Here is a 57,671-nt window from a genome sequence, read left to right as displayed (position 1 = left end):
GTAACGGAATAGTTCAGGTGCGGGAAAGGATCGCCGAGGTTGATCCTGTCGGCATCGTTGATGATGCCGTCGCCGTTCTGGTCTATGTATTTGATATCGCCGGGAAGGGTGTTGGGCAGTTTGGCCGGCGTGTTGTCCACGTCGCGCTGGTCGCGGAAGAAGCCATTGGCTTTGTAGCCGTAGTAGTTATCGATCGCGATGCCTTTGTACCATATTTTGTCGTTGTCGTCTTTGAAGATCAGCGTGTCGCCATTGCGGTAGCCGGCCTTCAGTACTTTGTTGCGGTTATCGAACAGCATGGCACCAATGCTGTAACCAAGGTTACCGATTTTATCCTGCCACTGTACAGAAAGCTCGTATCCGTTGTTTTCCACTTCTCCGATGTTAAAGGCTGCTTCGAGAGAACTGGAGCCGGTGATGGGCGGTACAGGGAATCTGGAATAGATAAGATCGTAGGAGTTCTTTTTGTAGACTTCTGCGGTGAGGCTAAGCCTGTTGTCCAGTACGGTCAGCTCCAGGCCGATGTTGCCCTGCTTTTGTTTTTCCCAGGTGAAGTTCATATTGGGCACCCGCATGAGCCATCCCCATTCGTTCACGTTTTCTTCCCACAAATAAGGGTCTACGTTTTCATTGCCGATGAGGCCATAGGAAGCCCGTAGTTTGAGGTTGTTGATGACCCTGTTATTGACCAGCCCTTTCATGAACTTTTCATTGGTGACGTTCCAGGCAACGGCTCCCGCGGGGAAAAAGCCCCATTGTTTGCCGGGCGCGAATTTACTGCTGCCATCGCCGCGGGCGGTGAATTCGAGGATATATCTGTTGTCGAAAGAGTAGTTTAGTTTACCGAAGAAAGATGCTTTGGCGATTTCCTTATAGTCGGTAAAATTGAAGGTCATCACTTCAGAACCGGCGGTGAGGTATATCTTATCGGCCTGATGGCGCAGGCTGCCGGTATAGTTCAGCAGGCCGCGGGCGGTCAACTGGCTCTGGCTAACATCCTGATCGGCGCCGACTTCATTTTTCCATATTTTCACGGGTTTGCCGTTGCCGTCGAAGAACTTGAAAGTCTCCCGCTGCCGCTTGTTGGCCGACTTGCTGATCTGATAAGATACGTTGCCTTCCAGGCTGAGATGCTTACTGATATTGTATCTTGGCCGCAGGTTCACGGAGCTGAAATCGTATAGGTTGTTCCGTGAGCCGCCCCGGTTGATAGACGCGATCGGGTTCATGTCATTATACAGGATATAATGCTCGGGGATGTCGCCGGCGGGGTAGTATATCTGCTGGGCAGGATTCATTTTCCAGAGGTTTTCATATAAACCTGTTCCGTCGTCATTTTCTTTCAGCCGGTTGATCTGTAAACGGTGAGCGTAGAAGTCGGCCAGCAGCACGAACTTATCTGCGATGTTGACATTCGTATTAAAGCGGGCGGAGTACTTGCCGGACCCTTCGTAGGAGTTGAGGCCGTTTTCCTTGAGGTATCCCATCATCAGGTTGAAGGAGCCGATACCACCGCCGCCGGACACGCTCATGGTCACGTTCTGCGAGTTGGCCTTACGGGGCATGCCTTCTTTCAGCCAGTCAACAGAGGGTGTTTCGCCGGATTCCATTTTGCGGATGTCCTGATCGGTATACAGCGGTGTCTGTCCCTGGAAATTCCGTGCTTCATTGTTGAGCCGCATGTAATCGACGCCATTCACGAATTTGGGCAGATCGATGGGTTGCTGTAGCGCGGCCCATGTGTTGACGTCTACTTTAAACCGTCCCATCTGTCCGCGTTCCGTTTCTATGATGATCACCCCGTTGGCGCCCCGTGAGCCATACATGGAGGCAGACGCCGCATCTTTCAGCACGGTGATGCTTTTTACCTGGTTGGGGTCTATATCGTTCAGGCTTTGTTCCATCCCGTCTACGATCACGAGGGGGCTGGCATTCTGGAGGGTGCTGATGCCTCTGATGGTGATGCCGGGCACGCTGCCGGGCAGGTTGGTCGTTTGTTGGACCGTCACTCCCGGAACGGTGCCGGTAAAGGCTTCCTGGAGTTTAGCGATGGGCCTTGTTTTGGTGAGTTTTACATCCACCTGGGCCACGGAAGAAGCCACGTGCCGGCGTTCCACTTCAGAGAAGCCCATCACCACTACTTCAGACAGATTTTTGGTGCCTGTTTTCAGGCGGATCTCCATGTTGGTCTGTAGCTGGGCGCTGACTTCCGTTGGCTGAAATCCGACAGCGCTGATGATCAGCGTAACGGCTTCTTTGGGAACTTTGATTTCAAAGCGGCCGTCGTTGCCGGAGGCCGTACCGATGTTGGTGCCTTTGATGAGGATACTGGCGCCGGGTATGGGTTCCCCTTTTTCGTTGGTGACCCTGCCGGTGGCTACCATGGCGGAATCTGCAGCCGACCGGGTGCGGCTGTTGAGCAGGATGCGGCCGTTGTTGATGGTATACCGTACCGGCTGGTCCCGGAGTGCTATTTCCAGCACACGTTCCACAGAAGCATTTTTTACTTCGATGGTGACTGGTTTGGTGGCAGACATCAGGCTTTCGCTGTAGGCTACGGACAGGCCGGTCTGGCTGGCCATTTCTTTGAGCACCTTTTTGAGGGGTGCGTTTTTTTCCGACAGCGTGATCTGCTGCGACAAGGCTACGGCACTGCATTGCAGGCAGACCGCGAGCAGGAGGAAGGCGGTGAAGCGCATAACGTAGAACATTTTGGTTGAACAGAGCGGTTTTAAACGACAACCCGTTTGGTTGCAGTCGTGTTAGGTTTTTTTCATTGTGATTTATCGATACTATACAAGGTTACATGGGCTGGTATTTTACCGGGTTAGTATTACTTTGATGGTCCTGCCTTCCAGCTTCAGTTTTACGTTGTCGGTTTCCAACATGGGTAATACCTGCTGCAGGGGCAGATTTCGGTTGATGTAACCGCCAAGGCGGTTGGTGGCCGGTATAGACTGATAGTCGGCTTCCACATCATACCATCTTGACAGCTGCCTGAGTATGCTGCCGAGACTGGCATTTTCAAAGTTGAAGAAGCCTGTTCTCCAGGCGGTCGCTTCCCGAAGGTCTGCCGGTTGTACAGACAGTGATCCGTTGGCATTGTCCACTGCAGCGGCCTGCCCCGGGTGCAGGAGGCTCTGGTGATCACCTGATGTGACTTTCACGGCTCCTTCTATCAGCGTGGTACGGGTGGCAGGTTCGTCGGCGTAGGCCATCACGTCGAAGCTGGTACCCAATACCTGCACTTCCATGTTGTTCACTTTTACAATAAATGGTTGTCCTGCAACCGGTTTAACTTCAAAGTAGGCCTGGCCTTTTATTTCCACTGTACGGCTGTCGGGCGGGAAGGCGGTAGGGTAGCGCAGGCTGGAGGCGGCGTTGAGCCATACCCGGCTGCCGTCGGGCAGCACTACGTTGAACTGGCCGCCACGTGGCACTGCCAGCAGGTTGTAACGCACAATGGATGAAGGGCCGGCGGTAATGGGGTATAACAATTGCCCGTTATGTTGCTGCACCTGCACATCCCCCTGGCGGATGACCTGGTTGCCGGTGCTGTCCAGCGTCACCACAGAGCCGTCTGACAGAGTGAGCTGTGCTTTGTTGCTGCCGGGAACACCTATCCGCATGTGCCGCTGTGCGAGCTGGGGCACAGCGGGTTGGCGCGAGGTATAGAAGATGGTGGCCACCGACAACAGCATAATAACGGCCGCGGCTGCACTCCATTTCAGGTACCGGAAGGAGCGCACAGGCACTACCTTGCTGCGACTGATCTCCTGTAGCAGCCTTGTTTCAATACGATTGCCGATCGCTTCGGGCACGTCGTGCTTTTCGTTCATGACGCGCTCAAATTCCTGTTGCATGGCCTGCAACAGGGGCCGTTTGGCGGCGGAGGTGTTCAGCCGTCCGAATAACGCCTCCAGCTCTTCCCGGCTGCATTCACCATCCAGGTATCGCTGTAACAGCTCGTCGTGATAATTTTCAGGTTGCGACATATTGGTTTCCCCATTGAAAACAAAGGGGTACTATATACTATCCGAAAATGTAGGTGAAGGGTACCCCTGTGAAGAAATTTTTTTTAATAGAAAGTGGAGACCAGCCAGATGGCCATAAAGATATCACCATGACGGTATACATAATCTTCGATGAAACGCATGCCCAGCACCATATGTTTTTTTACCGCGTTACGGGAGATGCCCAGCAAGGCGGCGGCTTCATCGTAACTTTTTCCTTCCTGACGGCAGAGGCGAAATACTTTCAGCCGTTGGACGGTCAGTTTGGACAAGGCTTCTTCAAAAAGGCGCTCATACTCTTTGGTCCGTACCGCCTCGTCGGAATGTCCCGGGTCTATGCCAGCCAGCTGTTGATATAGTTGTTCCCGCATCTGCCCGTCGGTGGCCAGTTTGGTAATAGTTTTAAAGACATGGTTGCGGGCAATGCGGTAAAGATACCCGCTGAATGAAAGTTGGGGGTTAATACGGTCCCTGATCTCCCATATTTTGAGAAACACGTCGTGCACCAGATCTTCTGCCAGGGAAGGGACCTTGCAGAAACGCAGCAGATAGATGTATAAAGAAGGATGGTAATGCCGGTACACACTCGAAAAAGCTGATTCATCACCCTGAATCATTCGCAACAGCACCTCTTCCTCCATGGACATACGCTCCATACCTTTTGAAAATAGTTTTTATATAGTCGGTTTATCAAACAGGAAATTATCTTGTATCAGATGTCTGTAAAGATAGAAAACAGGTGAAGGAAATAAAAGCCGGCCGGTGTTAGTTGGGGGAAAATGAAAAGTCCTGCATCTGGGCCTGTATGTTTTCAGGGTTCGGATGCAGGACTGTATAGTACGGTTATCGGATTATTTGGCATCTTTACGGGCCACGGCAGCGCCGATGACGGAGGCTATAACCCCGCAGATTACGCTGCCGATTAATCCGCCGAATATCAGGATTACCACAAAGAATCTTTTAGCAATGTCCAGGCTCTTTTCAATCTGCTCCTCAGGCATATTTTTCTTTTCCATACCCAGTCGGGATGCCTCCAGCATTTTGTCACGTATATCCGGAAATATGACCAGCATGATAGCAGAGAAGATTACTGTAATAACAGAAATGATCAGCGAAGCTTTGAAACCATTCCCGAAAACATTGCCGAAAGTGACATGGCCGTCGTTGATTTTGGAGAAGTTGATGCTGGCGAGGATAATGCCGACCCCCATCACCAGAACGCCTATCCACTTGGCCCACTCATCCTGGTTGAGGTTTAAAATGTAGAGGATGACAGACAGTACCACCATGATTGCGCTGATGATCAGACCATACTGTACATAGTTTTTGTTCATGACGTGATTGATTTTATAAGGATGATAGATGTTGCGCTGTGTTGAGATTAACCATACCGTGCTCTTTCCCTGATCTCGAATATACGTTGAAAGCAATGACGCTCAAATTATTTTTTGTGAAATAAGAAATTGGTTGACAGTCAATTTGTTGGACTAACAGAACGAATTTACTTAAAAAATTTGTAACTATGCTGCCAGATTTTGGTTTCCTGTATGTTGAACCTACCGGCGGGTTTGTTAACCACGACCACTTTTTATGGCAGACAATATGCAACCGATTTAAAAAACTACATACCCATGAAGGCGAACTTTCTCCGTTACCTCGTTTTACCCGAAGAAGAAAAACAACTTAGCACGGTTACCGATGATGAACAACTGCTCGATGCTTTGCTGCAGCAACAATACCTGACCGTTACCGACTGGAAAGGGGAGGACAGCCCCAGGCAGATCGGTAACTTCTTACAGGCAAGGCTAAACGTCCTTCGTCCGGGCTTTCAGATAGATATCGACAGCGTGTACGCCTCCATGGAGGCCGAAGCCTCCGGCTTCAAAGCCGGCGACAGCGTCCCTTTCCTGTTGAGATCATTTCAGGCTTTATTGGAAGAAGAGGATTTTCTCACTGTTCTGCTGGACCGTGGCAACGATAGCTATTATATCGGCCTGATAACAGATAAAAACAAAAAGGACCTCAAAAAACAATCCACCCCTTTGGGAAAGTGGCGGGCTTTGGGTGACCTTTCCGGTGAAGTGCTGTACACCGTATACTGCTCCTGTGGCTCCATGAACGTATGGCAGGTGAAACGGGGAGAATTAATAGACGAGGAAGGTGACTGTACAAACTGTGGTAAAGAGATTTTTGATAAAAAAGGCCAAACTACTTTTAAAGTGATCACGGAATATATCTAGCATCTTTATGCTGATATGACAAGTTTTAGCGATTTTTCCTGATTGCGAAAATCAATTTCCCGATGGCGTAACTATACCGGGATAAGCAGCCCCTACTTTTGCACGCAAAATGTAAAAGATATCATGGAGCCATACTATCTGCGAATCCCGGTGAAACGCTTGACCATACTGTTAGTATTCCTGTTCGCTTTGTGCGGACAGGCCGCAGCAGACGATATTTTGTCTGCTATCAAAGGAAAAGTCCTTACGTCAGACGGGTTACCTGCACCATATGTTACCGTTAGAATACAACACTCCAATCATGGCGCCCTGACCGATGCCAATGGCGATTTTGTTATAAAGCGGGTTAAACCCGGCAAATATACCCTGGTAGTGTCCCTTGTCGGATATGACAATGTATTGCAGGACGTGGAAGTGGAAACAGATAAGATCACCCAGGCCTCCATTACGTTAGGTGCTTCCGGTCAACAGATGAAAGAAGTGACCGTTGTAGGAGAATATAATAAATATACCGTCCTCACCCCATCCAACTCCCTGCGCCTGAATACGCCCCTGGTAGAAATACCGCAGAGCATCGCGGAAGTCTCCAGGGAAGTGCTGGGAGACCAGCAGATATTTAATATGCACGAAGGCGTTACCCGCAATGTCAGCGGCGCTTCCCGGCTGGGCCACTGGGACATGTATTCCAATATCCAGATTCGTGGCTCCCGCGCCAGCTCCCTCCGTAACGGCATGAACGTCTATATCAGCTCCTGGAGCCCGCTCACGGAAGATATGAGCATGGTAGACAGGATTGAGTTCGTGAAAGGCCCTGCCGGCTTTATGATGTCCAACGGAGAACCCGGTGGTATGTATAACGTCGTCACCAAAAAACCTACCGGCATCAATCAGGGAGAAGTAACGTTGTCCCTCGGCAGTTATGATAACTATCGCACCACGCTGGACCTCGACGGTAAGCTGTCTAAAAACGGTAAACTGCTGTACCGCCTTAACTTCGCCGGCGAACTGAAAAACGGCTGGCGCGATTTCGATTATACCAACCGCTACAGCATCGCCCCGGTAGTCAAATACCTGGTAGACGAGAAAAATACCGTCACGCTGGAATACAATCTCCAGTATATGCAGCTGCCGGTGATTGGCGGTAACTATTCCTTCTCTAAACGCGGCTACGGCGACCTGCCGATGAACTTCACCACCATAGAAGGTAATATGGACCCCACCAAAATCAGCGATAACAGCATCATGGCTTTTTATGAGCACAAGTTCAATCCCGACTGGAAGCTGACGGCGCAGTTTGGCTATTTCCATTACAAACAAACCGGCCAGAGCATGTGGCCTTCCGGTTTCTCCACCAAAGGCAATGACAGCCTGCTGCAACGTAATATGAATATCTGGGATGCACTGGGCCTTAATAAAACGGCACAGATATTTGTGAACGGTACCCTTCGCACCGGCGCGCTGACGCACAACATCCTCGGCGGCGTAGACATGAAATACAGTAACTATTACGCCGATTGGGCACAGGGGGCTGCTTTCGGTGATTCTACCTTCAATATCTATAAACCTAAGCACGGTGGCATCGTACAGCCTAAATGGGACCGCTCTGCGGATATCCGTACCCGTGGGGTGCAATATAACTATGGTTACAGCGCGTTTTATCTGCAGGACCAGATCGGCTTTTTTGAAGACCGCCTGCGTGTGACGTTGGCCGGTCGCTATACTACCAACAACGTGGTGAGCCCTTATGATGGCACCAATAAAGACAGCAAATTCACGCCCCGCTTTGGCGTCAGTTACTCTTTCGACAGAAACAGTTCCATATACGGCGTTTATGACGTGAGCTTCATTCAGAATCCGGGACTGGACTGGGAGAAGAAACCATTCGATCCCATGACCGGCGACAATATTGAGTTTGGTATCAAACGTGATTGGTTCAAAGGCCGCTTTACCTCCACGCTGGCCGTATACCAGATCACCAAAAACAATGTGCTGACCACCGATCTGGACCACCCCGATCCGGTTACCAAAAATTTCATTTACAGCCGCCAGAATGGCCAGCAACGTATCAAAGGACTGGAAGTGGACCTCCAGGGAGAAGTGGTGAAAGGCCTGAATGTAGTGGTGAACTACGCTTACACCGATGGCATTGTATCCAAAGATGCCAAACCTGAATTAAAGGGCAACTATGTACCGGGTATCGCCAAACATATTCAGAATACCTGGCTGACTTACACAATTGGCGACGGTGTGCTGAAAGGACTCCGCGCCAATGTGGGCTATCAGTACCAGATGGGGCGCGTAGCGGGGCAGGTATATGATAAAAGTGAAAACTTCCTGCCTGACTATTTCCGGATGGATGCCGGCCTTGGATATACCGTCCATAAATTCAGCGTGAATGTGCTGGTTAATAATGTGCTGAATAAATACCTGTTCACCGGTGCGCCCTCCGCAGATGGTTACGGCAATAAAATCTATTACTGGCAAACAGAACCCGGCCGCAACGTGCGGATGAGCGTTGGTTATCGTTTCTAAACTTAAACCTGGATATAAATATGAAAAAGTTATTGTTCTCTGCTTTATTATGCTGCTGCATGGCCACAGCGTTCGGGCATGCCCTCTGGATAGAAACTATTGTAAACGGTAAGAAAGGACAGGCGCAGGAAGTGAAAGTGTTCCTCGGTGAATATGCTGAAAACGAACGCGACTCCACACAAAACTGGTTCAGCAACATGCGGGATTTTAAACTCTGGCTCATTGATCCTTCCGGAAAAAAACAACAGCTGGAATGCACGCCGGCAGGCAACCATTTCAAAGCTACTTTTACCCCGCAGGCTGATGGCGCTTATGTACTGTACATCGATCATACGGTGCAGGAGGTATATAGCGGCAGCAAAATCCGCTACTATGCGCAGGGCGTTGTGCAGGTAAATCACGCCAAAGGTTTGGACAACCTGAAACAGAACGATTTTGTATTGCTCACCGGTGGTGCGGCCCCCAAAAAAATCAATGTGCCGGAAAAAGTTTCCCTGCTGCATAAAAGCAAAACCACCCTGCCCAAAGCAGAGCTGGTGGTGCAGTCTCCCGATGGCTGGACCAAAAAAGTAAAAGGCACGCAGGATGCTTTCTCCTATGTACCGGTTTGGAACGGCAGATACCTGCTGGAAGGTACTTTTACCGAAGAGGAAAAAGGAGAACATGAAGGAAAACCTTATGAGCGTGTATGGCATTGCGTTACCTATTGTAAGGATGTAACTAAATAATCCATATGCCCCTAAAAAAGACTATCCTGAAAATACATCGCTGGCTCGGACTTACGTCCGGGCTGGTTGTTTTTATACTGGGCATCACCGGATGTATCTATGCATTCATTGATGAACTGAAGCCGATGGTGTACCGGCAGCGAATGTTTGTAGAGGTGCCTGCCGGTAAGCAACGTTTGCCCATGAACGTTATCATGGAAAACGCGCAGGCGGCGGTAGGGAGCGGGTATAAATTACAACTGGCGGAAGTGCCGACCGGGGCAGACCGGAGCGTGTCGTTCCGGACGCTGAAAGTAAACCCGGAAGCGCTGACGTACGCCGCCTACATGGAATATTTCTACCGGATATACGTAGACCCCTATACGGGAAAAGTATTGAAGATAGAAAATACCAAATGGGAATTTTTTAATACGGTAGTCAATCTGCATATCAATCTCTTACTCGGACCAAAGATCGGTGGTACCATCGTGAACTGGTCCGTGCTTATTTTTGTGGTGATGCTGGTATCGGGGATCGTGCTCTGGTGGCCGGCTAACAAAGCTGCCGCCAAACAGCGCTTCCGTTTCAAATGGAAAACGTCTACCAAATGGAAGCGCAAAAATTATGATCTGCACAACATCCTGGGATTTTATGCTATGATCATACTGCTGGTGATCTCCGTTACAGGGCTGGCGATTTCCTACCAGTGGGTCAGCAACGGCATACAATGGATCGCTAACGGCGGCAAATCTACGGTGTTGCCGGCGCCGGTGTTTTCAGACACTACTAACGTGAACGTATATTCGCTGGAGAAAATACTGGCAGATGCGGTGGTGAAGGCGCCGGAAGGGACTACTTTTTTTGTGAGTATCCCGAAGAATGACAAAGCAGCGGTGTCTGTGTTTGCCCGCAGAGACGGCAAGCCTTTGTACAAAGCCACGCGCATGCAGTACGACCAGCATGCGGGGACCATGCTTACCCGCCGCACCTTCGCGGACATGAGCGGAGGGGAACGGATCAACGCCATGAATTATGACATACATGTGGGCGCCGTATTGGGTATGCCGGGAAAGATACTGGCTTTTCTGGCCTCTCTCATCGCGGCTTCGCTGCCGGTCACCGGTTTTTACATCTGGTGGGGACGGCGAAACAAAAAACAGGCGACGCCACAGGTGAACAAAAACAGTCATCCTAAAAAAGTCCGGCAGCAACAACCGGTAACCCTGAAGTAACATTAACCATATATCTTCTGCGTCCAAACAGGTCATTGTAAAGTGTTATCAGCATAATGAACAGTACAGTAACGACCCGTATTATACTGGCGGATGCGCAACCTGTTTACAGAGAAGGGATCAAAAGTTTGTTAGCAGATCATCAAAATAACTATCAGATTGAAGAAGCAGGCAACAGTGAAGAGCTGCGGCCTGCTTTACTCACCTTTCAGCCGGACATCCTCATACTCGATTATGATCCGGCTTATTTTGATGCCGATGAACTGCTGCATACCTTGTCTGTTATTCCGGAATGTAAGGTGATACTCATTTCCAGCCAGAAAAAAAAAGTGGATATCTTCCGGCTGCTGGACAGTAACATATACTGTGTACTTACCAAGGACTGCAAAAAGAAAGATATCCATCAGGCTGTCTGTTGTGCCCTGCGGGGGGAGAAGTTCTTCTGTACTTTTGCCCTTGATTTGTTACTGGCCGACAGAAAGAAATCCCCTTCCATTACCTGTTGCCCTCCGGAAGGCTTATCCGCCAGGGAAACAGAAGTCATCCGTCAGATAGTAACCGGAAAGTCCAACAAGGAAATCGCCGGCGCCATGCACCTGAGCCAGCACACCATTCATACGCACCGCAGAAATATCATGCGGAAACTGCAGCTGCACTCTGCCGTGGAATTGTGCAACTATGCACTGGAAACCGGTATCATTAAACCAGAAACCTAAACGAGGCCATTTGCCTGGTGAAGAGGGCAAAGAGAATCGTTTCTTCTCGCAAAGGCGCAAAGCAGCAAAGAAACAAAGAAATTTCAGGCGGAGACCGAAGCGAATTTTTAAGCCCGCAAAGTGGCGAGATGGTGTTATACTATTAAGTATGTTATGCTGTCTCCCCACTTTGCGGGCTTAAAAATTCGCTTCGGTCTCCGCTCCTTTGCTGCTTTGCGCCTTTGCGAGAAAAAAATACACTGCAATACCCCCGCATCTTATACCACGATCAGGGTAACAAATCTACCATCCGCCTACCATTTTTTTACCAGCACCAGGCGATTGTCGTTGGGCTGCAACACTTGTACTTTTAACCCTCTGCTATCAATTAAATGAAAATTCTATGGACAAAAAGATCTATGACTTTGCGGCTGTTGGCGTGGGGCCTTTTAACCTCGGACTGGCTTGCCTCACCCATTCCATTCCGGACCTGAATGGCATTTTCCTCGACAAAAGACCTGCGTTCAACTGGCATCCCGGCATGCTGATGCAAGACACGACATTACAGGTGCCTTTCCTGGCAGACCATGTTACCCTCGCTGATCCTACCAATCCCTTCAGTTTTCTGAACTACCTTAAGGAACAGGGACGCATATACGCTTTCTATATCCGGGAGCAATTCAAAATGCTCCGCAATGAATACAACCAGTATTGCCAGTGGGCTATTCGCAAGTTACCGGAGGTCCACTTTAATACAGCGGTGAAGAACATTGAATACGACGAAGCGGCGCAGCTTTATCTGTTGCACGTGACCACCCCTGCTGATGACAAGCAGCTGGTTCGCGCGCGGAAACTGGTGCTGGGCACCGGTACTACGCCTTATGTGCCTGCCAGCTGCCGGGAACTGATGGGTAAAGCGGTGCATTCGGCCCACTACCTGCAACATAAGCATGCGTTGCAGTCGCAGCGCTCCATCACCATCGTTGGCAGTGGACAGAGTGCGGCAGAGATCTACTACGACCTGCTGCAGGACATCGATACCTACGGTTACTCACTGCACTGGATTACCCGTTCCCCGAGATTTTATCCGTTGGAATATAGTAAACTTACCCTGGAGATGACTTCCCCGGAGTATGTCGATTATTTTTACAATCTGCCGCAGACCAAACGCGATGAGCTGCTGTGTCGCCAGAAGCATCTGTACAAAGGCATCAACAACGATTTGATAGCTTCCATCTTCGATACCATTTATGCTAAAAAACTGGTAGCTGACATCGATATCTCTCTCCGCACCAATGCTGACCTGAGGGAAATTACCCATGACGACACGAATGGATTCCGGCTCACTTTCTTTCAGGAAGAGCAGGAGAAATACTACGCCCATCAGACTGCGGGGTTGGTGCTGGCCACGGGTTACACGCACCGTATTCCTGATTTTATGGGACCGGTGCTGCATAAAGTACAGCTGGATGAAAAAGGCCGCTTCGCCGTGAACCGTAACTATACCATCGATGCTGCCGGCTCTATTTTCGTACAGAACGCGGAACTGCATACCCATGGCTTCGTGACGCCCGACCTGGGTATGGGCTGCTACCGCAATGCCTGGATCATCCGCGAGATGCTGGGCCGTGAAGTGTATCCGATTGAACAGCGGATTGCCTTCCAGCAGTTTACCGTAGATGCGGATGAAGAAATTGTACCTGTACAACCCCACCTGATATAACATGCCGCTACGATTTTATCTGATAGGAATGACGCTGGTGGCGGTGGTCAGCGACTATATGATGCATCCGTTTTATCCGTTGTTCTTTGCTGCCAGGTTTGGTATAACCGATCCGCGGATCACGGGTGCCTATTTCAGTGCCGTGTGTGCTACCGTGATGGTGGCCTTTCCTATATGGGCCATGGTGTCCCGGCGTATCCCGGAACTGCGCATACTGGTATATACGCAGGTGATAGCGGGGGTACTGGCGGCATCCTGTGCGTTCATTACCCACTATGCATTGTTCTGGGTGGTATCGTTGAGCATCATCATTTTTAAGGGCAGTTATCTGCTGGTGTACCCGTTCATTCTCCGCATCACGGCCACCGACAAACATGTGGGCGTGATCAGTGTCCTGTCAGTGATCATTCATCTGGGCAGTGTGCTGGGAGCGGTGTTTGGCGGTATGGTCATCGACTGGATGCAACCGCAGTATATCTATCTGGGCATGGCGGCGGGCGACTTTTTCCAGGCGGGACTGAGTGGCTGGCTGTTATTATCGCGGAAAGATATTCCCGGCCCGGTGGTAACGGAGCAGTCTACACGTAGCTGGGCAGAGTTGCTGCCTTCAGGGACGGTACTGCGATTGAGCGTGATCACGTTGTTTTTTTACTACGGCGATTTTATCATCCGGCCGTTTTTTGTCCGCTATTGGGAAACGGTATCTGCGGTGCAGCTACGGATCGTCTCTGGTGCGGTGTACGCTATTCCCGCTGCCGTGGCCGTATTCGCGCTCTGGATGAACCGGCGGCGTAAAGCACCTGATTCTCCCTGGCATGCTATATTACCGGCATTGTTGCTGGCGCTGGCGGGACTGCTGTTGCAGTCGTGGCCTTCAACGGGCGCCATCATCGCGGGCCGCTGCCTCTATGGCTGGGCATTTTTCCAGTCGGCCGTCCGGTTTGATGCATTGCTCTTTCACGTCAGCGACCCTGCATCCTATGCGGTGGAATACAGCAAGATCCATTTCTTTCAAAACCTGGGCGTGCTCACGGCATCATTTTCCGCCGGCGTACTGGTGGAGCATTATCCGCTGAATATACCGTTTGCGGTGGCTTTCGCCGGCTACCTGCTGGTGGCCGCCATGTACTACCAGCTGGCACGCCCGTATGTTCACCCTGTTAACCAGTCCTGATATATGAAGACAGTCAACGTAATACCGGCTTATATCGATGCTGACCACCCGCTGGGAATCATAGAACTATGGCCTATGGACCTGAAGCAGGACACCCCGGAAATCTATCGCTGGGTGACGCAGCCCTACGCGCACTACTGGGGGATGACGGCCAAAACGTACGAGGAAGTACTGGCGGAATATACCACCATCCATCATAACGCATACGCCTATGCGCTGATTGGGAAGATCAACGGGAAGACCGCCTTCCTCTGCGAATGTTACGACCCGGTGCATGATCTTATCGGCCGTTACTATGAACCCGAAGATGGCGATATCGGCATGCATATACTGATTGGGCCGCCGGAGAAACCGATCCATGGCTTCACCTGGCAGGTGTTCTCCATCGTGATGGACTACTTATTTGAAAATCCGTCACACAACAGGGTAGTGGTGGAACCAGATGCCCGCAATGAAAAAATCCATCGTCTCAATAAAAAGGCGGGCTTCACCTACGTGAAGGAGGTGGAGCTACCGCACAAAACCGCTGCCCTGGCCTTCTGTACCAGACAGCAATATTTTCAGGCAAAAGAAAAATAACACATATGTATACGAACGACACTATCATGAATTCCCCCGAAACAATCGTGGACCATCTGCAACCAGCCTTCTGGGCAAAGGCCAACAGACTCCACGTAGCGAAGATCATCAGCGAGTTTGCCCATGAGCTGTTGCTGCAGCCCGAATGGATCAGCGACGACCAGGAATGGTCACAGTACCGGCTATACGCGCCCGATGCGGACCAGACCACTTACTTTTTCCGGGCGCGGCTGCTCAGCCTCCAACATTGGTCCATCGATGCAGACAGTATCCGGAAAGTATGCGGCAGCCGGGAAATGCCGCTGGACAGCATTTTATTCATACAGGAATTCCAAAGCCTGTTAAATATCAGCCGGGAGAATATCCCGGCCTACCTGGAAGAAATTACCAGCACCCTTAACGGCAGCGCCTATATGATGAGCCGGCCGCAGTTGCCCATGGATACGCTGGTACGGTCTGATTACCAGACGCTGGAACATGCCATGACGTCCGGACATCCCTGCTTCGTGGCCAATAACGGCCGCATTGGCTTTGATGCCAACGACTACCGGCAATACGCTCCCGAAGCAGACCAGCCTATCCGGCTGATATGGCTGGCCGGACATAAAAGCCGCACCGCCTACAGCGCGGTGGAGGAGCTGCCCTATCAGCAACTCATTGCCGCTGAACTGGGGCACGACGTACTGTCTCTCTTTAACAAAAAGCTGACAGACAGCGGGCTTTCACCGGATGATTACTTCTTTATACCGGTACATCCCTGGCAGTGGTTCAATAAGCTGGCCATCATCTGTGCACCGGACCTGGCCAATCAGCACCTGCTATGCCTTGGCTACAGCCCCGATCAATTTAATGCACAACAGTCTATTCGTACGTTTTATAATATCAGTCACCCGGAGAAACACTATACGAAAACAGCGCTCTCCATCCTGAATATGGGCTTTGTACGCGGACTGACACCGTATTACATGGACAGCACGCCGCCTATCACCGAATGGATACGCAAGTACGTGGGCGAAGATCCTTACCTGAAACAGAACGGGTTTACGCTGCTGTGCGAAGTGGCCACTGTGGGATACAGAAACCTGTACTACGAGCCTTTCGGTAAACAGGTGGCTTATAACAAAATGTTGGCGGGCCTGTGGCGCGAAAGTCCGGTGAAGGTGCTGCAACCCGGTCAGCAGCTGATGACGATGGCCGCCCTGCTGCATACCGATTTTCAGGGCAATGCCTTGTTGCCCGCCCTGATCGCCGCTTCGGGGCTCTCCATTCATGACTGGCTGGAACATTACCTGCGCGCCTATCTGACGCCGCTGTTGCACTGCTTCTATGAGCACGATCTCGTGTTTATGCCACACGGTGAAAACCTCATCCTGGTGCTGGAAAACCAGGTGCCGGTAAAAGCCATCATGAAGGACATCACCGAAGAGATCGGCGTATTCCGCATGAACACCGACATTGCCGAAAAAGGAAGACGTATATGCGTCACCGTGCCGGAAGAGTTACGGATACTGAGCATCCTCACTGACGTGTTCGACTGTTTCTTCCGTTTCCTCGCTAACATACTGGTAACGAAATGCAATTACCGCGAGGAAGATTTCTGGCAACAGGTGGCTGCCTGCGTATATGCGTACCAGGATGATCAGCCGCAGCATGCCGCTAAGTTTGAACAGTACGACCTGTTTGCGCCGGAGTTCATCCTGTCGTGCCTGAACCGGCTACAGTTGCGTAACAACCGGCAGATGGTGGACCTCGCCGATCCGGCGGGAAGTCTCCAGCTGGCAGGCATGTTACAGAACCCGATAGCGCCGTTTAAACGTGCCTCCACGGTCTCCGCAGCACTGGTCAACACCGTTGGCCAATGATCATGTGGAAAGAGAAAGATGATGTCCGGCAGCAGGTGCTGACGGACATCATCCGCCGCAGAAGGAGCATTTATGCCGATGACTATCTGGATGTGCCCATACCGGAAGAGCTGATCCGGGAGATACTGACCAACGCCACGTGGGCGCCGACGTATAAAATGACGCAGCCCTGGCGCTTCATCGTGTTGCAGGACAGCCAGCGCGCGCCTTTCGGGGAGTACCTGGCCGACTACTACCGGCAACGGCTATCCGCAGAGGAATGGCCGCACAGCAGGCATGAGCGCGCGAGATCGTACCCGCTGAAAGCTCCTTGCATCATCGTCATTGTGCTGTGCCGTAACGGGAAGATCGATATAAAAGAATGGGAAGAGATGGCCGCTGTGTGTTGTGCGGTGCAGAACATGGCGCTCACCTGCGAGGCATTTGACATCGGCGCTTACTGGGACAGCTGCGATGCTTGTGTGGCCTATGCCCGCGAACACTGGCTTGATGAAAACGAACAATGTCTCGGATTCTTTTACATGGGTTATTACGACCGGCAAAAGTACCACAGCGCCAAAAGGCGCACCCATATTGACAAAAAAACGACCTGGCTCTATTGATTTTTTGACCCGCTTAATGACTATGCTATGGAAACTGTTCTTCCGCTGCTGCTGCAAAAAATGCAGGGCGTATTCGGATACATCGTGCTGGGCCTGGTGGTGCTGGAATGGGTCATCCTGGTGATCTCCAAAAAAATGGAAAGCAACCGCGAAGGATGGGTGAACGTGATCTCCTACGTACTGGACAGCTTCCCGTATTTTTTCCTCGGTAAGTTCGTCGTTTTCGGTACCATGATGTGGATATACGAATACCGCTTCTTTACACTGGGTTACGCCTGGTACATATGGATACTCGCTTATCTGGTATACGACTTCATGTTCTGGCTCGTGCACTACCTGGGACACAAAGTCCGCTTCTTCTGGTGTATCCACGGGGTACATCACACCGCCGAAGAAATGAAGCTCACGGTGGCGGTCCGCGGTTCTTTCCTGGGAATTTTGCATATACCCCTCACCGTTATAGCGCTGCCCGTCCTGGGATTTGACCCTTTTATGATCTTCATCTGTGAAGCCATCGCGCGGTTGTATGGCCTCTATGAACATGTGAACGACCACTTCGATGACATCGTCGGAAAACAGCGATGGCTGGAGTTTTTATTCATTACCCCTTCGGTGCACCGCGTACATCACGCTAAAAATCATATCTATCTGGACAGAAATTACGGAGAAACATTTTCCATATGGGACAGGATCTTCGGCACATTTCAGACAGAGATCAATCTGGTGAAACCGGTATACGGGATACTGAACGATAAGATCAGCGGTAAAAACCTGTTGCAGGTGCAGCTGCAGTTGTGGCGTGACCTGTGGACAGACGTAATACAGGCGCCCGGACTGAAAAATAAACTGAAATACATCATCATGCCTCCGGGCTGGAACCATATCAACGGCGGCAAGATGGCTGCCGCATACCGCGCAGAAGGCTGGAAAGTCCTGCGGGAAGAGAAGAAGAAAAAATTAGTCGCCCAATTAAACCCTTCAGCATGAAAAACATCACAGTGACAACACCCGATAGCTTCCGGGATGTGTGGCAGGAGACTTCCGTACCGCCGCCATCCGCGCCACTCATCGTGGACATTACCGCACGGGAATCTACCGCTATGTATTATATAGGCCGGCAACTGATCAGGGAGTACGGCAGTTACGAAAATCCGGCATTCATGGCCACACTGCACCTGAATGCCTATCAGCTGTTGCCCGAACGCATTGCCCGGATACTGAGCCAGTTCGGGACCGATTATTCCGCCGGTCAGTATGGGGCCATTGTTTTCAGGGGATTGATACAGGTAGATCAGGAAGACCTGGGCAAAACGCCTTCCAGCTGGAAAGAAGCGGACTATGAGAAACTGAAAGCCTATGGTTTTATCAGTAGCCTGATGCATGGCGCTGTGCCCAGTAAGCCGGTCCAATATTACGCCCAGCGCAAAGGTGGTGGCCTGATGCACGCCATCATCCCGGATGAGAAAATGAGCCATACACAGACGGGCAGCGGTTCCCGTACGGATCTGTTTGTACATACGGAAGATGCCTTTCTCTTTCATCAGGCCGATTTCCTGAGTTTTTTGTTTATCCGCAATGAAGAAAAAGTGCCTTCTACTTTATACTCTGTCCGTTCACATGGCGCCACCGACGAGATCATGCGGCCCTTGTTCCGGCCGCTGTACAAGTGCCCGAAAGACGCGAACTACGGGAAGGACACCGCCGCAGGAGAGGTGAGCACCGCCGTGCTGTATGGCAATGAAACCTATCCTTTCATCCGCTTCGATGCCGCCGAGCAAATCCATAATCCGGATGCCGGTCAGTGCGCGGAGGCCATGCATTACCTCGAAGAGTTCTGGAAAGTGGCCAGAACACATATCTACAATGATTTCGTGCCCGAAGCCGGAGACCTCATCTTCGTCAACAACCATCTTTGCGCACATGGCAGAAATGCTTTCGTGGCCGGTTATAGAGAAGAAAAAGGCGTGCTGGTGCCCTGCGAACGCAGAATGATGCTTCGCATGATGAGCAAAACCAGTCTCATTAACATCCGCGCCGTCACGAAAACAACAGACCCTTATTTTATCATGGAAGAGCATTACGGCAATATCTTCCGCTAAATCATCTCCCGAAAAAAATATGATATGCATACAGACCAGACTACCGTTGCTGCTCCCGTTCAGCAAACCGGCAGAAGCAACAAATTACTGAAAGACATCTTCTGTGAAGAGACATCTGCGGAATACCATCAGGCGCTGGAGAAGGCGCGAACGGCCGTGGAAGATTTCCTGCATCATACCAAACAGCCTTTTACCGGCGTGCGCCCGGCAGACATGCGGGAAGCGGTGTACAGCGTAGACCTGACCAGTCCGCTTACCAGCTACGACGACCTGCTGGCGGAAGTCAACGAGCTGTATATCCGCCATGCTACCGCTTTTCACCTGCCGCAGTACATCGCACACCTGAATTGTCCGGTGGTGATACCGGCGCTGGCGGCGGAAGTGATCATCAGTGCCATCAATTCCTCGCAGGATACGTACGACCAGAGCGCCGGCGGCACCTTCATGGAAAGAAGGCTGATCGACTGGACAGCTCACGAGATAGGCTATACGAACGCTGACGGCGTTTTTACCGGCGGTGGTTCACAATCCAATCTGATGGGGCTGTTGCTCGCCAGAGATCATTTTGCCAGGCAGGTGTTGTGCCATAACATCAAGCTCGACGGTCTGCCTTCACAGGCTGGTCGCTTCAGAATATTTGTATCCGACAAAGCCCATTTCAGCAACGACAAAAACGCCTCGCTGCTGGGGCTGGGAGAACAGGCGATCGTGCGGGTGAAAACGGATAGCCGTTTCCGTATGGACGCCGAGGCCCTGAAAGAGGCGCTGGACTGGCAACTGGGTCTCGGTAATATTCCGATAGCAGTGGTGGCCACCGCCGGGACGACTGATTTCGGCAACATCGACCCGTTGCAGGCCATTGCGGCCATAGCGACGGAATATCAGGTATGGATGCACGTAGATGCCGCATATGGTTGTGGCTTACTGCTGTCCGGCAAATATCGTCATCTGCTGAACGGTATAGAGCAGGCCGATTCCGTGACGATCGACTATCACAAGTCTTTCTTTCAGCCTATCAGCAGCAGCGCGTTTCTGGTGAAGGACAAGGCCACGCTGCAGCTGGTGCGGCATCATGCCGACTACCTCAACCCGGCAGAGCAGGATGACGAAGAGCTGCCGGCGCAAATCAATAAATCGATCACGCAGAGCACGCGCCGCTTTGATGCCCTGAAACTCTGGTGTACGCTGCGGCTGATGGGAAAACAAAAGCTGGGCATCTATACGGACATGATCATTGACACGGCGGCAGCTACGGCTGCTTTGTTGCAGCAGGACCCGGAGTTTGACCTGCTGAGCAGCTCCGACCTGGGCGTACTGGTATTTCGTTTCCGGCCGATGGGCTTGAATACGGACCTGTCTGCGCTGAATCTACGCATCAAACAATCGTTGTTCTTTGACGGAACTTATATCCTGGCCAGTACCAGGGTGGCGGGGAATTTTTACCTGAAGTTTACGATACTGAACCCCTTGACTACGCTGGCGCATATACGGGAAATTCTGGCGGCCATTAAAGCGAAGGGATATAGTTTGTTGTAGGTGTTGATATGCCTGTCCCGGTGCTCACTGCCCCGGGACAGGTTATTGGGCCGGTTATTTTACGGTGATGCCGGCTGCGGCCCAATACTTTTGGGGAAACCATATCTTTCCGGATTGCGGATCTACCGCAAATTCCGCATCGGTGTCCCGGATATAAACGGAGTGTTCTTTCGCGTTCCAGGTGATACCGCTGGACGTTTCAAATATCACTTTCACCTCGGTAGCACTTTGTTTCAGTACAAACTGATGATTGCCGTTGACAGATTTCTCCACAGCGAATACCGGGTAGATGATAGTCGGCTCAGGTCTGTTTTTGGACGGGAGCCCCATCGGCGGTACGGCGCTGGCTTCATCATACTGCGATAATTTTATTTTCATGATGTCGGAGGCTATCTCTTCCAGTTGTTCTTTCTGCGCATTTTTCAACTCAAACTTTTTGACAAGTTTCATGGTCGAGTCGTATAAACTATGGGTGTGGTCTGTACTGAAAATGATGGCATAGAAGTTAGAACGCCGGCGAGTGCCATCATGGATTATTTTCTCCACCCTGCCGGATATATTTTCATCCTTGTTTTTGTACAGTGGAAGATAGGTTTTATATAATCCTTTCATGACAGGTTTTAATGTTTCATCATTGGCGGCAATGACTGCGTAATCATCAAAGCCCTGCGGTGGTATCTTCATGGGCGGGGGCGGCAGCGGTGGTGGCGGCAGCAGTTTCCCGTTGCTTTTTACCGGTTTGGCAGGTGGCGGCATGGGCGCAGGCATCGCCTTTGCGTAAGATTTAGCGACAATATATTTCCCTTCACTGATAAAATCTGTATAATCTTCTTTCAGCAGAATGATTTTACCATCTTCTTCGCTGCGGAGGTACTTTTTGTTTGTTTCCGTAACGAGCGTATAAGGCACGTTGTTGACCACGGCCTCGCCGGGATTGATATAGGCAAACGGCAGGATCTTTCCGGTGGTGGTGTTCACAATCAGGTCTTTCACATCGTCGTCGAAATTATACAACGCGAATTCTTTTCCCGAACGGAACTGCTCACAAAACTTGTGAATGGGTTTAACCAGTTCATTGCCCAGGGTGTCTGTAACACCGAATTTTTTGTCCACGCGGAACGGGTGGTACTTGTTTTGGGCAAACGTGGTGCTGCTGACTGCCAGCAGCAGCGCAGTGGTCAGTAGTTTTTGCATGCTCTTGTATGTTGTGGATATTGAATGGTGTAAATGATTGGGTTAAACAATTGACCGCGAAAATAGGGATTTTCCGGCTACGAATAGCGGATGTTTCTTTGTTTTAAATTGATTATTTTCGTTTCTTTGTTTAACCATCTCTGCCTGCTGTAAGCGCTGTTAGCATCTCTCACCCAAAAAAACATCTTATGAAAATTGGCATCATTGGCTCCGGCGCCGTAGGGCAGACCTTAGCCAAAGGGTTTAAGCAGGAAGGCCATACCGTTACCCTCGGCACCCGCGATACTTCCAAACCGGAAGTGGTCCAGTTCAACAAAGAGACCGGTATTGCCGTAGCAGATTTCGAGACCACGGCGAAGACCGCTGAGTTGATCGTACTCTCCACCAAAGGTACCGTAGCGGCCGACGCCCTCCGGCTGGCAGGCATCGCTAACCTTGATAAGAAGATCGTGATCGATACCACTAATCCGCTGGCGGAGAAAGGGCCGGACCATGGGGTGCTGCACTTTTTTACCTCCCTGGATTTTTCGTTGATGGAACAGCTGCAGCAGCTGGTGCCGGCGGCCAGGTTTGTAAAAGCATTTAATTCCGTAGGCAATGCGTCGATGTATAAACCGCAGTTTAAAGAAGGCACCCCGACCATGTTTATCTGCGGTAACGATGAGGAGGCTAAGAAAACCGTGACCGGCCTGTTGACCAGCTTTGGCTGGGAAACGGAAGACATGGGCACCGCAGAGGCAGCACGGGCCATTGAGCCGCTGTGTATCCTGTGGTGTATTCCCGGGTTCCTGCGTAACAGCTGGTCGCATGCGTTTAAGTTGCTGAGATAGTCATCCTGCGGAAAGATATAACCGAAGGATATACGACATTTCATAGAGGAGGAAGATAATGACCACATTAAAAAAACAAAGCCAGGCAGATAAACATGCCTGGCTTTCGCACTTTAAAGAAACCCCGATCATCATGATACCATTGCAGGCGCTACTGTCGCATAATTGGCGGGATACAGCCTCCGGAACATCAGGTAAGCGGCAGACAATACCGTGAAAGCGATGATGGCGTCTACGGTGGCCGGGAAGCCCAGCACGCTTATTTTGGAAAAGAACGCGAAGGTGATATCGAAGAACATGCCGGCAAATACCCATTCTTTTAACCGCAGGAATTTGTGGGGGATTAACAGGGTGATGACACCGGCGATTTTAAATACACCGAGGATATAAATGAAATGCGGAGGATAACCTAACTGTTGGGTAATGCCCCATACGATGGGATTTCCGGTCAATTCAAAGAAACCGCTTGCACCAAACCAGAGTGACATGAAAATAGTGGCGGACCAATAGATGATAGTAGCTGTTTTTGTGTTCATTTTTTTTAAGTTTTAGTAAGATGAAAAGGAGATGTGTTTATTCTGCTAAATGTCCTGCCTCTATGATAGCCGCTGTAAAGGCTTCGGGAGCTTCGGCGGGCAGGTTGTGGCCTACGCCTCCCGTGATGGTATGATGCACGTATTTCCCTTTGAACTTGGCAGCATAGGCTGCCGGGTCGGGATGCGGTGCGCCGTTGGCGTCGCCTTCGAGGGTCACCGCCGGTACGTTGATCACCGGGCCCTGTGCCAGTTTTTTTTCCAGCGCGTCGTATTGTTTTTCGCCGGTGGCCAGCCCCAGCCGCCAGCGGTAGTTGTGGACCACGATGGCTACGTGGTCCTGATTGTCGAAGGAGGCGGCGCTTTCGGCAAAGGTGCTGTCACTGAAATGCCACTGTGGAGAGGCTGTCTGCCAGATAAGTTTGTTGAACGCGCGGGTATTGGCCTGGTATCCTGCCTGTCCGCGTTCGGTGGCGAAGTAAAACTGGTACCACCAGGCCTGTTCGGCTTTCGGCGCTAAGGGCGCCTGATTGGCCTGCTGGCTGCCGATCAGGTAGCCGCTCACAGATACCAGCGCTTTGGTGCGCTCCGGCCATAAGGCCGCGATGATATCTGCTGTCCGCGCCCCCCAGTCAAATCCGCCAATAATGGCCTGCTTTATTTTCAGTGCGTCCATCAGGGCGATGATGTCTGCTGCAAAGGCCGACTGCTGACCGTTGCGCATGGTCTGCGCGGAAAGGAACTGTGTGCTGCCGTAACCACGCAGATAAGGTACAATCACGTGGTAACCTTTGCCAGCCAGTTGAGCAGCCACGGCGCTGTAACTGTGAATATCGTAAGGCCAGCCATGGAGCAGTACTACAGCCTGTCCGTTCGAGGGGCCGGCTTCAGCGTAACCTACATTCAGCACGCCTGCTTTGATTTGTTTGACAGTCCCGAAGGTGGCTACGCTGTCCGGCTGACCGGCGGCGGCGAATGCCGCTGTATGGCCGGCTATGATGAGCAGCGCTGCTGCGATGAGTTGTTGGATCGTTTTCATGATTTATGGTATTTGAACAGGTTTGTAAGTCATGATGTAAGCTATTCTTGCTGTCGGCGCCGCCGGGCGTTGCAATGTCCCGAAGTCAAGGTGATAAGTAACGGCGCCGCGGCTATCGGTCTGTATGCTTTCTATGCTCAGCAACTCACCGTTTATCTTGCCGCCGAAGTACTGCGGATTGTCGTGATAACGCCAGGTGACCAGTTTTATCATGGTGCCTGCTGTTGTCTGATGCTCGCTGCCGGCGAGTGACTGAAGGGCGCTGTCATTACCGTACAAGGCCGACATAGTTTCCTGTTTTGGATGCAGGGAAGAAGCGATGAACTTCAGACCACCTGGCTCAAATACAATACGGGACTGGCCGTTGGCGGGGCGCTCATTTTTGCAGGCGGTGAAAAATGCAGCGAGCAGTAGCAGGTAGAAGAGGCGGTTCATTTGGAAAGAATTTTTTCGGTTAAACTGGTGGGGTTTACTTTCATCGGCACATCGAAGAGGAAGCCGGTAGATGCTGCCAGTTGCCGGTGGCAGCTGATGCATGACTGCTGGGCAAACAGCGCGTCTTTTCCGGTAGGGACCAGCTTTTGTCCGCTGAACTTGGCGAATCCCCAGCCTTCTGTGGTCTTATATTTTTCGGCGTTCTTTTCCATGAACTGTGCGTTGACAAACTCACCGGGCCTGATTTCTCCGTCGGGCTGTTCCTCCTGTTTCCATACGGCTTTCACCACAATGGCGCCGTCAGGCCAGGGGAAGAAGTTTTCTTCACGTACCGCTTTCACCGCGATGTCATTGCCATAGATAACCCGGATGGAATGATCGAAGAGGGTGCTCATGCTGATGACCGTCCACTGTTTAAACGCATCGGTGTATTTCACGCCGTTAGGAGATACCGGGAATGCTTTGGGAACGGCGCCGGCGGCGGCTGGTGGCGTGCTGTGTGGCGCCTGGTTCCCGGAAAGGGATAAGGTGTATTTTTTCACCACTTCGATATCCTGCTCCGATACTTTCGCGCCCGGATGCAGTAGGAGATACTCGCGGAGCGGCATTTTGCCGGCCTGCATCATGTTCAGGATCGCGTACATTTTGCCGGTACGCTCGCCGGAAGACAGCTTGTCCCATTCAGACAAATTCATCACTTCCCGTGCGCGGTCCACATCCTTTTTTACCGCCCAGGAGGCCGGCGCCAGCTGATCGAACCAGCTCAGCTTTTGTTCGTTGGAGTGGCAGTTGTAGCAGGACCGCTGCAGGATGGCCAGTACAGCTGCCGGTGCTTCATCCATATGGCCGGTGACCGGTTTGGAGGCTATCGGCTGGTTAAACAACTGCAGGCCAATCAACACCGCTACGATAGCCGCCGGGATGATGTAAATGCGTTTTATGCGTTTTGTGTTTTTTGTCGTCTCCATGTGGATGGTTTTTTCCGTGTTTGATAGCTCAAAAGTAGGCCCCGCGCGGCCGGGAAGGAACCGGAAACTGGTGGGTTGGACATATTGAAGGCTGAATTAGACATTTCCAGCCTTTAACAGCCGCTTACCATACCAGTTTGGCCGCCTGTGTGATGGCGCCGGTGTTTTTATGTTGTACGAAAGCGATCACTTCCCAACCGTTTTTCCGGAAGTCGTCCGGTAAGGAAAGGGTTACTTCTCCCTCTTCTTTCAGCTCCTGTTGTTGCAACCGGCGAACGATCTGCACGTGGGTCAGCTGTTTGCCGGCATTCTCTCCGGCATTGACCTGCGAGCTGGCATTTTTCTGTACCAGCGCTACCAGGATGCGGGCTTTTTTGTTGGGCACGGCGCCGGAGTAGCTGATGGTAAGCTCGCTGTTGGCCTGTGCTGCCTTTAAAGACAGCGGCTGGGCATTGGTTTCCTGCAACGCGGCACTGATCGCTCCTAATACGGCGCCTTCTTCCGAGCCTACCATTTCGGTCCTGCCGTTAACGATCAGCTGCGGCGTGTAGATGTTGTTGAGGCGGAGCCAGGAAGCGTATTGTTTTTGTCTTTCTGTAAAATCAGCCTGACTGAAGCGGTCTTTCCATCCCTGATGGTCCCAGTAATCCACATGAAAGGCCATGATGTAAAGCTGCTGGTTGTTATTGCCTTTTTGCAGCTTCGCGATCAGCTCATCGGCCGGCGGGCAGCTCCAGCAACCTTCGGAGGTAAATAGTTCTACCACAGCAAACCCTTTGTCATGGCTGTCTTTCTGAATATTTTCTATCATGGTTTTGTGATTTGTATTGCTGAATGCCATCATGGCGATGAACATCAGCGGGAGGCCTATATACAAGGCGATTTCTTTAAAATATTTCATGATGAATCTGTTTTAAGAGGTGATGACAAAGGGTTTCAGGAGGGTCTTTCTTCCGGGGAAGAAAGACCCGTTGTGTGGTTTATCTGGAGGCTGCGATGATGACGTTAGCTACTTCTTTCGGATGAGAGACAAAGACCGCGTGGCTGGCGCCTTTGATCTCTGTGATGGCCGCGCCGGCGCGTTGGTACATGTTCCTGAGGATAATAGGATTGATGCTTTTGTCGGCGGTGGGCACAATGCCAAACGATGGTTTGCTGTGCCATGCGGCCGCCGTTACCGGGGTACCGAAAGAAGCCGCTGCGATGGGTTTCTGGGCATCCGCCATAAAGATGGCCTGTTCATACGGGAGGTCTGCCGCAAAACCTTGATGGAACTTTTCGCGGTCATAGTATACCAGTCCGTCTTTATCGGGCGGCAGGATACCATTTTCCGGCAGGGCAGGAGCGGTGCCGAGCCATTTCGTGGTGGCTTCACCGTTATCCGGCTGAAAAGCCGTTACATATACGAGGGAGGCTACTTTCGGATGTGCGCTGACTTCCGTGATCACGGTGCCGCCCCAGGAGTGGCCTACCAGTACGGCTGCGCCGTCCTGGCGGTCCAGCGCCTTTTTCACGACGGCGGCATCGTCCCGGAGGGAGGTCAGCGGAATCTGCGCAATGGTCACATGGTATCCTTTTTTGGTGAGGATGTCATAAACCCCTTTCCAGCCGGAACCGTCCACGAAGGCGCCATGTACGAGTACTACGTTTTTAACTTTTGAAGCGGTGTTTTGGGCGGAGGAGATGGTGGCGCTGAACAATACCGCGAGTATAGCGGAAAACAGCAGGCTGTTTTTTTTGCTGATGGTTTTCATATTAGATGATATGAGTAGTGACGTTGATGTTTCCTTTGATAGCTTTAGAGTAAGGGCAGGTTTGGTGGGCCAGGTCAACCAGCTGTTGGGCCAGTTCCGGCGCGATGCCGGGTAGCTGTACCTGCAGGCGGGCCTGTAAGAAGTAGGCGCCGTCGGTGGTGCCAAGGTCTACTTCGGCGTCTACCAGGGTGTCCTGAGGCAGGGTGGCGCCCAGCTTTTTAGCGGCCAGCCCCAGCGCCCCGATGTAGCAGGCAGACCATCCTGCGGCAAAAAGTTGTTCGGGGTTGGTGCCGGCGCCGCTGGTGCCGGGAGGAGACAGTAATATATCCAGTCTTCCGTCGTTGCTTTTAGCGCTCCCTTCTCTTCCGCCGGTGGTGCGGGTTTGGGCGGTATACAATACTTTCTCCATGGTTACGGTGTTGCTGTTGTTCATCGTTTTAAATTTTTAATAAGGGTGATGTGAATGTTTTTTTATTTATTTGATGTTGATGGTAAAGTGAATCGTTTCCGGAGGCAGGCATTGGCGGGGACTGCAAACCGTGAATTCGATGGTGCCCTTTACGGTGGCGGTTTTGCCGGTCAGTCTGACTTTCTGTTGAAACACCACTTCCTGTTCGAAATAGCTGATATCGGCGCCGAACAATTTTTCAAACCGGGTAATGGGTTCCGGCTGTTCAACGGTCCCCTCCGGGCGGTAAGATGCATCGGAGAGGAAGCTAAAGGTTAGTCGCACCGGACTGTTGGCGGGATTATGCAGGGCGTACAGATGCCATCCGTCTGCCAGGGTGGCCGTCATCAGCAGCACTGCCTCGTTGGTGGCCGTTTTCCTGACGGCATAGCGCCATTTAATGGGCTGCGCTGGCGACGTTGGTGTGGCAGCATAGCTGAATGCTGTTAAAAGGCTGGTCAGCAGCAGTAGCAGTGTGAAGGATATTTTTTTCATGTTGTTGATGAATGGTGTTATAGATTTGTTGCCCTGTCAATCCTGCGGTGAGCAACGATTACAGCACAAAGAGAACACAATGCGGAGCAAGCGCATAGTACAAACCTGTTGAATCCGGCATTCCGGCAGGTGAAATGGACAATAGCCACCCTGACGGTTTTCAGGCCGGAAAAGGGCAGGGAAGGAGGCCTGTCTGATTCAGGAGGAGGATTGTCTGACTCAGGGGCGGATATGTCTGATTCAGCCATTGAAAAGGCGGCTTTCCGGCCCGGGAACAATACATTTGCAACAGATCAATTATCAGGAAGTGAATACACAACAACAACCGGCATTTAAAATATCTAACCGGATTATATGGTTAAGCTCTGTCTCCCTGGGGATACTGACGGCCATTCCGAAGATAGCCGACCATCATTTTGTACTATATGAAGCACTGGTGGACGCCGCGGTCACCTCCGGGTTCTCCCTGCTGATATGGTATTATAACGTATATACGTTCCCGTCATATACGGCCAAAAACGCCGGTGGATTTGGCACCAAACGCCTGCTGCGTAATTTGCTGGTGGGGCTGGTCATCATGTTCGTATTATCCTGTATCCAGCAGTACCTGTTGTCTCACCTGAATTTCGGGCCGGTGATGCTGATGTTTGAAGTAAGAGGGATATTGATCAACCTGACGTTCTATATGTTTATTCACCTGTTGCACCAGAGTTACCTGAACCAGCAGGTATCGCTGGAGCTGGAACGTACCACCTCGGCCAATCTGTGGGCGCAGTACGAGCTGCTGAAGCAACAGGTGAACCCGCATTTCCTGTTCAACAGCCTGAATACCCTGAAATATATGGTGGAGAGCGACGACCGGCAGGCGGTCAACTTTATCCTGAAGCTGTCCGATTTTTACCGGTTTACGCTGGAAAGCCGGAAGCTGAACCTGATAAGGTTGTCAGAGGAAACAGAGATACTGGACTCCTATGTATATCTGCTGAAAGCCCGTTTTGAAAGCGGTTTTGAGCTGAAGAAAGAAATTGCGCCGGAAGTATATGCGTCGATGATTCCGCCTTTCACGTTGCAGCTGCTGATTGAAAACTGTATCAAACACAATATTGTTTCGGAGGAAAAGCCGTTGCATATTAACCTTTATTCCACTGCGGAGCATATTGTGGTGGAAAATAATATCCAGCTGAAACGGGTGCCGGAATCCTCGACGGGGATTGGGTTGGAGAATATCAGCCAGCGGTACCAGCACCTCCTGGACGGTGAAATGATCATCGATGTTACCGCCGAAAAGTTTATCGTTAAATTACCGATTATATATGAACGCCATCATCATTGAGGATGAAATCAAGGCCGCAAGGTCGTTGGAAAACCTGATTGTCAGGTTGCGCCCATCCATTCAGATACAGGCTAAGCTGCAGAGTGTGGAGGCGGCCATCGACTGGCTGTCGGACCACGACATGCCCGGTCTGATCTTTATGGACATCCAGCTGTCAGACGGATTGAGTTTTGATATATTCAAGTCCGTTACCATTACCTGCCCGGTCATATTCTGCACGGCCTACGGCGAATATGCGCTCGATGCCATCAAAGCCAATGGGGTGGACTATCTGCTGAAACCTTTCTCCGAAGAAGATCTGAAGACGGCCCTGGAGAAAGTGGAGAGTTTCCGCAATTTTTTCCAGCAAAATTCCGGTAATAATCTGGAAGATCTTATCCGCAAAATCAGTGTGGACGAAGGAAAGAAAAGTTTTCTTGTGTTTAAGAACAACAAGTACATGACGGTGCAAACCGATCAGATAGCGTATATCTATATTAAATACACGTCGCCGTCGATCGTTACTTTTAAGGGAGAAGAATATACCATTACCCAGTCGCTGGACCAGGTGCAGCAACAGTTATCGGCGAAGCAGTTTTACCGGTTGAACCGCCAGTATCTTATCAACTTTGCGGCTATACGGGAAGTGGAACATTATTTCGCGCGGAAGCTACTGGTAAACCTGCAGGTGGCTACTCCCGAAAAACTACTGATCGGAAAAGAGAAGACGGCTGTTTTCCTGCGCTGGCTGGAGGAAAGATAGGGTAAAGGGGGAAATATGATAAACAGATATCATACTATCTGGTTGGTAAAAGATATTGCGGGGAATTGATTTTTAATGTAAATTCACGGCAACATATCTTTAAACAACAATTGTATTAACCCTTTACATGTATGGCCCAACTGACCGATACTATGTTTAGCATTGATGGTAACCCCGTATTACAGTTCACCTCATTTGCGCTAAACCAGTCCATATTTGATCACCATCAGTTTACCTTAATTTGTCCGGCGCAAGCCATCGACGGCCTTAGCGGCATCTTTTCGTCTTCGCGGGACATGATCGGCAGCACCTTTGGGGCGCACATCTCCGGCGTCGGTCTGAAAGGAGACCTAACGTTCAACGGTATTGTTACCAGTGTGGAAACATCACGGGTAAACGGCCAATACGGAGAGATCATCATCTCCGGCTACAGCCCTACCATCGTGCTGGACAACGGTCCGCACTGCAAAACCTGGGAACAGAAGCCGCTGCGCGATATTGCGCAGGACGTGCTGCGGTTCTTCCCGCAAAATCAATTATCTCCCAAAGTACAGCCGCTGGCGAAAGAACCATATGATTATATGGTACAGTACAAGGAAACAGCATGGGCCTTTTTACAACGCCTCAGCGCTGAAAACGGGGAGTGGTTGTTCTGGGACGGCCGTAATCTCGTACTGGGCCCGCCTACCGGTGATGCCAAGACTTCCCTCGTATATGGGAGCACGTTAAGCCACTTCAACATCAATCTCAATGCGCGTCCTACCCGGACGCAATATATGGGCTGGGATTACCAGAACAGTGAATTGTATACCAGTGTGCCCCAGGCCGACAATGTAGGGCAGAAAGCAGGCCTTAACTCCCTCGGCGAAAAAGTGCACGAAAAAGCACAGACCATCTTCAGCACACAGCCCAAGCAGTGGAACTTCCGTTATACCGGCAGTAAAAAGCAACAGGACGAAATGGCCACGTTGCACAGCGCCATGGAAGGCAGTAAGATGGTCCGCCTCACCGGCCATAGCGGGCATCCCGGCGTGGCCATCGGCGCCAGAGCGGAGATCGTGTCCAACAACGTATTTAACGGCAGCACCGAAGGGTATGGGGAATATATCGTGACCACCATCAGCCATTTTGTAGATACCAAGGGCGATTACCGTAACGAGTTTACCGCCGTCCCGTCTTCGATCCACCTGCCGCCGGTTTCCATCCCTCAGGCGCCCGTCTGCGAAACACAGAGCGCCATCGTTACCGATAACCACGACCCCAAAGGCATGGGCAGGGTACGGGTGAAGTTCCACTGGATGAACGGTGAAGAGAAAACACCCTGGGTGCGGATCGCATCGCCTCATGGCGGCGGAGGCAAAGGACATTTCTTTGTCCCCGAAATTGACGAGGAGGTGATCGTGGGTTTTGAAAATGACAGCGCCGTTAAACCTTATATTATCGGTACCGTGTACCACGGCAATGCCAATACGGCCTTCAGCAATGCCGAAAACGATATTAAAACCATACAAACCCGCAGCGGCAATAAAATCATCTATAATGATGGCGACAACAGCATGGTGGTACAGGATGCCAGCGGCAACACCGTCACCATGGACGGCAACGGCAGCATCATCATCGACGCCGCCAGCGCCAATGTGACCATCAACGCACCGAAGACCATGAGCCTCCGCTCCACCGATATGAACATCGTGGTGGACAATATGCTGCATATGACCGTCGGCAATATGTTGCAGATGGACGTGGGCAATCAGATGATGATCAACGCCATGGCCCAGATGCTGGTCAACACACCGGAGATGAAGCAGATGGTCTCCAAATACCTGCACCTGCAAGCCACCAAAGCGCTCATCCATACCCCCAAAGGGGAGATGAAGATCGAGGCGGAGGACTTCTACATCGCCGGACAGAAAAAGCTGTTCCTGCATTCCGACGAAACGGCCACGCTCAACTCCAAAGGCACCGCCGAAATGAAAGGCCAGCAGGGTAATAAACACAGCAACAGCCCCATGCAGTACGAGCCGGCCACCCCGGAGATACAATCCAAGTGCATTGTGCATTTCCGGCCGAAGAGCGGCTGGGCAGGCGAGGACTTTGGGTTCGACTGGTACCGCAACACCGATACCGGCAGGGATGGCGATGTTCAGTACGATGACCATATCGGCAAACACTATCAGGATGCTGCTTTCACCACCTTGCTCACCAACCTGAACGACTACTCCTTCCATTTCAAAAAGGACGACGGGATGGTCCGTTCCCTGAAATCCAACGAATACCACGCCCATAAGATCGTATGGAAGCCTAAAAAAGACGCTTCCGGTGCGGAAGTAAAGGATGCCAGCGGCGCTACCATCTACGAACAGTATTTTGGCGCCTGGTTAAGCCTGTATCCGTCCCAGAAGACCACGCCGCCGCCTAAAGCTGCCGCTGCCGGCGCTCCTGCCGGCACACCGCCGCCAGCGCCGGTGTCTACAGGGTATACCAACACCAAAGCCACGCTGAGCCTGTATGTGGAGATCGAAGAAGAACCGGACCTGCTGCGTTTTGTAGATAACAGCCACTTTAACATCACCCCTAAAGAGACCAATGTAAAGGGAAAAGGTAAGGGCCTGCATAAACTGAACGACGCCGTTACCATCGAGTGCCTGACCGCTTTTGCCACCGACCAGACCATTATCGTCAACGCCGTTACCAAAAATCCTGACGGTACCGAAACCGTGAAGAAAGCCGGTTTCGTGAAGGTGATGGCCAATAACTCCGCCAAACGCCGCAAAAAGAAGATCGTGCTGGTGAAAGTAGCCACCCCGCCGATGTCCAGCGCTGTGGCGCAGACAGGCAGTACCAGCGGGCAGAAAGACCTGTTCGCCAAATACCTGAAGCAGGCGCTGATCAACGTGGAGGTAGTGGAAGAAACCCTGAACGTGACCGCCGATCCCGGTTTCCAGTCCGGTGGCGCTTATAACAATGGCGGCCAGATAGTGGCTTATTATATCGGCGCCGGCGCCCCGTCCGGTTTTGTAACGCTGGAAAACCACCTCTATAGCAAACTGAAAGCACAATTGAAAGCCGCCAATCCGGCACATGAACATAAATATGACCGCTACTTCAGGGCCTACTATATGGGCGAGGGCGGCGGATATATGCAGGGCGGCAGCCTCAACGGCCTCAATGGGTACTCCATTGGCAGCTCCGTGATGCTCTTCCCCACGAAGAACGACCAGACGGCCGCGCACGAGTTCCTGCATTCCCTCAACCTGCCGCACACCTTTAGTAATCCGGGTTCCAGCCCTCATGCCAAGTATACGTACCAGTATAGACTCACGGAGAACCTGATGGACTATTCCCACCAGGCCAGCCCGGCCATCGTCAGAAGCGCCCTGTGGCACTGGCAATGGGTGATTGCTAACGCCAAAGCAGATCCGGAATAAACCATAAAACCATGTTTATGATTAAATACATACTGATATTTTTACTGGCCGTAGGTACAGCATGTAATGCCCAGATAACGAACCAGACCAAACAAACAAAAGGAAATAACATGAACAATCCTGTTGTAACAAAAGACTTTGAGAAATTCGATTCCGTCCTGTTCAATAACAGAAAAGATAAAAATGATAATGTGCTGAGAGCCACCCAGCCCGATGGCTCCTACCTGGAGATGACCGTCTGGGATGGCGGTATGGGTTATAGTTTCACGCCCCGTACTTCTTATTATATGCTACAGAAAGTGTATTATAAGAACAACGGCAACATCAAAGCCAAAGGGCTTTACTTTAACAACGGGTTCCTGCAACTGGGCACCTGGTACGAGTTTGACGAACAGGGGCGATTGGTGCGGGAAGTCAACTACGACAAGGACTATCACCTTAAACTGGAAGACGTGCTGAGGTTCTGCGAGCAGGAAGGTATCCGGGTAGACAGAGGACCGATCCTGCAAAGCACCGGTTATCACACCAAAATCCGGAGGGCTGGCAATACCCAGGGTAAAACCTGGACCATTGAATGGCTGAAGCAACCCGAAAAGGTGGAGAAAGTCATCCTGGATGACGCCACCGGCAAGGTGCTTAACAGAACGGAGACGAATTTCACCAATAACTAAGATCGTGCTATGCCGCAGAAGATAACAGAACAGGCCGTCCTGATGTGCGACAAAGGGGCTGCGCCTTCCAAACTGAAAGTCACCAGCCAGCAATTCTACGAAGTGGAAGGCAAGCTGGTGGCTACCGAGCAAGATAAGGGCGCCGAAGTGAATATCCCTAATTTCGGCGCCTGCACTATCACCCGTGGTAAATGTGTGCCGGCGCCGGTAGCATGGCAGCAGACAACAGAAAAGGATACCATCAACGATTTAAAGATACTCACCGAGCAATCTACCTGCCAGTGTGGGGTGGGAGGGAAAATCTCCATTCAGCAAAAAGGCTACGGGGAAAATCACGAGGTAGCTTAACCAACCAAAAACAGAATTTTTACGTAACTTATAGAACGGGGAGCATTTGTCTCTGCCGGTAGCAATTATATTTGATCATCCCTATTGGCCCCGGTCGGGGGCGTATTTTACCACCCGGCTGAGGTATTTTGCGTTGCGGAACCATGAAGCGGACCCCCGTCCACCAGGATAACCATCGGGATGGCAGCTGCCATAAGACTATAAGAAAACCCCGATCATCAGACTATCTTTACCAACGAAACATCAGCAAAGTTAGCAGCCAACAGTTACTGGTAAAATGGAGAAGAGCATGCCGATTTACATTTGAGAGACAGCCGAAGGCTGTGTTTTTAGTGTCGTTGAAAACAAAACTGTCACAGCAGGATTATGGACCTTTGTCGATTTGATTAATGTTTTATTAAAGCATATTTCATGGATTAGCCCAGGGTATTATATACTTTGGGCTTTTTTGGCTGCACGATTACGGCAGTGCCTATACGATTTAGGTAATATGTAATTTTTAGCTATCTTAATAAAACAACGACACCTTTTTCTTTAAAATAGCCAGACCATCAGCTTGTACCCTTAGCGATTGGTTAGATCTACACTTTAGAATGCTACCACTTTATTTCATTTCTTATTTTTTTCTTCTTCACTTTTTAAATCAAATTGTTATGTTAAATCGAAAGTATGCAATGGTCACTATCCCTGGTGACGTTAAAATCAGCGATCATAGTGAAACCGTACAGGCCAACACAGTGAATTGGGCGCAGGAATTTAACCTGTCGCCTTTTTTTAAACCGCTGAAATGGTACAACCATGCCCGATTTGGATTGCAGGCAGCCCGAGAGTATCCCTTTGCCAGTCTGGAACATATTACGTTGGCAGGAGAACTGTTGACATGGCTCTTTACGGTGGATGATAGTTGCGACCGGGGATCGGAAGATAAGATCCGGGCCGTGCAAATGACCGCTCAGCTGGATGTATTCATCAGTATTTTGCAGGGAAGGATCTATCAGGGGAATGGGCATTTGGAATTAGCGCTTGGGAACATCGTTAGTAAGATGCGGAGTATTTGTAGTGACCGTCCTTTCCTGTATCAGCAATTCAGTACCCACGTTGAAGACTATCTGACGGAATGTAAGCTGGAGATCAGGATGCAACTTCATCGGCATCAAGTGAGCATAGATGATTATTATCGGGAGCGTCCTTTTACTGGTTTTTATATCATGTTCCCGCTGGTGGCTATGTTTGCAGGATTGAGGATTCCACAGGAGGTATACACTCATCCAGTTGTAAAAAGGATAGAATTGGAGCTTAATCTGCTAGGCTGCCTTTCTAATGACCTGCACTCCATCAGTCGTGAAGCAGCATTGGAAGAAGCCGGATTTAACCTGATTCTGATTGCAAAACGGGAATATAATTTAACGATGGATGATGCTATCGATTTTGTCAGCAGCGAGCATCAACGGCACCTTCAGGAATTTGAAACGGCCCGCACCCTGCTTCCTGATTTTGGTGATCGTATTAATACACAACTAGCGAAATATATCGCTGGAGTTTATCAAATCGTGAGAGGATACGATGATTGGGCTGTACTGGATACTGGTCGTTATAGCTGAGATTATGACACCGCTCGATAGGGTAAAAATTTAGCCAATGTCAGGCATAGTTCACCAAAATCAATAGGTTTCTTTATAAAGCCTTCTGCACCAATAGCTATAGCTTCATTTTCGGAAAACGATTCACTGGCACTGACAATCAAAACGGGGATGCTTTTTAAGGCAGGATGTTCCCTCATCCGCTTTAAAAGCATCTCCCCTGATAATCCTGGCATGTTCAGGTCTGTAATGACCAGATTGGGATTATCGGCTATAATACGGTTAATTGCACCGTCAATGTCTTCATCTTTGTAAAGTTTGGCATCTACCCCCCATTTCTTGAGGAAGCGCATCACCCAGCCTGCCCCCATCGGGTCATCTTCAAACATCGATACTTTTGATTTCCAGAAGATGTTTTTTCCGTCAGCCACCTTATTGAGTTGTACCAGTGGTTTGGCGCCCGCTTCATATGGCAGCCTCACATGCATCGTAGTCAGGTCGGGGTCCGGGCTGGAAAGGATGGAGATTTCTCCGCCCAGCAATTCCACGAGGTGTTTGGTGATAGCCAGGCCTAATCCGCTGCTGGATTCACTTTCACCTTTTGCCACAAAACGTTCAAATACGGCCCTGGCAATGATGGGGTCTATCTTTCCGGTGTTCGTGATTGACAGCGTCCACCAATAGTCGTCAGCCTTTTTCAATACTACCCGTACTACAGTATTGTTGGTCGTATACTTAATGCCATTGGATAACAGGTTATTAAAGATCTTGGTTAAGATCATTTTATCGCTATGGATGGCTTGTTTCAATGCATCGTCGATTTCCAGCTCTATCTTTATGCCCTTTGGACTGGCCAAATAGGAGTGGGCAGCGATAGTGGAGTTGACAAGGCCAAACAGGGAAAAATCTTCCTTGTTGATTTCGATGAATTTACCGCTCTCGATTTTCGCGATTTCCAGCACATGGTTGATGATATTGCGGGTGAGCGCAGTGGAGCTGTACAATTGGTCGGCCATTTCGCTGCCGCTGGGCAGTTTGTATTCTTCATCGGAATCCTCTTCTTCCAGGGCAGACAGTTTATCTTTCTTTAGCAGAAATAGCTGTGCAATGCTGTATACCACATTTAGCGGGGTCCTTACTTCGTGAAATACTTCGGACAGATAAGCGGTTTTCCGCTCGGATGCCATTTGTAGTCTGCGGGACTCGATCAATAATCCATTGATTTGAGTAGCGTATGAAGTTAATATACTAAGAATAAAAACCAACAGCGCGATACTGGTTGCCCAGCGCATAACGGCTGTTACGTTTTTACTGAGATCCAATGGAGTGATGAAATGCATGTAGGCATTCATGATAATGTAAATAACCATCAGTATACATCCAACTATTCCATATAGAAGCGCTTTGGTTTTTTTATAAAGTACAAAGGACGATGTCAGATGGAACGTAATTACGGTAATAAAGACCAGTAGCATTTCAATGGAAATACCGTCACCCAATACTGTAGACCAGTATCCGATAAAAATGACATTCGTAAGCAACATCAGGAGGTTGGCATTAAAGTATTGTTTTCTCCAGTTTAAGAAAATCACTGCCAGAAAACAAAACGCTTCGAGTGGAACGCCAATAAGAAATAGCAGACTGGATTTAAGAAAATAGAAATATCCTCCAACCCCGACAACCAAAGAGAACAATATGAGCGCCATTGCATTCAGCTGTATCGTCGAACGTTTTTCTACGTCTCTTTCACTACCATCGGCTCCAGCCACTATTGGCTTTAATAACATTTGCCTGGTTACATCGACCATTGTGATACGCTCTGGTTTCATATTACGGATATATTGAGGGTCATAGAAAGAAAATCTTTCCCTTCTGCACGTTGTAAGCGGGTATTCATCAAAGGCCTAAATTTCAGTTTTTTGGGTTACGGAATCAGGGTACAGTGTTTTGTGGGTAAGATAAATAAAATTATCGAATTTCTAAGTAATTTACCTACCAAAGTGATTGTTCAACATTCTCTAATCCATTACTAAAAAATGAAAACGCCTTTGAGCCAACACCCCCTGCATCCACGTATGCAGGCTGCACCACCCTTTTTCGACACCAGTTTCACCCCTTACTATTCCGACCATATTCCCGGCGCCTGGCAGGTGACCCGTTATGAGGACGTGGTGGCTGTACTGAGTGACTATGCTACTTTTTCAAGTGAGTACATCCCTAAAACCGATGACAACGTATTTACGCGCAACCTGAATGTGACAGACCCGCCGAAACACAAACACCTGCGGGCGTTGGCCACTAAGGCCTTTTCACCGGCCATTATTGCCCAGTCAGAGGGGTGGATACGACAACAATGCGAGGAATTGTTGTTGCCACATCTGACTACCGGTACGATTGAATTCGTGGGTGATTTTGCATTACAGCTGCCCCACCGGGTGATATCCCGGTTACTGGGCGTGCCCGATGCTGAAGTGGAGAAGGTAAGACAATGGATCATCGCTGTTGCAGGTGATCCGCGGGTGATCGGCGTAGAAATTTTCGGTCGCTCCATGCAGGAGATGAGCATCTTTTTCTCTGAGCTCATCAACAAACGTACTGCCCATCCGGAAGACGACCTGATTTCACAGCTGATTGTTTCTGAAGTGGAAGGCAGCAGACTGGAGACGATGGACGTGATTGCCATGTGTGTGGCTATTTTCCTGGGAGGGTATGAAACAACGAAGAGCTCTCTGGCCAATGCCATGTATATTTTCTCTCAGCTGCCGGATATACAGGCGCATCTGGCTACGCACACGGATGATATTCCTCGTGCCATCACGGAAGCATTGCGGGTATTATCGCCGGTGAAAGGATTTCCGAGAATAGCTGCGAAGGACACCATTGTTTCCTCCGCAGCCATTAAAAAAGGTGATCTGGTCAATGTGTCTGTCAGCACCGCCAATAAAGACGCATCTGTTTTTGCGCATCCGGACGCTTTTGATATGGACCGCGCCAATCTGAATCAGGCGTTGAGTTTCGGGCATGGTATCCATTATTGCCTGGGTGCGCCGTTGGCGAGAGTGGAAACACGGATTGCTTTTGAAACGATTTTCCGTCATGCGCGGGTGCGACTGGCAACGGCAGTAGAGCCGGAGCCGGAAATCAGCGCGCTGGTATACAGCCTGAAGAGCCTGCCGCTGGTATTAGACAAGATCTAGCGCCACGTGGCCATATTCGAAGGTGTACCGTGCCGTTTCCCTGTAGCTCCAGTCCATGTTACCGCGGAGAATAGCGGCCAAAATGCGGACGTATTTCCTGACAGCGGCATCATAGGCGCCGAAGGAGGGGAGCTGGGCGGATGCCCGTTCAAACTGACGCATTTCCTGGTCATGCAACCCGGCTGCCTGTACAATGGCCGTTTCCAGTGAGAGCGCTCTTTCAGCTTTCATGATCAGCACCATGTTATGCTGGTCGCCATGGTCCAGTTCCTTCGACAGGGAAAAGAGATCATTGGCCCAGCATACCAGGTTGCGCGCCAATACCACTAATTCCGTCACTGCCGGATGCTGAAGAATATCGGCCGGCAGTGATATTTCTTCTATCACTTCGATCATGTCAGTGCTGACATGTGCCGCTCCGAGATATTGTCTTCTCTTGTAAAACTCAGCGACGGACGGGAGCTGACCGGTTTGTACGTTGCCATATTCCCACAGCCCGGCGGCAAACATTTTGTGCAGGCTTTCCACGAAGTTGCGTTGCCATTCGGACGTGCTGATAGCTTTGAAACGAATCCATACATCTGCCAGCGCCGCCATAACGCCGGTTTCACCGGCTTTGGGAGGCTGCGGGTCCGACAGGATCTGCTTACAGGCCGCTACGAAACTTTCGAAATTTAATCGGGACTGTATCAGTTCGTCGCGCTCTATCTGGTTGTCCATGGCATCGTCCATCACGAATAACAGCACGTTGGCATCGTTGGCGAGCTTCAGCTGGTCCAGCCCGCATTCTGGATAAAACCTGGCGGTCATCATACCGAAATTATCTTCCAGGTATTTTTCGTAACTGCTGTCGGCATGCAGTGCAAATCTCTTTACCCACGCATTGGTGTGGTCGATGGCATGTTGGTAATTTGGATTGATCGCTGGCTCGATAGGGCAGTAAAGGATCGGGAGAATTATTGCATTCATATCACATAATTTGGCCATATCAAGTTACGGCTAAATATTTTAATATTTAGCCGTTGACGTTATAATTGTCCCGTCTCAGTGACGAGCCTGCTGGACAGAAACGGGAGCAGGGCATAGTACAATTGTTCCAGCATGATGGGCTTGGAGAGGAACCCGTCGCCATGTGTCCGGGCCATTGCGATCTCCGCTGTATCTGCGTTTCCGCTGATAAAAATTACCGGGATATGACGCAGTACAGTGTCTTTGCGGATTTTTTCGAGCAGGGCCATGCCGGATATTTCGGGCAGGTAATAATCGAGCAGGATCACGTCAGGGATGACTTCGCGTGCTTTGCCGAGCGCTTCACCGGAAGAGGCGGCAAAGGCGGTGGTGCAGCCTAATCGTTTTAGTTGCAGCTCAGCCAGCAGGCGGTTGCTGTGGTCATCGTCCACGCAGAGCACTTTAGCGCCGTAGAATTTCTCAAATTCGTTCGGCTGCTGCGGCTGTGACCTGCGGCTGTTATCGGCCACCATAGGGATGCTCAGCCGGAAGGTGCTGCCCTGGCCGATTTCGCTGGTGGCGGTCAGGGTGCCGCCCAGGGTCTCTGCTATTTTCCGGGAAATGGGCAGTCCCAGTCCGGTGCCTTCTCCGGGCTTGGAACCGGTGATATATAAATCAAAAACTTTCTCCAGTTCTTCGGCAGGGATGCCCTTGCCTTCATCGCGCACTTCGAGGATGAAATGCTGACCGGTGGCGCGGGCCATGATGGTGATGCTGCCGCCGGGGCAGGAGAATTTAATCGCGTTGGTCAGCAGATTGCTCAATATCCTTGTCAGCAGGGCGGCATCAGAAACAATGCGGCCGGGGATACCTGCCAGCTGCAATTGCAACGGCACAGGCGAAACATACTGGTAGCTGTCCAGCTGCTGATAAAGCCATTGTCTGACAGAAAACGGTGCCGGCTGCGGCACATCGTACATGCCCGCCTCGATGCGGGCGGTGTCCAGCACCACGTTGGTCATATCGAGCATGTTGCGGGAAGAGGCATACAATGCGCGGATCACGTCGGTGGATACCTGTATCTGGTCCGGCATGCCTTCGTCTTCGGCCTGTAATACCAGTTCATGCGCCAGGCCGTAGATAGGGTTCAGCTGCGTACGGTAGTCGTGCGACAGCGAGTTGAGATAAGTAGTTTTATAGCGGTTGGCCTGGTTCAGGGCTTCTGTTCTTTCTTCGACGAGCAGTTCCAGTTCGCGGTTGCTTTTGTTCACGGCGCGTTCGTAGAAATAAAGCAGCAGTGCATTCATCAGCAGTACGGCCCCGGCGGCGAAGAAATATACCAACCGGTTGTTGCCGATGCTCAGCGGCAGCGGGTCTATCAGATTACCATACCAGATCACTTTCAATATAACCGTTACCGTTAATACAAAGCTGATAGCTGTCCATTTGTAGCGACTGGACTTGATGATCAGCAGGGCGGCGCCGCAGAGGAATACGGCCAGTGCTTCTATGTTGATAGCGGGTCCTAACAGGGCGCCGTAGTACATAGCGCTGAAGGACTGCAGCAGGAAGATGGTCAGTAGGGCGGAGTTGGTTTTACCGGCTTTGTTGAACAACGGCACGCTGAGGTAAATGACAGCCATGGCGTAGCCAACGCCGGAGATGCGAATTTCGTGGGCTGTGTTCCATAAAACGGTGGAGATCAGGAAGCACAGGAAAGAGGTTAATAAAGCCAGGGAATTAAGGATGATGATGACACGCTTGCTGTTTAACGGAAGCGGTGCTCCATCTGTACCAAGGAATGGAAGAGTTTTCAACAGGCGCCAGAATCTACGCATACATTCGTTGTGGGTTTTTTAGTAGGTCAAAGTTATCAATTGAGGGTCTTGATTACAATGATGCCGTTATTTTAGTTTTCGCAAGATACCGGTGCGCGTTACCTGACGTTAAGGTTTTCTGAACAGTTGTACATCGTTGTAGTTAGTCTTGGCTACAATATACGAAATTGATAAAAATTTTTTAGTTATTTATTGAAAATTGATGACAATTGGTAGCTGGATAAGTTTTGCCTGCCAATGTTTCCGGACCGCAGTGAAGATGCGGGAACACATGGCTGTGGCCCGTTTGCACAGCGGCTATGCGTTGGTGTTATCAGCCGAAATACTGTTGTTTCCAGGCGTCAAAAGCAGCCTGATGTTTTTCTTGTGCGGCGTTGATGATGCTTTCCGCATCAGTGATGGCATCGAGGCTGAAATTCTCCTTCAGCCAGGTACGGTATTCTTCTGCGTAGGAGCTGGAATAGTCGTCATCTTCGTCTTTATAGAAGATCACCTCTTCAAAGATCATTGGTTCAGTATCGATGGTGAGCAGTTGCAGGAGACCGTTGATATTTTCTGCCACCACATATTCACCGCCTTCATCGCCGAAAACCACTACCGGCAGTTCGTTCAGGTCGGTGCTGTCATGCTGCAGCCATAAAGCGTAGAAAGAGCCGGAGCCGTTGGCCTGGGCGAAGGGCATCAGTTTTTCCAGGAAAGCCGGTTCGGAACACCAGCCATGTTGCAGGCCGGATTTATCGTCGCGCAGCAGCCCGAAACCCTGGGCATATTCTTCAAAGCCGGTCTCCTGCTGAAATGCCAGCAGCCGAACCAGCGCGGTAGGAACAGGTTTTCCGTCAAAGTTTTGGGCGAATTCTTGTAAAGAGGACATATTGGATGATTTAAGAGAACAAACGGCCTGGTTTTTTCCGGTCCACAAGATAGGATAAGATGGGAAAAATCCCGGCTGCATATTTTTAAAATTTGAATATCTTTGCGCGCATTAATTTTAACCAATAATCCGATCGTTAAGCCGTTACCCCTTTTGTCCATTCAATATCGACCCGTATAAACCGCGACGACCGTATGTACCAGAATGAAAATCAGCATTTTTTACCGAATGCGAATGTCCCTATGCCAGTGTTGACCACATCTGTCACCAGTTACCGCGCTATGATCCCGGACTATGGGATGGCTTACTCGCCGGGTTCCTTATCGGAACGCTACGTATAGTCATCAACGACAGATAGCCGTACTGTAAATATTTCCCTGATAAAATCTTGTTCTGCAAAATAAAATAAACAGGACACAGAACACTGGTGTGTTCCGTTAAAACCTGTTTGCTGTTAATTCGATAGTATGTATATCCCTAAAATGATCCGCCTTGGATGGTCCTGTTTGTTGTGGTGCCTGCTGCTGGCAGCGATGCCGGCCAGTGCGCAGTTTTCTCCGTCCGATTTTGCCTCTGATCCGCAACATACGGCTATTACGCACGACCGGAATAATAACATCTACACCGTGGCCTATGACTTTAACGGGCGGGTGACGGTCCTCAAATATCTGAACGGTAGTTCCAGTGTATATTTTGTTTACGCCGAACAAACCGCTGGTCCCGGTGTGGACGGCAGCTTTTTCTCGGGTATTGCCGTAAACTCAAAGGACGAAGTATTTTTGACCACTTCCCTAAATGATGTCGGCGGCAGCAGAATCCTCAAAGTGCGTTTTAATGGTACCGGTTATGACCCGGCCCAGTTGGTCAGATCGGGCGAAGGGTATAGCAACCTGGCCTTTGACCAGCAGGACAATCTGCTGGTGCTGCAGACAGATGTTGGCACCGGAAAATGTAAACTGGTAAAGTATCTGGCTGGGCAGGAGACCGGAGCGGGCATCGTGTTGTGTGATGACTCCAATGTGCCGGGTTTGTTCAGACAAAAGGATTTTAGTATTTATCCTTGGGGCCTGGCGGTGGATAAAAACAACACCGTGTATTTTACTACCTGTTTGGGTGCACCTTACAATACCCCCAACTCCAACCAGATTTTTCGGTTAAAACAGGGAGAAACAACGCCTACACCTATTGGTTCGGGAGGTTTTACATCGCTGGCATGCGATGATAATGGTAATTTGTATGCACTGGAGGCAGACATGACCTTGAATGGCACGTTCGGGAGGGTCCGGTTTGGGGCCTCCGGTTCGCAGCCCAATTCAATGCTTTATGGCGGTGTTTTTAGTGATGTCGTCAATGGCTATATTCCGTTGGGGATTACCGTAACCGGAAACAATTCCGCCATCTATTTTGACCAGTTAACGGATTACAATAACAACCCACTAACTGCCGGCGTGAAAAAGCTGACGCCGTTATCATTAATAGTGACGGAGCTATCGGCCGTGAACCCCACCGTTACCAATGCAAACACCGTACGCTATAAATTCAACACCAATCTCGGGCTACGCTATACGCCGGGAATAGATGCTTTCTCTCTGAACACTGCCGGACTTACCGGCGCGGCCATTACCAACGTGCTTCCTAACGTCAACTATTATACGATCGACGTAAATACGGGCACCGGAGATGGTACGCTGACACTGGCACTGAAAAATGGCGGGCTGATAAACCCTGTCAGCAATGCGCCCTATACCGGAGCGACTTACACGATTGACAAAACGCCGCCTGTGGCCAGCATACTGAGTACGCCACCGGCAATGACCTCCGCTAAAAATGCCACGTTTGCTTTTACAGCCAATGAAACTGCTACCTATGAAACCAGACTCGATGGCGGTGCACCTATTGCTGGTACTTCTCCTCTCTTTTATACCGGCCTGTCCACGGGAGCGCATCTTTTTGAAGTAAGAGCAACAGACAACGCGGGAAACCAGTCTGCCTGGGTACCATATAACTGGACTATCACCACTAATCCTTCGATCACCAGCGTGACGGTACCGGCCGCAAAGTATTACAACGCAACGGAAGCACTTGTTTTTGATGTTGCTTTCGACCAGGATGTAATGGTGAACACAGCTTCGGGGATTCCTTATATCGACCTGACGATAGGATCACAGGTAAGACAAGCCAAATATATAAGCAGTCCTGGCCCCAATACGTTGCGATTCAGTTATCAACTCCAAATGGGAGATGACGACGCAGATGGCATCGCCGTCAATAACCTGAATCTCAATGGCGCTACCATCCAGAATGCCGGGGGAAATAATGCTAATACCACGTTGAATAATATCGGAAACACCAGCAGCGTAAAAGTCAATACCACCATGCCTTCCTGCGTGATCAGCATGTCAGCACCATCACCGGTCAATGGTGATTTTGTCCTGACGGCTGTTTACAGTGAAGCGGTGACAGGTGTGAATGCGGGGACTGTGAACGTTGTTTATGCTACTGTTACCTATTTGGGAGGCACCGGCACTACCTATACCTTTAAAATTAGTCCCACCCGGGAAGGGGCATTTAACATGAGTATGTCCACCATGGGTGTGCGACAGGCACTTGCCGGTAACTTGGTTCTGCCATCGAACACTATCAACTTTGTGGTGGACAAGACAGCGCCGAAAGTGAGCAGTGTGGCTGTCCCCGGCAACAAATACTACCGGGAGGGAGACGTCCTCGATTTTGATGTAACGTTTGATGAAAATATTGTTGTAAACACGGCCGGCGGTACTCCATTGTTGCAGCTGACCATCGGCAGCGCCACTAAACAAGCCGTTTTCCTGAGCAGTCCATCCCCCAATGTGGCGCGTTTCCGTTATATCATTGCCAACGGAGACATGGACAATGATGGTATTACCATCAATTCCCTGAGTGTCAATGGCGGATCTATCCGTGACGCTGCCACCAATAATGCGGTCCTTACGTTGAATAGTATCGGCAACACCGCCGGTATTTTGGTCAATACCGCACATCCGACAGCGGCCATCACCACCGCTGCACCTGCGTATGTGAAAGACGCGTTTACGGCCACTATCACTTTCAGCGAGGTAGTATCCCTGTTTAAACCCGCTAATATAACGGTTACCAATGCGGTCCTTTCCAATATGGTGACCAGTGATAGTATAACCTTCACCGTTACGGTGACGCTGCCGGGCGATGGGCCGGTAGCCATACAGGTGCCTGCCGATGCAGCGTTGAATATCGGCGGCAATGGCAATCAGGCCTCCAATACCCTGAGCGTAACAGCAGATAAGACAGCGCCTGCCGTGGCCGCCGTAAGTGTGGCCGCAGGATACTATAAAATTGGCAGCAACCTGGATGTGGATGTTGCCTTTAATGAACGTCTAACGATGAGTACCGCAGGTGGTACGCCTTATATTAATATTACCATCGGTTCGCAGGTAAGGCAGGCGGTATATGTAAGCAGCCCTTCTTCTTCCTCCCTGCGTTTCCGTTATACCGTTGTGCCGCAGGATGAAACAGTGACGGGCATCACCGTAAATACGCTTAACCTCAATGGTAGCGTTATCCGCGATCAGGCAGGTAACGACGCCAATATCACCCTGAATAATATCGGAAGCACCAGTGGCGTAAAAGTCAATACCATGTTACCCACCTGTGTCCTTTCTATGGCATCACCGATTGTCAACGGAGCATTTACCCTCACGCTTACGTTCAGTGAACCGGTGACGGGGCTTAGTCTCTCATCGTTGACCATTGCCAACGCTGACCTCAGCAATCTGGCGATGGTGAATGCTACCACCTATACCCTTATGATCACTCCAAGGACACCGGGCGCTTACACCATGTATTTGCCTGCGGGGGCTGTAAAGCAGGCATTGGCCGGTAATGACAATCAGGAATCGAATAAGTTAACTTTCAACGTGGACCAGACGGCCCCGGAAGTGAGCAGTGTTGCGGTTCCCCCCAATGGATACCACAGTACCGGAGATCCGCTGGAGTTTAAAGTGACAATGTCGGAGACAACGGTGATAACCGGTACGCCGTCCCTGCCTATTACAATTGGCACTAAAACAGTGCAGGCTGACTATACCAGCGACAATGGCAGAGAGTTCTTTTTCAGTTATGTGGTAAAGGCAGGAGATAATGACCTGGATGGCATCACCGTTGGTGGTGGTATCAACCTGAATGGTGGTACACTGAAAGATGTTGCCGGCAACAATGCGCTGCTCGCCCTGAACAGCGTGGGTAATACTTCCCAGGTGCTCGTATATACGGCTGTGCCTACGGCAACGCTGACTACCAGTGCAGTACCGGTTGTTGGGCCGGCATTCACGATGACCGTTACCTTCTCGGAAAAGGTCACCGGACTGGTAGAAGGCGATTTCACCGTGTCTAACGCCACCGTCGATCCTCCCATCACTACGGACGGCGGCCGTACCTATACCATGTTGGTGAAACCGATAGCAGATGGAGCGGTAGCTGTTACCCTGCCGGCTAATTCAGCTGTGAATATCGCCGGTATCGGCAATGCTGCATCTAATACACTCACCGCCACCGCCGATGTTACAGCACCGCAGGTAACATCCGTGGCTGTTCCTGTTAATGACTACTATGCCGCCGGTCAGACGCTTGATTTCGAAGTGCGGTTTAGCGAACCGGTGACAGTAACCGGAACGCCTTTCCTGTCCCTTACCATTGGCAGTAAAGTCGTACAGGTGCCTTACACCGGTACAGCATCCGGAAATGGACTGGCCTTTGCCTATCAGGTACAGCCGGGTGAGCGCGATGATGACGGGGTGGAACTGGGCACTGCTGTTCAATTGAATGGCGGTACCATTAAAGATCCTGCCGGCAATGATGCGGCGCTGACGTTATCCACGATTTCACCTACTACGCATGTTAGGGTGAATACCGCTATACCTGGTGTGACATTGAATCCCACCGTACCATCACCTGTCAATAAGTTCTTCGGAATAACGGTTAGCTTTAGTGAGGTTGTTACTGGCCTTACTATCGGTGATTTCCAGGTAACCAACGGAAGGGTGGATAGTCTGACAGATAAAAATGGCGCGGTTTATACCGTATGGATTACGCCGGTCGTTGACGGCCCCGTACAGGTTACCTTGCCGGCGAATACCGCCTCCAATAATGCCCATACCGGTAATTCGATTTCCAACACGGTTACGGTCACCTATGATGCTACCGCTCCACAGGTGAATAATATAACCGCTCCGCTGCCCGGCTCCTATAAAGCCGGCCAGTCGCTGGACTTCCTCGTGAACATGTCAGAAGAGGTATGGGTGTCAGGTATTCCTTCGATACCGGTGATCATCGGCTCCCGGATTGTACAGGCAACGTTCGACGGCAAGGGCGGCCCTCAATCGATGAGATTCAAATATATTGTGCAAGCCGGAGACGTGGACCTCGATGGTATTTCCGTGGGGGCTGTCATGCACCTGAATGGCGGTACTATTAACGATGCAGCCGGCAATAATGCTGAACTGACCTTAAGAAACATTGGAAACACCAGCCAGGTGTTAGTCACTGCCCAGCAGCCCACCGTTACCCTCAGCACTATCGCTACAAGTCCTGTCAGCAATGCGTTTACAGTGAAATTTGTTTTCAGTGAAGCCGTGACCGGATTTACTATCAGTGACATTACGGTGGGCAAGGGTACTGCCGGCCAGCTGCAGACCACGGATAATATCACCTATACCGCAGTGATCACGCCTTCAGATGGTGCTGTGACTATACAGGTACCTGCCGGTGTGGCCAGGAATAGCGTTGGCAATGATAACCTGGCGTCCAATACGCTTACCCTTCAGGGAGATGTGACGGCTCCTGTGGTAACGAGCGTAGATGTGCCAGCCCCGGGCTATTACAAAGCCGGCCAGCAGCTGAACTTCAAGCTCACCCTGTCTGAACCGGTAACCGCCGCTACTACCAGTTATATACCGGTGACCATCGGTACACAAACGGTACAGGCTACCTATACCGGTGGAACAGGAACGGCTACACTGGAATTTAGTTACACCATTCCTAATGGTGCTATGGATATGGACGGCATTACTGTAGGGGCTGCCTTCAGCGGTGTGGTGAAAGACCAGGCCGGTAATAATGCTGTCACTACGCTGAATAATGTCGGTAATACCAGCAATGTATTTGTCAATACGCAACATCCGACCGTTATCGTGAGCACCACGGCGGTAAGTCCCGTGCGACAAGCATTCCCGGTGACCGTCACTTTCAGTGAGGCGGTGACAGGATTGGCCACCGGTGGTATCACCGTTACCAACGGCACACTCAGCCCGCTGCAAACCACTAACAATATCGCCTATACGACCATGGTCACGCCATCGGCTGATGGTACCGTGACGGTAAAGGTAGCTGCCGGCGCCGCGCAGAATATAGGATTGAACGACAACGATGCATCCAATACCCTCAGCCTTCAGGCAGATATCACGGCGCCGGTGGTGACCAGTACAGGCGTGCCCGTAAATGGCCACTACAAGGCCGGTAAGCCGCTGGAATTCAATGTCACCATGTCTGAGCTGGTGAACGTGACCGGTACACCTTCTATACCGGTGACCATCGGTACACAAACGGTACAGGCTACCTATACCGGTGGCACGGGAACGGCTACACTGCAATTCAGCTATACCGTACAAAACGGCGACAACGCGCCGAATGGCATCAGCCTCGGGAATGCGATAGTACTGAACGGCGGTAGCCTGAAAGATGCCGCAGGCAATGACGCCGTGCTGACACTACAGGCGGTGCCTGCCACTAACGGTATTGTGGTGAAGACGACCAGTCCCGCTGTAACGCTGTCGTCCTCCGGCTCCGGCCGTATCAATACACCGTTCACCGTGAAACTGTCTTTCAGCGACGTAGTGACCGGCCTTACCGCTGCCGCTATACAGGTGACTAACGGTAGCGCAGGTACGCTGCAGACAACAGATAACATTCATTACACCGCGCTGATCACACCGGCAGCAGATGGTAATGTCGCTGTGCAGTTGCCGGCCGGCATAGCCGCTGACATCGCCGGTAATACCAATCAGGCATCTAACCAGCTCAGTCTGGTGTACGACGCTACCGCTCCGGTTGTCGGCCCGCAGACATTCGATGTATTGGATAATAGCCCTGCCGGCACCAGCGTGGGGCAGTTGACCGCTACAGACGCATTAGGCACCGTACAGGGCTGGACACTCACAACAGACGGCTCCGGCGGCGCCTTGTCGCTCGATGCCAACGGCCGTATCACCGTCAAAGACAATACAGCACTACGCACGTTTGCCGGCAAAACCATCTCCCTGCAGGTCACCGTCAGCGATGGGCTGAACACCAGTACAGCCGTTCCCGTTACTGTGAGGGTACAGATCTCTTATGTCAATAAACAACCGGTGATGGACCGGGTGGCGGACGTATATATGTGTGCTACTACCGCTACGCAAACGATACAGCTCACCGGCGTATCACCGGTGGAACCGGACCAGCACTATACCATTACGCTGGCGGCCGATCAGCCTTACTTTGACCTGCTCAAAGCCGATGTGGTTACCAACACCATCCGGTACCAGTTGAAACCTGGCGTTACCAGCGGCAACACGGCCATTACGCTGACCATGAAAGATGACGGCGGCACCGACAACGGTGGTAAAGACACCTACAGCCAAACCTTCTACCTGACGGTAAACCCGCTTCCGGGTGTGAGCATCAGCAGCGATAAAGGCGCCACGGTCTCCAAAGGTGATATCGTGACGCTGACCGCAACAGGCGGAGTGATGTATACCTGGGAACCTGCCAGCGGCACCAGTGGCGATCTGCATCAGCCGACGCTGACCGTACGGCCCCATGTGGACGCCACCTATCAGGTAACAGGCACCAACGCCGCCGGTTGTAGCGCAGTCGCTACCATCAGCATACGCGTGGCCGATGATTATAAACTGGACGCTACCAACCTGCTCACACCGAACGGCGACGGTAAAAACGACCGCTGGGTGGTCCGCAACCTGGACAGCTATCCGGACAACGAAGTGAAAATATTTGACCGTACCGGCAGACTGATTTATCAGCGCCGCAACTATAGCAATGATTGGGATGGCACGCTGAATGGCCACCCGCTGGCAGAAGGCACATACTATTATGTGCTCACCGTCAACGGTACCTCCCGCGTATGGAAAGGATTTATCACCATTATCCGGAACGATCAATAGCAAAAAGATGTCTTATCAATATCATTACATGAGAAGTATAATATCTTCCCTGACAAAGCGCCTCACCCTGCTGCTGCTCACTGTAGCGGCAGGCAGCGCCTCGGCTCAGACACTCAGCCATGCGCCTGCATTGTTGGAGCCTTCCGGTACACAGTACTTTCAAAATCAATATCTCGCCAACGCCGCTATGGCCGGTATCGATACCGGGCTGCATGTGAACGTGGCCTATCGTCGCCAGTTCAAACAAATGACCGGCGCACCGGAAACCCGCTTCTTCACGGTAGACGGCGCCCTGGGTAAAAGAGTGGGAGCGGGCCTGAACGTGTTTAATGATGTGGCAGGATTGATCAACCGTACCCGCGTGGCCATGAGTTATGCCTACCATTTGCCGTTAGGGGAGCGGGGGCAACAGCTGCACTTTGGCCTCTCGCTGGCGCTTAATTTCCAGCGGCTGGACGTATCTCATGTAAACGGTGACCCCAACGACCCTTCCATCGGAGCTTTCAACCGTCGGGATAATTATTTCGAAGGAGAATACGGGATGGCCTATACGAACGGACAACTGACGTTGCAGGCAGCGCTGCCTAATATCAGAAGTCTCTTTACCGGAGATAATAAAACGGTAGATGGCGGCACGATCTTATATTCAGCCGCGGAATACCGGTTCCTGTTCGATGGCGCGCTGGAAAGCCTGACGCCAAAAGTCTGCTTCCGGGGCGTGCGTGGTTATGACAACATCATGGACATTGGCGTCAACGCTGCTTTCCTGAACAATGTACTCAACATCATGGCCATGTACCACACTTCCAACAGTGTGACCGCCGGATTTGGGGTAGATATTAAAAAGACAGTGATGATACAGGCCTTATATCATGCACAGACCGGCGGGTATAATAACCCGAATAACGGTGCTTATGAAATAGGCGCGGCGATGCAGCTGTTTAAATAATTGATGGCATACCATCGTGAAAAAGCTCCGCTGTCAGCGGGGCTTTTTTTGTATGACGGTAGTGAGTATTTCCAGTAGCACATCTATGACTGCGTTGGTATAAAAGTATCGGATGGTTATCGGGTCTTCCTCGCCAGGCGGCGGTGTGATACGGGCAGACTTCATCTCCTCCCCATCAGCAGCGATGCTATAGTACGCATACAATTCCGTGATACCTTCTTCTGGTACAGTAGACGCGTATCCGGTAATACCGATTCCCCAATGTGATGAAAAAAGGGAACAACAGTTTTCTGATAAAGCGCGGGCTGTTTCAACAGATACACAATCAGTCTGCTGTCCGTGAATAGGGTCCAGGCCGAGATGCCGAGCCTTCTGTCCAAGGTTATACGCCGTAATGCCTCCCTGAAAATATTCAACTGCTTTGTCGGCCGATGAAAAGGCCACCTGCAACATACCTGCGGTAACGCTTTCTGCTACGGCCAGCGTCTGTTGACGGTTTATCAGGATGGTCCTTGATCCGGTTAATGGTTTCAAGATTCATGGTGCTCATAATAATGCTTCTTTTCTAATCCCGTGCCAGTGTTTGGCACGGGGTTTACATCAGGTTTTTAAAAAAGAAAACTGATGACACAGACAGAAAAGATCGCTGAGTTTGCTCTACGGTATCATTATACCGATATACCAACAGAGATAATGTCGCGTTTGAAAATTCACCTGCTGGATGCAGCCGCTTCCTTTATCTGGTCGCAGTTTCAGGAGACGCCCCGTAAAATGGAAGCAGGCATCAGGCAGTTGTATTCCGCCGCACAGCCGTTAACCGCCGATCATGCTGCTCAATGTTATACCGCCTATATTCGTTATCCGGATTTTATGGATAATTTTCTGGCGAAAGAGTCTACCTGTCACCCGAGCGATAACATCGGGATATTGCTGGCAGCATGCGGGTTGCGGCAGATATCCGGAGATACATTTTTGTCGGCCATGGCTACCGCTTATGCCATAGAGTGCGTGCTGACACAGCATTTTCCGGTGATGATCGCAGGTTTCGACCATACCGCCCTGCTGGCGCTCTCTGCTACTGCCGCTACAGGCCGGCTGATGGGATTGTCTCCCAAAGCGCTCACCTGCGCCTTGGGCATGGCCGGCTGTAATTTAAATCCTGTGGTCACTTCCCGTGCTTCCTATACCAGCGAATGGAAGGGACTGGCCTCTTCGTTGGTCAACGCGGCTTGTATGAATGTGGTGATGCTGGCTAAGAACGGGATTACCGGCCCGCCGGAATTGTTTGAGATACCGGAAAAGGGCTATGAAGCCATCCATCGGCAAAAACTGGAACACGAATGGAGCCTGGAAGATTTTCAGCTGCTTTCCCGGTGCGTATTGAAGACGTATAACGCCGAAGTACACACGCAGTCTGTACTGGAGCTATTGCAGGAGGTTGCGGAGGCCCATCAGTTAAGAGCAGCAGACATGACGGAGGTAAACATCACCACCTTCCTGACAGCCTATCATATTGTGGGCGGTGGTGAATACGGCGACAGGACAAAGGTCTTCTCCAAAGAACAGGCAGACCATAGCCTGCCTTATCTGGCGGCGGCGGTGCTGCTGGACAAACAGGTATACCCGCCACAGCTGACAGCGGACAGGATATTACAGGAAGATGTACAAAGCCTGTTGCAGAAGGTGAAAATACATACCGGTTTTCCCCTGCACAAGCCGGTAAAAGTAGCCGGCCTCTTAGATCCTTATACGGCGGCTTATCCGGATAAAGTAAGATGCAAGGTGGACATCACGACGATCGACGGGCAGCAGTTTACCGGAGAAAAAGAAGACTATAAAGGCTTTTTCACCCGGCCCTTGTCTTTTGATGAAGTGAAAGAAAAGATGATACGGTTGAACAAACCTTATATTACGGAAGAGGAAATCAATAACGTTTGTGATATCATTGAAACGCTGGAAAACCATACGGCCAATGAACTACTGGCCGCTTTGCTGAAGAACAGTATATCACATCATAGCCCCGGACTAAAGCCGGGGCTATGATGTGATGTGACCGGCCAGGTATTATAACTTGTCAATCCATGATTTCACCTCTTCTTTGGTCTTGCCCGTTTTCTGCTGGATACGTCCCAGCAGCTCATCTTCCTTGCCTTCCACATATAACAGGTCGTCGTCGGTAAGGTCCGCATATTGTTGTTTGATCTTACCTTTTAATTCATTCCAGTTGCCTTTTACCTTCAGGATAAAGCTGTTGTTTTGAGTGTCCATAGTAAACAGTTTTTTTGGGTGAATAATATTTTATACCGATGTCTGTCAAATATTAATCCACCTGTCGATGTGCCTGTTTTCGCGGGTTTGGGGCATCCAAAAGCGAGGAAAAACATCCCCGTGCGCGGTCATCTGTCGACATTCTGCTTATTACTGTCCGCGGCCTGAGCCGGACAGGAACGAAGCTTTGTCCATCACGGCCACGGTGTGCCGGCATATACAGATGAGCCGTTGTTCGTCGTCGGTGATCCTGATTTCCCAGATATGGCTGCGGCGGCCGAGATGAATGGGCGTGGCGATGCCGTGCACATATCCTTCACGGGCGCTGCGGATATGGTTGGCGTTGATCTCCATGCCTACGCATATTTCTATGGCCGGATCAATCACCAGGGTGGAAGCGATGCTGCCCACTGTTTCTGCCAGCGCCACGGAAGCGCCGCCATGGAGGATGCCGTATGTCTGCACGGTACGGTGGTCTACGGGCATGCGTATACGAAGATAGTTGTCGCCTACTTCGGTGAACTCCATGCCGAGGTGTTCGTTCATCGTGGATTTCCCTTTCTCGTTCAGGTCCGCCGGTGTAACAGTCGAATGCCAGATTTTTGTTGTAGTCATATGTGGTTGATCTTTTTTGCGAACAGGAAATATAGTAATTTAGTAGGTTACAAAACCACTCACCAATATGAAGTCTGCTAAACTGCTTTTGGCTACAGGCGCCGCGCTGTGCCTGTCGCTCCCGATGTATGCCCAACACGCCACTGCCAACGTCATCAAAGAATGGGAAAGGGCTAAAGACTACACCAAACAATACCTCGATGCGATGCCGGATGCCTCGTACGGATTCAAACCAACGCCTGAAATGCGGTCGTTCGCAGATCAGATGTTGCACCTCACGGAAGATAACTACCTGTTTGCCGCACTTGCCGCGGGTAGTACGCCTCCCTATAAACCAGGAGAACTGGAGAAAGTAGGGGACAAGTCCAAACAAGCGGTAACGAAAGTAGTGCTGGATGGCTATGACTTCGTGATAGACAAAGTGAAGCACATGACGGATGCGCAACTGGCAGAACAGATCAAGTTGTTTGGTCGCTTTGATATGAGCCGCGAAACAACACTGGACAAAGGTTTCGAGCATCAAACGCATCATCGTGGGCAAACAACGGTGTATATTCGTCTGGCTGGCGCCAAACCACCCCAGGAAAAATTGTTCTAAACAAGGGCCGGGACAATCCCATTTTTTTTGCCACCGGGAAATACAGTAATTTAGTTGGCTACATAATACCACCAATATGAAACCTCTCAAATTACTTCTCGCCACAGGCATCGCGGTATGTCTGTCACTGCAAATGCATGCTCAGCAAATCACGGGCAAAATGCTGAAAGAATGGGAAAGAGCAAAGGCTTACACCAAAGAGTATCTGGAAGTCATGCCGGAAGGCTCTTACGGCCTCAAACCGACCCCGGAAATGCGCTCTTTCGCCGAACAAATGTTACACCTCGCAGAAGCCAATTTCGGCTTTGCAGCTGCTGCCAGCGGTAGCACCCTGCCTGGAAAACCGGGCGATCTGGAGAAAAACTCCGATAAGACCAAACCGGCGGTGACCAAGACCGTGATGGACAGCTATGATTACGTTATCGACAAACTGAAAACGATGACCGATGCACAGCTGCCGGAAAAAATCAAACTCTTTGGCCGCTTCGATCTCACCAAAGGAGAAGCATTTGAAAAGGCTTTTGAGCACCAGACCCATCACCGCGGACAAACCACCGTGTACATTCGTCTTGCCGGCGCTAAACCGCCACAGGAAAAACTGTTTTAGGCTGGACTATCCGCTTTGTGTCAATTGGACGCAGGGGATGCCGGAGGATAGTCGTTACTTTACCGGGACAAAAGCATTGACAATGGATTTTTCAATACAACCCCGCCTGGAAAATGAACGCGCTATTCTCTATCCCCTGCTGCAAAGCGATTTTGAAGCGTTGTATGAGGTAGCCTCCGATCCGTTGGTATGGGAACAACATCCCAACAAAACCCGCTGGCAACGGCCGGTATTCGAGACCTACTTCTATGGCGCCATGAAAAGCGGCGGCGCCTTCCGGATCGTAGACAAGGCCTCTGGTAAAACAGCCGGCAGCAGCCGTTTCTACGATTATGACCCGCAACAGAACAGCATCCTGATCGGTTATACCTTTTATAGCCGGGAGTTCTGGGGCTCTGGACTGAATCCTTCGGTAAAACACCTGATGCTTTCCTGGATTTTTCAGTACGTAGACAAGGTCATCTTTCACGTAGGTGCTGTTAACACCCGCTCTCAGATAGCGATGACGCGGCTGGGCGCCCGTAAAGTGAAAGAAGAGGAAGTGGCCTACTTCGGTGAGCCTTCCCGCCTGAATTGTATTTATGAAATGAATAAGGCAGACTGGCAGGCACAGCATCCCTGATGCTCCCAGTCTGCTTTTTTATACCCCCGCTCTTATCTGCCGCATGCCTTTGCCGTAAAATTTCTTCATCATACGGTTCATATGGCTGCTGTCGGTAAAGCCCAGCTCCAGGGCAATATGCTGTAAGGCGGTATC

At 50.7% G+C, this 57,671-nt stretch carries 48 protein-coding genes (2 of these 48 running past the window's edge); 27 read left to right on the top strand and 21 right to left on the bottom strand.

The window, feature by feature from the left end:
• From ICL55_RS29755 to ICL55_RS29740, 4 genes are all read right to left on the bottom strand, one after another.
• On the bottom strand, positions 1 to 2,699 hold the 5' portion of the coding sequence (locus tag ICL55_RS29755) for a SusC/RagA family TonB-linked outer membrane protein (protein ID WP_223151642.1). It extends 457 nt beyond the left edge of the window; only the first 2,699 of its 3,156 coding nucleotides appear in the window; the start codon lies at positions 2,697 to 2,699; the stop codon falls past the left edge of the window.
• A 120-nt stretch (positions 2,700 to 2,819) separates the two neighbouring features.
• Entirely contained in the window at positions 2,820 to 3,995 is a 1,176-nt protein-coding gene (locus ICL55_RS29750) for a FecR family protein (RefSeq protein ID WP_188104570.1), read from the bottom strand.
• 83 nt (positions 3,996 to 4,078) lie between these two features.
• Positions 4,079 to 4,669, bottom strand: coding sequence for an RNA polymerase sigma factor (locus ICL55_RS29745; RefSeq protein ID WP_188104568.1), 591 nt, complete (start codon positions 4,667 to 4,669; stop codon positions 4,079 to 4,081).
• 195 nt (positions 4,670 to 4,864) lie between these two features.
• The gene (locus tag ICL55_RS29740; protein ID WP_188104567.1) at positions 4,865 to 5,347 is read right to left on the bottom strand and encodes a DUF4199 domain-containing protein; all 483 of its coding nucleotides are present in this window, start codon (positions 5,345 to 5,347) and stop codon (positions 4,865 to 4,867) included.
• A gap of 297 nt (positions 5,348 to 5,644) precedes the next feature.
• On the opposite strand from ICL55_RS29740, the gene ICL55_RS29735 reads away from it, so the two are divergent.
• The 13 genes from ICL55_RS29735 to ICL55_RS29675 all read left to right on the top strand — a co-directional run bounded on the left by ICL55_RS29735 (position 5,645) and on the right by ICL55_RS29675 (position 20,994).
• On the top strand, positions 5,645 to 6,253 hold the full coding sequence (locus ICL55_RS29735) for a DUF6630 family protein (protein WP_188104565.1): 609 nt from the start codon (positions 5,645 to 5,647) through the stop codon (positions 6,251 to 6,253).
• A gap of 123 nt (positions 6,254 to 6,376) precedes the next feature.
• A complete protein-coding gene (locus ICL55_RS29730) occupies positions 6,377 to 8,785 on the top strand; it encodes a TonB-dependent receptor (RefSeq protein WP_188104563.1) in 2,409 nt (802 codons plus the stop codon).
• 20 nt (positions 8,786 to 8,805) lie between these two features.
• On the top strand, positions 8,806 to 9,513 hold the full coding sequence (locus tag ICL55_RS29725) for a hypothetical protein (protein ID WP_188104561.1): 708 nt from the start codon (positions 8,806 to 8,808) through the stop codon (positions 9,511 to 9,513).
• A 5-nt stretch (positions 9,514 to 9,518) separates the two neighbouring features.
• Positions 9,519 to 10,724: a PepSY-associated TM helix domain-containing protein gene (locus ICL55_RS29720; protein WP_188104558.1), complete on the top strand. Its 1,206-nt coding sequence runs from the start codon at positions 9,519 to 9,521 to the stop codon at positions 10,722 to 10,724.
• A 56-nt stretch (positions 10,725 to 10,780) separates the two neighbouring features.
• Positions 10,781 to 11,440: a response regulator transcription factor gene (locus ICL55_RS29715; RefSeq protein ID WP_188104556.1), complete on the top strand. Its 660-nt coding sequence runs from the start codon at positions 10,781 to 10,783 to the stop codon at positions 11,438 to 11,440.
• A 382-nt stretch (positions 11,441 to 11,822) separates the two neighbouring features.
• Complete coding sequence (locus tag ICL55_RS29710; protein WP_188104554.1) at positions 11,823 to 13,142, top strand: lysine N(6)-hydroxylase/L-ornithine N(5)-oxygenase family protein; 1,320 nt, start codon at positions 11,823 to 11,825, stop codon at positions 13,140 to 13,142.
• A gap of 1 nt (position 13,143) precedes the next feature.
• Positions 13,144 to 14,316: an MFS transporter gene (locus ICL55_RS29705; protein WP_223151641.1), complete on the top strand. Its 1,173-nt coding sequence runs from the start codon at positions 13,144 to 13,146 to the stop codon at positions 14,314 to 14,316.
• Between the two features lie 3 nt (positions 14,317 to 14,319).
• A complete protein-coding gene (locus tag ICL55_RS29700) occupies positions 14,320 to 14,895 on the top strand; it encodes a GNAT family N-acetyltransferase (protein WP_188104552.1) in 576 nt (191 codons plus the stop codon).
• A 5-nt stretch (positions 14,896 to 14,900) separates the two neighbouring features.
• Positions 14,901 to 16,757 (top strand): IucA/IucC family protein, encoded by a 1,857-nt coding sequence (locus ICL55_RS29695; RefSeq protein ID WP_246496703.1) that lies wholly within the window; start codon positions 14,901 to 14,903, stop codon positions 16,755 to 16,757.
• A complete protein-coding gene (locus tag ICL55_RS29690) occupies positions 16,754 to 17,359 on the top strand; it encodes a nitroreductase family protein (protein ID WP_188104550.1) in 606 nt (201 codons plus the stop codon). Before ICL55_RS29695 ends, ICL55_RS29690 begins: the two co-directional genes overlap by 4 nt.
• 27 nt (positions 17,360 to 17,386) lie before the next feature.
• Positions 17,387 to 18,346 carry a sterol desaturase family protein gene (locus ICL55_RS29685; protein WP_223151640.1) on the top strand — a complete coding sequence of 320 codons (960 nt, stop codon included), beginning with the start codon at positions 17,387 to 17,389 and terminating at the stop codon, positions 18,344 to 18,346.
• Positions 18,343 to 19,458: a Fe(II)-2OG oxygenase family protein gene (locus tag ICL55_RS29680; protein WP_188104548.1), complete on the top strand. Its 1,116-nt coding sequence runs from the start codon at positions 18,343 to 18,345 to the stop codon at positions 19,456 to 19,458. Before ICL55_RS29685 ends, ICL55_RS29680 begins: the two co-directional genes overlap by 4 nt.
• A 24-nt stretch (positions 19,459 to 19,482) precedes the next feature.
• The gene (locus ICL55_RS29675) at positions 19,483 to 20,994 is read left to right on the top strand and encodes a pyridoxal phosphate-dependent decarboxylase family protein (protein WP_188104545.1); all 1,512 of its coding nucleotides are present in this window, start codon (positions 19,483 to 19,485) and stop codon (positions 20,992 to 20,994) included.
• A gap of 54 nt (positions 20,995 to 21,048) precedes the next feature.
• Here the strand turns inward: ICL55_RS29675 and ICL55_RS29670 are convergent, their stop codons facing one another.
• Positions 21,049 to 22,188 carry a hypothetical protein gene (locus ICL55_RS29670; RefSeq protein ID WP_188104544.1) on the bottom strand — a complete coding sequence of 380 codons (1,140 nt, stop codon included), beginning with the start codon at positions 22,186 to 22,188 and terminating at the stop codon, positions 21,049 to 21,051.
• A gap of 188 nt (positions 22,189 to 22,376) precedes the next feature.
• On the opposite strand from ICL55_RS29670, the gene ICL55_RS29665 reads away from it, so the two are divergent.
• On the top strand, positions 22,377 to 23,018 hold the full coding sequence (locus tag ICL55_RS29665; RefSeq protein WP_188104541.1) for an NADPH-dependent F420 reductase: 642 nt from the start codon (positions 22,377 to 22,379) through the stop codon (positions 23,016 to 23,018).
• Positions 23,019 to 23,149: 131 nt separating this feature from the next.
• Here the strand turns inward: ICL55_RS29665 and ICL55_RS29660 are convergent, their stop codons facing one another.
• The 8 genes from ICL55_RS29660 to ICL55_RS29625 form a co-directional block, all read right to left on the bottom strand.
• Positions 23,150 to 23,554: a DoxX family protein gene (locus ICL55_RS29660; protein WP_188104539.1), complete on the bottom strand. Its 405-nt coding sequence runs from the start codon at positions 23,552 to 23,554 to the stop codon at positions 23,150 to 23,152.
• A 37-nt stretch (positions 23,555 to 23,591) separates the two neighbouring features.
• The gene (locus tag ICL55_RS29655; protein WP_188104536.1) at positions 23,592 to 24,590 is read right to left on the bottom strand and encodes an alpha/beta fold hydrolase; all 999 of its coding nucleotides are present in this window, start codon (positions 24,588 to 24,590) and stop codon (positions 23,592 to 23,594) included.
• A 3-nt stretch (positions 24,591 to 24,593) separates the two neighbouring features.
• Positions 24,594 to 25,025 carry a hypothetical protein gene (locus tag ICL55_RS29650; RefSeq protein ID WP_188104534.1) on the bottom strand — a complete coding sequence of 144 codons (432 nt, stop codon included), beginning with the start codon at positions 25,023 to 25,025 and terminating at the stop codon, positions 24,594 to 24,596.
• Positions 25,022 to 25,993 (bottom strand): heme-binding domain-containing protein, encoded by a 972-nt coding sequence (locus ICL55_RS29645; protein ID WP_188104532.1) that lies wholly within the window; start codon positions 25,991 to 25,993, stop codon positions 25,022 to 25,024. Before ICL55_RS29645 ends, ICL55_RS29650 begins: the two co-directional genes overlap by 4 nt.
• 124 nt (positions 25,994 to 26,117) lie before the next feature.
• On the bottom strand, positions 26,118 to 26,894 hold the full coding sequence (locus ICL55_RS29640) for a DUF1223 domain-containing protein (protein WP_188104530.1): 777 nt from the start codon (positions 26,892 to 26,894) through the stop codon (positions 26,118 to 26,120).
• Positions 26,895 to 26,973: 79 nt separating this feature from the next.
• Positions 26,974 to 27,747 carry an alpha/beta hydrolase gene (locus ICL55_RS29635; protein WP_188104528.1) on the bottom strand — a complete coding sequence of 258 codons (774 nt, stop codon included), beginning with the start codon at positions 27,745 to 27,747 and terminating at the stop codon, positions 26,974 to 26,976.
• A 1-nt stretch (position 27,748) separates the two neighbouring features.
• On the bottom strand, positions 27,749 to 28,180 hold the full coding sequence (locus tag ICL55_RS29630) for an organic hydroperoxide resistance protein (protein ID WP_223151639.1): 432 nt from the start codon (positions 28,178 to 28,180) through the stop codon (positions 27,749 to 27,751).
• 42 nt (positions 28,181 to 28,222) lie between these two features.
• A complete protein-coding gene (locus ICL55_RS29625) occupies positions 28,223 to 28,690 on the bottom strand; it encodes a protein-disulfide reductase DsbD domain-containing protein (protein ID WP_188104526.1) in 468 nt (155 codons plus the stop codon).
• A gap of 283 nt (positions 28,691 to 28,973) precedes the next feature.
• Between ICL55_RS29625 and ICL55_RS29620 the strand changes: the two genes are divergently transcribed.
• From ICL55_RS29620 to ICL55_RS29590, 6 genes are all read left to right on the top strand, one after another.
• Complete coding sequence (locus tag ICL55_RS29620) at positions 28,974 to 30,023, top strand: sensor histidine kinase (protein ID WP_223151638.1); 1,050 nt, start codon at positions 28,974 to 28,976, stop codon at positions 30,021 to 30,023.
• Complete coding sequence (locus ICL55_RS29615; protein WP_188104524.1) at positions 30,004 to 30,765, top strand: LytR/AlgR family response regulator transcription factor; 762 nt, start codon at positions 30,004 to 30,006, stop codon at positions 30,763 to 30,765. The genes ICL55_RS29620 and ICL55_RS29615 overlap by 20 nt, the downstream gene beginning before the upstream one ends.
• 131 nt (positions 30,766 to 30,896) lie before the next feature.
• The gene (locus ICL55_RS29610; protein WP_188104522.1) at positions 30,897 to 34,193 is read left to right on the top strand and encodes a type VI secretion system Vgr family protein; all 3,297 of its coding nucleotides are present in this window, start codon (positions 30,897 to 30,899) and stop codon (positions 34,191 to 34,193) included.
• A 17-nt stretch (positions 34,194 to 34,210) separates the two neighbouring features.
• Positions 34,211 to 34,864, top strand: coding sequence for a hypothetical protein (locus ICL55_RS29605; RefSeq protein ID WP_188104520.1), 654 nt, complete (start codon positions 34,211 to 34,213; stop codon positions 34,862 to 34,864).
• 9 nt (positions 34,865 to 34,873) lie between these two features.
• On the top strand, positions 34,874 to 35,212 hold the full coding sequence (locus tag ICL55_RS29600) for a DUF4280 domain-containing protein (protein WP_188104518.1): 339 nt from the start codon (positions 34,874 to 34,876) through the stop codon (positions 35,210 to 35,212).
• A 653-nt stretch (positions 35,213 to 35,865) separates the two neighbouring features.
• Positions 35,866 to 36,813 (top strand): terpene synthase family protein, encoded by a 948-nt coding sequence (locus tag ICL55_RS29590; RefSeq protein WP_223151637.1) that lies wholly within the window; start codon positions 35,866 to 35,868, stop codon positions 36,811 to 36,813.
• 2 nt (positions 36,814 to 36,815) lie between these two features.
• Here ICL55_RS29590 and ICL55_RS29585 read toward each other — a convergent pair whose 3' ends face one another.
• Positions 36,816 to 38,003 (bottom strand): hybrid sensor histidine kinase/response regulator, encoded by a 1,188-nt coding sequence (locus ICL55_RS29585; RefSeq protein ID WP_223151636.1) that lies wholly within the window; start codon positions 38,001 to 38,003, stop codon positions 36,816 to 36,818.
• Between the two features lie 837 nt (positions 38,004 to 38,840).
• Here ICL55_RS29585 and ICL55_RS29580 point away from each other — a divergent pair.
• Entirely contained in the window at positions 38,841 to 39,989 is a 1,149-nt protein-coding gene (locus tag ICL55_RS29580; RefSeq protein WP_188104510.1) for a cytochrome P450, read from the top strand.
• Here the strand turns inward: ICL55_RS29580 and ICL55_RS29575 are convergent.
• The 3 genes from ICL55_RS29575 to ICL55_RS29565 form a co-directional block, all read right to left on the bottom strand.
• A complete protein-coding gene (locus ICL55_RS29575) occupies positions 39,975 to 40,958 on the bottom strand; it encodes a terpene synthase family protein (protein WP_188104508.1) in 984 nt (327 codons plus the stop codon). The two genes, ICL55_RS29580 and ICL55_RS29575, sit on opposite strands and share 15 nt — an antisense overlap.
• A gap of 59 nt (positions 40,959 to 41,017) precedes the next feature.
• Complete coding sequence (locus tag ICL55_RS29570) at positions 41,018 to 42,775, bottom strand: hybrid sensor histidine kinase/response regulator (RefSeq protein ID WP_188104506.1); 1,758 nt, start codon at positions 42,773 to 42,775, stop codon at positions 41,018 to 41,020.
• Between the two features lie 313 nt (positions 42,776 to 43,088).
• Positions 43,089 to 43,646, bottom strand: a complete 558-nt coding sequence (locus ICL55_RS29565) for a hypothetical protein (RefSeq protein ID WP_188104504.1) — start codon at positions 43,644 to 43,646, stop codon at positions 43,089 to 43,091.
• A gap of 467 nt (positions 43,647 to 44,113) precedes the next feature.
• Here ICL55_RS29565 and ICL55_RS29560 point away from each other — a divergent pair, with 467 nt between their 5' ends.
• Together ICL55_RS29560 and ICL55_RS29555 are read left to right on the top strand one after the other, a co-directional pair.
• Positions 44,114 to 51,877 (top strand): Ig-like domain-containing protein, encoded by a 7,764-nt coding sequence (locus ICL55_RS29560; RefSeq protein WP_188104502.1) that lies wholly within the window; start codon positions 44,114 to 44,116, stop codon positions 51,875 to 51,877.
• A 28-nt stretch (positions 51,878 to 51,905) separates the two neighbouring features.
• The gene (locus ICL55_RS29555; RefSeq protein WP_188104500.1) at positions 51,906 to 52,826 is read left to right on the top strand and encodes a PorP/SprF family type IX secretion system membrane protein; all 921 of its coding nucleotides are present in this window, start codon (positions 51,906 to 51,908) and stop codon (positions 52,824 to 52,826) included.
• A 33-nt stretch (positions 52,827 to 52,859) separates the two neighbouring features.
• Here ICL55_RS29555 and ICL55_RS29550 read toward each other — a convergent pair whose 3' ends face one another.
• The gene (locus ICL55_RS29550; RefSeq protein ID WP_188104498.1) at positions 52,860 to 53,360 is read right to left on the bottom strand and encodes a CinA family protein; all 501 of its coding nucleotides are present in this window, start codon (positions 53,358 to 53,360) and stop codon (positions 52,860 to 52,862) included.
• Positions 53,361 to 53,450: 90 nt separating this feature from the next.
• Between ICL55_RS29550 and ICL55_RS29545 the strand changes: the two genes are divergently transcribed.
• Positions 53,451 to 54,869 carry an MmgE/PrpD family protein gene (locus tag ICL55_RS29545; protein WP_188104496.1) on the top strand — a complete coding sequence of 473 codons (1,419 nt, stop codon included), beginning with the start codon at positions 53,451 to 53,453 and terminating at the stop codon, positions 54,867 to 54,869.
• A gap of 21 nt (positions 54,870 to 54,890) precedes the next feature.
• Here ICL55_RS29545 and ICL55_RS29540 read toward each other — a convergent pair whose 3' ends face one another.
• Both ICL55_RS29540 and ICL55_RS29535 read right to left on the bottom strand, forming a co-directional pair.
• Positions 54,891 to 55,094 (bottom strand): CsbD family protein, encoded by a 204-nt coding sequence (locus ICL55_RS29540; protein ID WP_188104494.1) that lies wholly within the window; start codon positions 55,092 to 55,094, stop codon positions 54,891 to 54,893.
• A gap of 150 nt (positions 55,095 to 55,244) precedes the next feature.
• The gene (locus ICL55_RS29535) at positions 55,245 to 55,709 is read right to left on the bottom strand and encodes a hotdog fold thioesterase (protein WP_188104491.1); all 465 of its coding nucleotides are present in this window, start codon (positions 55,707 to 55,709) and stop codon (positions 55,245 to 55,247) included.
• Positions 55,710 to 55,776: 67 nt separating this feature from the next.
• On the opposite strand from ICL55_RS29535, the gene ICL55_RS29530 reads away from it, so the two are divergent.
• The 3 genes from ICL55_RS29530 (at position 55,777) to ICL55_RS29520 (ending at position 57,536) form a co-directional block, all read left to right on the top strand.
• Positions 55,777 to 56,307, top strand: a complete 531-nt coding sequence (locus ICL55_RS29530; RefSeq protein ID WP_188104489.1) for a DinB family protein — start codon at positions 55,777 to 55,779, stop codon at positions 56,305 to 56,307.
• Between the two features lie 76 nt (positions 56,308 to 56,383).
• Complete coding sequence (locus ICL55_RS29525; RefSeq protein WP_188104487.1) at positions 56,384 to 56,914, top strand: DinB family protein; 531 nt, start codon at positions 56,384 to 56,386, stop codon at positions 56,912 to 56,914.
• 82 nt (positions 56,915 to 56,996) lie between these two features.
• The gene (locus tag ICL55_RS29520) at positions 56,997 to 57,536 is read left to right on the top strand and encodes a GNAT family N-acetyltransferase (RefSeq protein ID WP_188104485.1); all 540 of its coding nucleotides are present in this window, start codon (positions 56,997 to 56,999) and stop codon (positions 57,534 to 57,536) included.
• An 18-nt stretch (positions 57,537 to 57,554) separates the two neighbouring features.
• Here ICL55_RS29520 and ICL55_RS29515 read toward each other — a convergent pair whose 3' ends face one another.
• Positions 57,555 to 57,671, bottom strand: partial view of a helix-turn-helix domain-containing protein gene (locus tag ICL55_RS29515; RefSeq protein WP_188104482.1) — the 3' end only. The gene runs 720 nt beyond the window's last position; the window shows 117 of its 837 coding nt (coding positions 721-837); the start codon falls outside the window, past its right edge; the stop codon is at positions 57,555 to 57,557.

This window comes from Chitinophaga varians, from assembly GCF_014529945.1.
GTDB classification, from domain to species: Bacteria; Bacteroidota; Bacteroidia; order Chitinophagales; family Chitinophagaceae; genus Chitinophaga; species Chitinophaga varians.
The sequence above is the reverse complement of the archived record's forward strand: the minus strand, read 5'-3'. Positions and strand labels throughout refer to the sequence as shown.

Coding starts and splice junctions, on each gene's coding strand:
- ICL55_RS29660 (WP_188104539.1), bottom strand. CDS start 23,554: ATGAACACAAAAACAGCTACTATCATCTATTGGTCCGCCACTATTTTC.
- ICL55_RS29670 (WP_188104544.1), bottom strand. CDS start 22,188: ATGCAAAAACTACTGACCACTGCGCTGCTGCTGGCAGTCAGCAGCACC.
- ICL55_RS29520 (WP_188104485.1), top strand. CDS start 56,997: ATGGATTTTTCAATACAACCCCGCCTGGAAAATGAACGCGCTATTCTC.
- ICL55_RS29560 (WP_188104502.1), top strand. CDS start 44,114: ATGTATATCCCTAAAATGATCCGCCTTGGATGGTCCTGTTTGTTGTGG.
- ICL55_RS29545 (WP_188104496.1), top strand. CDS start 53,451: ATGACACAGACAGAAAAGATCGCTGAGTTTGCTCTACGGTATCATTAT.
- ICL55_RS29745 (WP_188104568.1), bottom strand. CDS start 4,669: ATGGAGCGTATGTCCATGGAGGAAGAGGTGCTGTTGCGAATGATTCAG.
- ICL55_RS29750 (WP_188104570.1), bottom strand. CDS start 3,995: ATGTCGCAACCTGAAAATTATCACGACGAGCTGTTACAGCGATACCTG.
- ICL55_RS29570 (WP_188104506.1), bottom strand. CDS start 42,775: ATGCGTAGATTCTGGCGCCTGTTGAAAACTCTTCCATTCCTTGGTACA.
- ICL55_RS29525 (WP_188104487.1), top strand. CDS start 56,384: ATGAAACCTCTCAAATTACTTCTCGCCACAGGCATCGCGGTATGTCTG.
- ICL55_RS29625 (WP_188104526.1), bottom strand. CDS start 28,690: ATGAAAAAAATATCCTTCACACTGCTACTGCTGCTGACCAGCCTTTTA.
- ICL55_RS29530 (WP_188104489.1), top strand. CDS start 55,777: ATGAAGTCTGCTAAACTGCTTTTGGCTACAGGCGCCGCGCTGTGCCTG.
- ICL55_RS29565 (WP_188104504.1), bottom strand. CDS start 43,646: ATGTCCTCTTTACAAGAATTCGCCCAAAACTTTGACGGAAAACCTGTT.
- ICL55_RS29590 (WP_223151637.1), top strand. CDS start 35,866: ATGTTAAATCGAAAGTATGCAATGGTCACTATCCCTGGTGACGTTAAA.
- ICL55_RS29690 (WP_188104550.1), top strand. CDS start 16,754: ATGATCATGTGGAAAGAGAAAGATGATGTCCGGCAGCAGGTGCTGACG.
- ICL55_RS29635 (WP_188104528.1), bottom strand. CDS start 27,747: ATGAAAACCATCAGCAAAAAAAACAGCCTGCTGTTTTCCGCTATACTC.
- ICL55_RS29610 (WP_188104522.1), top strand. CDS start 30,897: ATGGCCCAACTGACCGATACTATGTTTAGCATTGATGGTAACCCCGTA.
- ICL55_RS29730 (WP_188104563.1), top strand. CDS start 6,377: ATGGAGCCATACTATCTGCGAATCCCGGTGAAACGCTTGACCATACTG.
- ICL55_RS29685 (WP_223151640.1), top strand. CDS start 17,387: ATGGAAACTGTTCTTCCGCTGCTGCTGCAAAAAATGCAGGGCGTATTC.
- ICL55_RS29680 (WP_188104548.1), top strand. CDS start 18,343: ATGAAAAACATCACAGTGACAACACCCGATAGCTTCCGGGATGTGTGG.
- ICL55_RS29695 (WP_246496703.1), top strand. CDS start 14,901: ATGTATACGAACGACACTATCATGAATTCCCCCGAAACAATCGTGGAC.
- ICL55_RS29555 (WP_188104500.1), top strand. CDS start 51,906: ATGAGAAGTATAATATCTTCCCTGACAAAGCGCCTCACCCTGCTGCTG.
- ICL55_RS29700 (WP_188104552.1), top strand. CDS start 14,320: ATGAAGACAGTCAACGTAATACCGGCTTATATCGATGCTGACCACCCG.
- ICL55_RS29720 (WP_188104558.1), top strand. CDS start 9,519: ATGCCCCTAAAAAAGACTATCCTGAAAATACATCGCTGGCTCGGACTT.
- ICL55_RS29665 (WP_188104541.1), top strand. CDS start 22,377: ATGAAAATTGGCATCATTGGCTCCGGCGCCGTAGGGCAGACCTTAGCC.
- ICL55_RS29705 (WP_223151641.1), top strand. CDS start 13,144: ATGCCGCTACGATTTTATCTGATAGGAATGACGCTGGTGGCGGTGGTC.
- ICL55_RS29630 (WP_223151639.1), bottom strand. CDS start 28,180: ATGAACAACAGCAACACCGTAACCATGGAGAAAGTATTGTATACCGCC.
- ICL55_RS29715 (WP_188104556.1), top strand. CDS start 10,781: ATGAACAGTACAGTAACGACCCGTATTATACTGGCGGATGCGCAACCT.
- ICL55_RS29615 (WP_188104524.1), top strand. CDS start 30,004: ATGAACGCCATCATCATTGAGGATGAAATCAAGGCCGCAAGGTCGTTG.
- ICL55_RS29675 (WP_188104545.1), top strand. CDS start 19,483: ATGCATACAGACCAGACTACCGTTGCTGCTCCCGTTCAGCAAACCGGC.
- ICL55_RS29645 (WP_188104532.1), bottom strand. CDS start 25,993: ATGGAGACGACAAAAAACACAAAACGCATAAAACGCATTTACATCATC.
- ICL55_RS29600 (WP_188104518.1), top strand. CDS start 34,874: ATGCCGCAGAAGATAACAGAACAGGCCGTCCTGATGTGCGACAAAGGG.
- ICL55_RS29650 (WP_188104534.1), bottom strand. CDS start 25,025: ATGAACCGCCTCTTCTACCTGCTACTGCTCGCTGCATTTTTCACCGCC.
- ICL55_RS29740 (WP_188104567.1), bottom strand. CDS start 5,347: ATGAACAAAAACTATGTACAGTATGGTCTGATCATCAGCGCAATCATG.
- ICL55_RS29725 (WP_188104561.1), top strand. CDS start 8,806: ATGAAAAAGTTATTGTTCTCTGCTTTATTATGCTGCTGCATGGCCACA.
- ICL55_RS29535 (WP_188104491.1), bottom strand. CDS start 55,709: ATGACTACAACAAAAATCTGGCATTCGACTGTTACACCGGCGGACCTG.
- ICL55_RS29640 (WP_188104530.1), bottom strand. CDS start 26,894: ATGAAATATTTTAAAGAAATCGCCTTGTATATAGGCCTCCCGCTGATG.
- ICL55_RS29655 (WP_188104536.1), bottom strand. CDS start 24,590: ATGAAAACGATCCAACAACTCATCGCAGCAGCGCTGCTCATCATAGCC.
- ICL55_RS29735 (WP_188104565.1), top strand. CDS start 5,645: ATGAAGGCGAACTTTCTCCGTTACCTCGTTTTACCCGAAGAAGAAAAA.
- ICL55_RS29710 (WP_188104554.1), top strand. CDS start 11,823: ATGGACAAAAAGATCTATGACTTTGCGGCTGTTGGCGTGGGGCCTTTT.
- ICL55_RS29605 (WP_188104520.1), top strand. CDS start 34,211: ATGATTAAATACATACTGATATTTTTACTGGCCGTAGGTACAGCATGT.
- ICL55_RS29540 (WP_188104494.1), bottom strand. CDS start 55,094: ATGGACACTCAAAACAACAGCTTTATCCTGAAGGTAAAAGGCAACTGG.
- ICL55_RS29575 (WP_188104508.1), bottom strand. CDS start 40,958: ATGAATGCAATAATTCTCCCGATCCTTTACTGCCCTATCGAGCCAGCG.